This is a genomic window from Kitasatospora sp. NPDC057904 (assembly GCF_042887925.1).
In the GTDB taxonomy this organism is placed as follows: domain Bacteria; phylum Actinomycetota; class Actinomycetes; order Streptomycetales; family Streptomycetaceae; genus Kitasatospora.
Map to the genome: position 1 here is coordinate 224,930 of NZ_JBHVOL010000012.1, position 56,042 is coordinate 280,971.

The following is a 56,042-nucleotide window of genomic DNA, read 5'->3' on the forward strand; positions in this document are numbered from 1 at the left end:
GCGGCGCTGGGGTCCAGCCATTGGAATTACCTCTCTCGATTACGTCCGTCGACTGAGTCGACGAGCGGCTTAGAAGTCGAGCCCGGCCTCGCGGGCCGCGTCCGCCAGGGCGGCGATGCGGCCGGCGTACCGGTTGCCCGCGCGGTCGAAGACGACCGACTCGATGCCGGCGGCCTTGGCGCGCTCGGCGACCAGGCTCCCGACCTTCTTGGCCAGCTCGGTCTTGTCGCCCTCGGCGCCCTTGATGGACACGTCGAGGGTGGACGCCGACGCCAGGGTGTGACCCTTGGCGTCGTCGATGACCTGGGCGACCATGTGACGGTTCGAACGCGTCACGACGAGGCGCGGACGCACCTCGGTGCCGACGACGCGCTTGCGAACGCGGATCGCGCGGCGCTTGCGAGCGGCGCTCTTGTAGGCGTTGCCCTTGCCGATCTTGACAGAGACACTCATCGCTTACTTACCACTCTTTCCGACCTTGCGGCGGATGACCTCGCCCGCGTACTTGACACCCTTGGCCTTGTACGGGTCCGGCTTGCGCAGCTTGCGGATCTTCGCGGCGACCTCGCCGACCTTCTGCTTGTCGATGCCGTCCACGTGGAACTTGGTGGCCGACTCGACGACGAAGGAGATGCCCTCGGGGGCCTCGACCAGGATCGGGTGGCTGTAGCCCAGCTGGAACTCCATGTCGGAGCCCTTCGCCAGAACTCGGTAGCCGACACCGCTGATCTCCAGCGACTTGCGGTAGCCCGCGGTCACGCCGGTGATCATGTTCGCCACCAGCGTGCGGGAAAGACCGTGCAGGGCCTTCGACAGACGCTCGTCGTTGGGGCGGGTGACGAGCAGCGTGCCGTCCTCGCCCTTACCGATCTCGATCGGCGCGGCGACGACGTGAGTGAGGGAACCCTTGGGGCCCTTCACCGAGATCGCCTGGCCATCGATGGTGACGTCCACGCCAGCGGGGACCTGGATGGGCAGCCGTCCAATGCGCGACATTGCTGTACCTCCGTTTCCCGAATTACCAGACGTAGGCGAGAACTTCTCCGCCTACGCCCTTCTTGGCGGCCTGCTTGTCGGTGAGGAGACCCGAGGACGTGGAGATGATCGCCACGCCCAGGCCGCCGAGCACCTTCGGCAGGTTGGTGGACTTTGCGTAAACGCGCAGACCCGGCTTGCTGATGCGCTTGATGCCGGCAATGGAGCGCTCACGGTTGGGACCGAACTTGAGCTCGATGGTCAGCTTCTTGCCGACCTCGCCCTCGGCCGGCTCCTCAACCTTGTAGGAGGAGATGTACCCCTCCTGCTGCAGGATCTGGGCGACGTGCGCCTTGATCTTGCTCGCCGGCATCGCCACGGAGTCGTGGTACGCCGAGTTCGCGTTACGCAGACGAGTGAGCATGTCTGCGATGGGGTCGGTCATGGTCATGATGGCCTCAGGCCTCTCTCGCCGTGGTTTCTCCGCGCCAGGTCCCCCCGCCGCACTCCGAGGAGTGCGGCGGGGGCACAGACGCAGGGGACCTGCGGCGTCGTAAGACTGGGTGCGAGCCCTCCCAGAGAAGGGCCACGGGCATCCATGGGGAAGCCGTGGCAGGGGGCCCGACCCCACAACCTTACGGGAATCCGTACGGGAGCCCAAAACGGGCTGATGTGGGGCCGGGCACCTCTGCGTCGCTAGCGGTGCCTAAAGCTCTGGACTACCAGGAGCTCTTGGTCACGCCCGGCAGCTCGCCGCGGTGCGCCATCTCACGAAGGCAGACACGGCAGAGGCCGAACTTGCGGTACACCGAGTGCGGACGGCCGCAGCGCTGGCACCGGGTGTAGGCCCGGACGCCGAACTTCGGCTTGCGCTCGGACTTCGCGATGAGGGACTTCTTCGCCATTGGCTCACGCCTCCTTGAACGGGAAGCCCAGAGCGCGCAGGAGCGCCCGGCCCTCGTCGTCGGTCTGAGCGGTGGTCACGACGGTGATGTCCATACCGCGCTGACGGTCGACCTTGTCCTGGTCGATCTCGTGGAACATGACCTGCTCGGTCAGACCGAACGTGTAGTTGCCACGGCCGTCGAACTGCTTCGGGGAGAGGCCACGGAAGTCACGGATACGCGGCAGGGCCAGCGACACCAGACGGTCCAGGAACTCCCACATGCGGTCACCGCGGAGGGTGACGTGGGTGCCGATCGGCTGGCCCTCGCGCAGCTTGAACTGCGCGATGGACTTACGGGCCTTGGTCACGGCCGGCTTCTGACCGGTGATCGCGGTCAGGTCGCGGATCGCGCCCTCGATCAGCTTGCTGTCACGGGCGGCCTCGCCGACACCCATGTTGACGACGACCTTGACCAGGCCGGGCGTCAGCATGACGTTCTCGTACGAGAACTGCTCCTGCAGCTGACCCTTGATCTCGGAGTTGTAACGCTCCTTGAGACGGGGGGTCACCTTCTCAACAGTCGTCTCAGACATCAGATGTCCTCACCGGTTCGCTTGGCAACGCGGATCTTGTTGCCCTCGTCATCGAAGCGGTAGCCAACGCGGGTGACGACCTTCTTGCCGTCCTTCTCCACGACCAGCTGGACGTTGGAGACGTGCACCGGGGCCTCGACGGTGACGATGCCACCCTGAGTGCCCGGGCCCGGCTTGGTGTGCTTCTTGACCCGGTTCACACCCTCGACCAGGACCTTGTTCTCGGCGGGCATGGCCTGGATGACCTTGCCCTGCTTGCCGCGGTCCTTGCCGGTGATGACCTGAACCAGGTCACCCTTCTTGATCTTCATGCTGTTCGCCATGGGTTAGAGCACCTCCGGCGCAAGCGAGATGATCTTCATGAACTTCTTGTCGCGCAGCTCGCGGCCCACCGGGCCGAAGATGCGGGTGCCACGGGGGTCACCCTCGGTGTTCTTGAGGACGACGGCGGCGTTCTCGTCGAACCGGATGTACGAACCGTCGGGACGACGGCGCGACTTCACGGTACGGACGACGACGCACTTGACGACGTCACCCTTCTTCACCGAACCGCCGGGGATCGCGTCCTTGACGGTCGCGACGATGACGTCCCCGATGCCGGCGTAGCGGCGACCGGAACCACCGAGAACGCGGATGCAAAGGATTTCCTTCGCGCCCGTGTTGTCGGCGACTCGCAGTCGCGACTCCTGCTGGATCACAGCTTTCTCCTGATCGTCAACGAGAGCTGACGGGCCGGCCGCTGCTCACACCAGCGCCCGCACGGGACCTGGTGCACATACGGCCGTACCGCATCAACTTCGTTACTTGGCCTTCTCGAGGATCTCGACGACGCGCCAGCGCTTCGTCGCGGACAGCGGGCGGGTCTCCGCGAGGAGGACCCGGTCGCCGATGCCGCAGGCGTTCGCCTCGTCGTGCGCCTTCAGCTTGTTCGTACGGCGGATGACCTTGCCGTACAGAGCGTGCTTGACGCGGTCCTCGACGGCGACGACGACGGTCTTGTCCATCTTGTCGCTGACGACGAGACCCTCACGGGTCTTGCGGAAACCGCGCGTCTCGTTGGTGTTCTCAGTCATCAGGCGTTCTCCACCGTCTCGATGCCCAGCTCGCGCTCGCGCATCAGGGTGTAGATCCGCGCGATGTCCTTACGGACGAGCTTGAGCCGTCCGTGGTTGTCGAGCTGCCCGGTCGCCGCCTGGAAGCGGAGGTTGAACAGCTCCTCCTTGGCCTCACGGAGCTTGGCAACGAGACCCTCGTTGTCCAGCTCGCGGAGGTCAGCAGCCTTGGTGCCGGCCGACATCAGCTCTCACCTGCCTCGCGCCGGATGATCCGGCACTTCATCGGGAGCTTGTGAGCAGCGCGGGTCAGCGCCTCACGAGCCACCTTCTCGTTGGGGTACGACAGCTCGAACATGACCCGACCCGGGTGCACGTTCGCGATCCACCACTCGGGCGAACCCTTACCGGAACCCATGCGGGTCTCGGCCGGCTTCTTGGTGAGCGGACGGTCCGGGTAGATGTTGATCCAGACCTTGCCGCCACGCTTGATGTGACGGGTGACGGCGATACGAGCGGACTCGATCTGCCGGTTCGTCACGTAGGCCGGGGTGACGGCCTGGATGCCGTACTCGCCGAACGCGAGCTCGGTGCCACCCTTGGCAGCGCCGCGGCGCTTGGGGTGGTGCTGCTTGCGGTGCTTGACCCGACGGGGGATCAGCATGACGGTCAGGCCTCCGTTCCGGTGTTCTCGGCAGCCGGAGCCTCGGCGGCCGCGGCCGCGGGGGCCTCGGCAGCGGCGGGGCGACGGCCACGGCCACCGCGCTCGCCACCACGGCGCTCGCCACCGCGGGCGGGACGACCACCCTCGGGACGGGCCGGGCGGTTGCCCGAGCGGGCAGCGGCGTTCTCAGCGCGGACCTCGGCGATGTTCTTGACGTCGCCCTTGTAGATCCAGACCTTCACACCGATGCGGCCGAAGGTCGTCTTGGCCTCGAAGAAGCCGTAGTCGACGTTCGCGCGCAGGGTGTGCAGCGGCACACGGCCCTCGCGGTAGAACTCCGAACGGCTCATCTCGGCGCCGCCGAGACGACCGGAGCACTGGACCTTGATGCCCTTGGCGCCGGACTTCATGGTGCCCTGCATCGACTTGCGCATGGCACGGCGGAAGGAGACGCGGGAGGACAGCTGCTCCGCGACGCCCTGAGCCACGAGCTGGGCGTCCAGCTCGGGGTTCTTGACCTCGAGGATGTTCAGCTGGACCTGCTTGCCGGTCAGCTTCTCGAGGTCGCCGCGGATGCGGTCGGCCTCGGTGCCACGGCGGCCGATGACGATGCCGGGGCGAGCGGTGTGGATGTCAACGCGGACGCGGTCGCGGGTGCGCTCGATCTCGACCTTGGAGATGCCGGCGCGCTCCATGCCCTTCGTCATCATGCGACGAATGGCGACGTCTTCCTTGACGTAGTCCTTGTACAGCTTGTCGGCGTACCAGCGGGACTTGAAGTCCGTGCTGATGCCGAGGCGGAACCCGTGCGGGTTAACCTTCTGGCCCATTACCGGGTCCCTTCCTTGCTGCTGACGACCACGGTGATGTGGCTGGTCCGCTTGCGGATCCGGTAGGCACGACCCTGCGCACGCGGACGGAACCGCTTCAGGGTCGGGCCCTCGTCAACGTACGCCTCGCTGATGACGAGGTCGTCCACGTTGGAGTGGTTGTAGTTGTGCGCGGCGTTGGCAATGGCGCTGTCGAGCACCTTGCCGACGGGCACGGTGGCGGCCTGCGGAGCGAAACGCAGGACGGCCTGGGCCTCCGTGGCCGGCAGGCCACGGATGAGGTCCACCACGCGGCGGGCCTTCATGGGCGTGACGCGGATGTACCGCGCCTGGGCCCTGGCTTCCATGGTTGTCCCCTTGCTGGTGTAAGTCATTGAGTCGGTAATCTCGCTGGCGACTAGCGACGCTTCGACTTGCGGTCGTCCTTGACGTGACCGCGGAAGGTACGCGTCGGCGCGAACTCGCCGAGCTTGTGGCCGACCATCGACTCGGTGACGAACACCGGGACGTGCTTACGGCCATCGTGCACCGCGATCGTGTGGCCGAGCATGGCCGGGAAGATCACGGAGCGACGGGACCAGGTCTTGATGACGTTCTGGGTACCCGCCTCGTTCTGCGCGTCCACCTTCTTGAGAAGGTGGCCGTCGATGAAGGGGCCCTTCTTGAGACTGCGCGGCATCTGACCTGCTCCTAGCGCTTCTTGTTGGTCTTGCGGCGGCGCACGATGAGGGCGTTCGAAGCCTTCTTCGGGCTACGAGTGCGACCCTCCTTCTGGCCCCACGGCGAGACCGGGTGGCGGCCACCAGAGGTCTTACCCTCACCACCACCGTGCGGGTGGTCGATCGGGTTCATGGCGACACCACGCACGGTCGGGCGGACGCCCTTCCAGCGCATACGGCCGGCCTTGCCCCAGTTGATGTTCGACTGCTCGGCGTTGCCGACCTCGCCGACGGTGGCGCGGCAGCGCGCGTCGACCAGGCGGATCTCGCCGGAGGGCATGCGCAGGTGCGCCATCTTGCCCTCACGCGCGAGCAGCTGGATGCCGGCACCGGCGGAGCGGGCCATCTTGGCACCGCCACCGGGACGCAGCTCCACCGCGTGGATGGTGGTACCGACCGGGATGTTGCGAAGCGGCAGGTTGTTGCCCGGCTTGATGTCGGCGCCAGCGCCGTTCTCGATCCGGTCACCCTGCGCGATGCCGCGCGGCGCGATGATGTAGCGCTTCTCGCCGTCCGCGTAGTGCAGGAGCGCGATGCGCGCGGTGCGGTTCGGGTCGTACTCGATGTGCGCGACCTTGGCCGGCACGCCGTCCTTGTCGTGACGACGGAAGTCGATCACGCGGTAGGCGCGCTTGTGACCGCCACCCTGGTGGCGAACGGTGATCCGACCGGCGTTGTTACGGCCGCCCTTGCTGTGCAGGGGGCGAACCAGCGACTTCTCCGGCGTGGACCGCGTGATCTCTACGAAGTCGGCCACGCTGGAGCCACGACGGCCCGGCGTAGTCGGCTTGTACTTGCGGATGCCCATTTGGCTCTCTCGTCCTCGTCCTTATCGACGATCACGATCTCCGTTAGGAGACCGGACCACCGAAGATGTCGATGCGGTTGCCCTCAGCCAGCGTCACGATGGCGCGCTTGGTGTCCTTGCGCTTGCCAAAGCCCGTCTTGGAGCGCTTGCGCTTGCCCTGACGGTTGAGCGTGTTGACGGACTCGACCTTGACCGAGAAGACCGCCTCGACGGCCTGCTTGATCTGGGTCTTGTTGGCACCGGGCGACACGACGAACGTGTACTTGTTCTCGTCGAGGAGCGAGTAGCTCTTCTCCGAGATGACCGGCTTCACCAGGACGTCACGGGGGTCCGTGAACGTCTTGCTCGTGATCTCTGCAGCCATCAGGCGGCGCTCCCTTCGAGCTCGCCCTCAGCAGCCACGGCCTTGGCGGACGCGGCGGGACCCGCCACGAAACGCTCGAAGGCGGCCTGGGTGAAGACCACGTCGTCGGAGACGAGCACGTCGTAGGTGTTCAGCTGACCGGCGTCCAGGATGTGCACGTGCGGCAGGTTCCGGGCGCTCTTCAGACCCAGCTCGTCGGCACGCTCGACGACGAGGAGGATGTTCTTGCGCTCGGTGATCTTGCCGAACAGACCCTTGGCGGCCTTGGTCGACGGCGCCTCGGTCGCGACCACGTCGGTGACGACGTGGATGCGGTTGTGGCGGGCCCGGTCGGTGAGCGCACCGCGCAGGGCGGCGGCGATCATCTTCTTCGGGGTCCGCTGCGAGTAGTCGCGCGGCACGGGACCGTGCACGACGCCACCGCCGGCGAACTGCGGGGCGCGGGTCGAGCCCTGACGGGCGCGGCCGGTGCCCTTCTGGCGGTACGGCTTCTTGCCGCCACCGCGGACCTCGGCACGAGTCTTGGTCTTGTGGGTGCCCTGACGGGCCGCAGCGAGCTGCGCCACGACGACCTGGTGCATCAGCGGAACGCTGACCTTCGCGTCGAAGATCTCGGCCGGCAGCTCGAGGCTGCCGGTCTTGTCGCCCGAGGGCGACAGGATGTCAATGGTGCTCATATCCTCACAGCCCCTTCGCCGCGGTGCGGACGAGGACGAGGCCGCCGTTCGGGCCCGGGATTGCGCCCTTGATCAGGAGCAGCCCCTTCTCCGCGTCAACGGCATGGATGGTCAGGTTCTGGGTGGTCACACGCTCGTGGCCCATCCGGCCGGCCATCCTCACGCCCTTGAACACGCGACCCGGGGTGGCGCAGCCACCGATCGAGCCGGGCGAGCGGTGCTTGCGCTGCACACCGTGACCGGCGCCGAGGCCCCGGAAGTTGTGGCGCTTCATGACACCGGCGAAGCCCTTGCCCTTGGAGGTGCCGGTCACGTCGACCTTGACACCCGCCTCGAACAGCTCCGCGGTGATCTCCTGGCCGAGGGTGTACTCGGAGGCGTCCGCGGTACGGAGCTCGACCAGGTGGCGGCGGGGGGTGACACCGGCCTTGGCGAAGTGACCCGCGAGGGGCTTGTTCACCTTGCGCGGGTCGATCTCGCCGAAGCCGATCTGGACGGCGTCGTAGCCGGCCGGGCTGTCGGCGGTGTGGACCTGGGTCACGACATTGGGCCCAGCCTTGACGACGGTCACCGGAACGATCCGGTTGTTCTCGTCCCAGACCTGGGTCATGCCGAGCTTCTCGCCCAGGATGCCCTTAATCTGCTTAGCCATCTTCGGTGCGCCTCTCAGAGCTTGATCTCGATGTCGACGCCCGCCGGCAGGTCGAGACGCATGAGCGAGTCAACCGTCTTCGGCGTGGGGTCGAGGATGTCGATCAGACGCTTGTGAGTGCGCATCTCGAAGTGCTCGCGCGAGTCCTTGTACTTGTGCGGCGAGCGGATGACGCAGTACACGTTCTTCTCAGTGGGCAGCGGCACCGGGCCCGCGACCTGCGCACCAGTACGAATCACCGTCTCGACGATCTTCTTCGCCGAGGAGTCGATGACCTCGTGGTCGTAGGCCTTGAGCCGGATGCGGATCTTCTGTCCCGCCATGGCTACTCAGTAGTCCTTTGTCCTTAGTTGCCGCACGACTCCCTCTCCGACCCCCGCGCTCGGGCGTGTCGCACTCGCGCTTGCAAAAAACCGGCGAAGAACTCGTCGGTTTCAAGATTTCGGGGTGGGGGAGCCGGGCCGAGACCCCGCTCACGCTTCCCGGAAGATTCCCGTACTTTCGCCCCGCAGCTGCCGTGGCGTAGAACTCACGCTTGACGGCCATCACGGGAACGACGAGTACCTGGGACTCGCTTCCGGTCCTCCCGGCGGGAGGCGCGCAGCATCGGCACTCAACCGAGCAACTTGGACATACTGCCACATGGAGCAGCCCGGATGCCAATCGGGGCCGGTGAGGTGTACCTCACCGGCCCCGATCGTCACCCGTTGGGGGTCAGTCCTTCGGCGGGCGGCCGCACACGACGTCGTACTCCTTCGAGGTCGCGTTGGCGCAGTAGAGCTTCTTCTGGTCCGGCCCGAAGGTGTACTCGGACAGGTTCATGTTGATCGGGTTGCAGGCCTGCTTCCCGTTGTACGGCGAGTACTTGGGGCACTTCCCGTTGTCCAGCTGCTGGAGGTGGGCACGCAGCGCGTCCAGGCCCATGTCCTCGACGCCCGGGTTGGTGGACGGCATGAAGCGGTTGGCCGACCACGAGCCGCCCATGGTGGCGAACAGGGCGATCGCGCAGATCAGGCCGGCGGCCAGCTGGGACAGCACGCGCGGCGAGATCCGGGCGGCCCGGGCCGGGGCGACCTCCTCCAGCGTGCCGCGGATCCAGCCGAAGACGCGCTCGTACGTGAGCATCACGCCGAGGACGGCCAGGATGATCAGGCAGTAGAAGATGATCCAGGTGGTGCGCGGGTACAGCTGGACGGCCTGGGTGTGCTCCATGTGGGAGGCGAACCAGAAGCGCAGCAGCCAGGCGCCGGCGAGCACGAAGCCCGCGGTGCGGACCACGACGTTGCGCAGGCCGAGGCCCACGCCGATGCCCACGCCCAGGAGCAGCAGGACGCCGAACCCGGTCTGGCCGGCCAGCTCGCCCGATGCCGGGTAGTCGTGGTAGGTCAGGTCTCCGGCGCGGTCGGAGGCCCAGCCCATGACGTACGCCGGGTCGATGTAGGTGTTGATGTACGCGTAGCGGTCCATCGTCGTGGCGCCCAGGCGGACCAGCTGGTACAGCAGCGGCGCGCCGATCACGGCGGCGGTGACCAGCAGGGTGCCGAGGAACACGAGCGCGCGCTTGATCGCGACCCGGCCCCGCCGCCACGGGAACAGCATCAGGCCGAGGATGAACGAGCCGGGCGCGGCCCACAGGTACCAGCCCGAGTACCAGAGGAACATCACGCCGAACGCGGCGCCGAAGCCGAGGCCGCGCAGCACCGCGGAACGGACCGAGAGCTCGTCGGCGCGGCGGATCTCACGGAAGCAGGCCGCCAGCAGCGGCAGCAGCACCAGCATCGAGCCGTGGCTGTACGGGCGGATCGGGTCGAGGAAGACGATCGAGGTCGGCACGGCGACGGCCATCGCCCAGAACGGGCGCAGCAGCATCCGCCACGAGAGGTAGGCCATCGGCCCCACCAGCGCGCTGAGGATCAGCTGCAGGTCCTTGAGCGCGTGGCCCACGCCGGCGACGCCGTGGTGGAAGAGCTTGGCCCAGACCGCGAGCAGGGCGGGGAACAGCGGGGGGTAGACCCCCGGCAGGCCCTTGCCGCGCATCATGTCGTTGGCCATGCCCATGAGGTTGCCGGGGTCGCCCTCCTGGCCGCCCAGGCCCCACGGGGTGCCGTGCAGCGCGACCACGATGCCGCCGGCGACGACACCGGTGCCGAGGCCCGCGACGGCCGCGCACGCCAGGCGCTGCGCGACCTGGTAGTAGCGCAGCGTGCCGCGGTAGGCGAGGAACAGCAGCACCGCGAGGACGGGGATGCCGAGCAGCGCCGCGTACTGCTGGATCTTGGCGAGGCCGCTGACCTGGCCGATCCGGGTGACGGGATTGACGCTGATGTGCGTGCACAGCAGCATGAACCCGAGGGCGACGACGACGCTGACCACGCCCTCCCCCAGCGGGAGGAACCAGCGCTTCTCGGTCCAGCGCTCGAAGCGGCCGCCCGCCCGGGCCGTCGTCGTCTCTCCGGACGACGCGCCTCTGGCGCCGCCGGGCGTGCTGGAGGGGGCGCCGACGACGTCCGGTGCCAAATCCGTCATGTCAATTCGCTTCCGTGAAGCGGCACTCTGCCGCAGGTCGGGCCGGCTCGCCGGGCGAGCGGGGTCGGCGGGCGCCGGCCGGGGGGGGCACCCGGTCGCCACGGAACGTCCCCGGAAAGCCGACGGGACGTCCACGCCCGACACGCTAGCAAGCCGATGCCGGGCCCCACCCGTTCGGTCACGGGGTACGGGCCCGGCGGTCACGCGCCGTGATCAGCTACGGCCGGCCAGTTCGCGGCGCGGTGCCGCGGCCTTCTTGGTGGCTGGCTGGATCAGCTTGAGGTGCTTGGGCATCCGGCGGATCATCGCCAGCAGCAGGACCAGGCCGGCCCGGGCGAGGTAGATCGTCGCCTTGATCGGGGAGGCGCTGGGCGTGCCGGTGGTCCGCTCGCGCATCGCGACCGGCACCTGCCGGATCACGAAGCCGCAGCGGGCGGCGCCGACCATGCTCTCGATCGTGTCGCCCAGGTACTCGACCGGGTACCACTGGGAGAAGAACTCGATCATCGGCTTGTTGCAGGCCTTGAAGCCCGAGGTGGTGTCGGTGAGCCGCGTGCGGGCGACCCGGGACAGCACCACGGAGAGCAGCTTCATCGCCCAGGAGCGCGGGCCGCGCACCTTGTACGAGCCCTCGCCGGCGAAGCGGGCCCCGATGACCAGGTCCGCCTCGTCCAGCTTGGCGATCAGCGTCGGCACGTACGACGGGTCGTGCTGGCCGTCGGCGTCGCACTGCAGCGCGATGTCGTAGTCGTGCAGGTGCGCGTAGCGGTAGCCGAAGCGCATCGCGCCGCCGACGCCCAGGTTGTAGGGCAGCTGGGCGACCTTGGAGCCGTGCGCGGCGGCGACGGCCGCGGTGTCGTCCACCGAGCCGTCGTCGACGACCAGGGTGTCGACGCCGGGCAGCTTCTGCTGGATCTCCCGCAGGATCTTGGGCAGCCCCTCGGCCTCGTTCCAGGCCGGGAGGATGATCAGTACCCGCTTGCCGTCGATCATGCCGTCACCCCGGGGTCGTTCGCCTTGGCGGCGTCGTTGTTGCTGCGCGCGATCGGGTAGTCGTGGTGCTCGGCCAGGTACGCGCGCATCATCGCGACGTCCTCGGCCAGCGTGCGGGTCTCGGCCTCCAGCCGGGAGGCCTCCCAGCTCAGGTGCAGCGAGACCATCAGCACCAGGATGAAGCCTGCGAACAGGACCAGGCTGACGCCGGAGGCGATGCCGAGCCGGCGGGCGGTGGAGTCCAGGATCGTCGGGAAGAACCCGAGCGGCGCGACGACGACGCCGATCGCGAGCCAGATCGCCGCGTACTTCTCCCGGAGCTGCTGTCGGCGCAGCAGCTCCAGGATGTAGACGAGCACCAGCACGCCGGTGATCGAAGTGATGACGGTGAGATGCACGACGGGGAGCGCCTTTCAGCGGCTGTGTGGCGTGGCCAGAGTAATGACAGTTTAAAAGGCGCGGCGGAACGGACTGCCGCCGCCGGTTGTACGGGGCCCGCGCAGATGGTGTCAGACTTCTGACGACTGACGCGCCGCCATGGTTGCACCCGGTTCCACGGCGGTCGCGGCCGGAGCCGTCAGGGACCGCGCGAGCGCCCACAGCATGGCAGCAGCGCTCACCGCGGCACCAGCCAGGTAGGCCAGTTCGACGCGGGTCGCGATCGCCCCCGGCACCGCGGTGACGGCGACGAGCACCACCGTGCCGGCCAGCCAGGACAGCAGCTGCCGCTGGTGGCGGCCGAGCGAGAGCAGCGCCTGGCCGAAGACGGTCGCGAGCATGTAGCAGAGCGTGCCGAGCGACAGCCACAGGAAGTCGGCCGAGCCGAGCACGTCCTGCGCCTTGAAGAACAGCCGGATCGCCCACGGGCCGAGGATCACCGTCGGCACGCCGGCCGCGGTGCACATCAGGGCGACGATGCCGCCGGTGCGCAGCAGGACCTTGCGGAACTCCCCGTGGTTGCCGGCCGCCGCGGCGCCGGACAGCGAGGAGACCAGCGAGGCCTGGATGGCCGCGTACGCGAAGAGCGGCACCCGGGCCAGCACCACCGCGTTGAGCAGCGCGGCGATCAGCGCCTTGGAGGAGGGCGAGAGCACGCCCACGCTCACCACCGCGGCGTTGACCATGAGCTGCGCGAGCAGCGTCGAGCCGGTCAGCAGGCCGAGCCCGGTGACGACGTCGCGCCAGGCCGGGGCCGGGCCGCCGCGCCGGTCGGCGAGCACCGAGCGCATCCCGATCACCGAGGCGGCGAGCGGCGCCACGACGAGGATCAGGCTGAACGCGAACGCCGAGTGCACGCCGAACAGCGGGATCAGCGCGGCCAGGCCGATCCGCAGACCGCCGTCGACGCCCAGCTGGAGGCCGTAGGAGCCGAACCGGCCGAGGCCGGCCAGCGCGCCGCGGGCCACCGAGCTGACGGCCAGGCCGACCAGGGCGCCGCCCATGCCGGCCACCAGGCCGATGTCGCCGGAGAAGAAGCGGTCCGCGATCGGGCGGGCCGCCACCGCGACGCCGGCCAGCACGACGGCCAGCACGGCGGCGGTGGCCAGCAGCACCCGGCGGATGGCCGGGCCGGGGCCGTGGCCGGCCACGTCGCGGGCGGCCACCAGCCGGTTCAGCTCCAGCTCGACCGGCGAGAACAGGCCGTACCCGACCGACATGACCAGCGTCCACAGCATGGAGACGCCGGCCACCTGCGTGGTGTCCAGGCCGTGCCCGGCGAGCGCCAGGAAGATGTACGAGGAGGCACCGAGCACGACGGTGCCCCCCGCGACGAGCCGCACGCCGGGGGGCAGCGCCCCCAGCAGCCTGGCCACCGGGTTCGTCATCGCAGCGCGGCCTTGGCCTTCAGCGGCTCCCACCAGGCGCGGTTCTCGCGGTACCAGGCGATGGTGGCCGCGAGGCCGTCCTCGAAGCGGACCTGCGGGGCGTAGCCGAGCTCCTCGCTGATCTTGGTGATGTCCAGCGAGTAGCGCAGGTCGTGGCCCTTGCGGTCGGCGACCGGCTCCACGGACGACCAGTCGGCGCCCGCGGCCTGGAGCAGCAGCTCGGTGAGCTCCTTGTTGGTCAGCTCGGTGCCGCCGCCGATGTTGTAGACCTCGCCGGCGCGGCCCTTGCGCATGGCGAGCTCGATGCCGCGGCAGTGGTCGGAGACGTGCAGCCAGTCGCGGATGTTGCCGCCGGTGCCGTACAGCGGCACCTTCTTGCCGTCCAGCAGGTTCGTGGTGAACAGCGGGATGACCTTCTCCGGGAACTGGTAGTGCCCGTAGTTGTTGGAGCAGCGGGTGACCACCACGTCCATGCCGTGGGTGCGGTGGTAGGCGAGCGCCAGCAGGTCGGAACCGGCCTTGGAGGCGGAGTACGGGGAGTTCGGGGCGAGCGGCCACTCCTCGGTCCACGAGCCCTCGGAGATCGAGCCGTACACCTCGTCGGTGGAGACGTGGACGAAGCGGGCGACGCCGTGCTTGCGGGCCGCGTCCAGCAGCACCTGGGTGCCGAGGACGTTGGTCACCACGAACGGGCCGGCGCCCTCGATCGAGCGGTCGACGTGCGACTCGGCCGCGAAGTGCACGACCACGTCGTGTCCGGGCATCACCTGGTCGACGGCGTCGGCGTCGCAGATGTCGCCGCGCACGAAGGCGTAGCCGCTGTGGTCGGCGACCGGGGCCAGGTTGGCCTCGACGCCCGAGTAGGTGAGCTTGTCGAAGACGGTGATCTGATCCGTTGCGTCGGCGCCGAGCAGCTGGCGGACGAACTCTGAACCGATGAAGCCGGCGCCGCCGGTGACGAGGATGCGCATAGTGCGGGCAGTCTACCGGGGTGAATCGAACCCCGGACCCCGGGCCGACGGGGGCTTCCGGAGCGCCCCCGGACCTCACATAAGCTGCTCGGCATGCGTGGAATCCTCTTGGCCGGCGGCACCGGCTCCCGACTCTGGCCGCTGACCCGGGCTGTCTCGAAGCAGCTCCTCCCGGTCTTCGACAAGCCGATGATCTACTACCCGCTGTCGACCCTGGTCATGGCGGGGATCAGCGAGATCCTGATCATTACCACCCCCCAGGACCAGGAGCAGTTCCAGCGCCTGCTCGGCGACGGCTCCCAGTTCGGCCTGAAGCTGGAGTACGCCGTCCAGGAGAAGCCCGAGGGCATCGCCCAGGCCTTCGTCCTCGGCGCCGACTTCATCGGCGACGAGCCGGTCGCGCTGATCCTGGGCGACAACATCTTCCACGGCAGCGGCCTCGGCACCCGGCTCGCCCAGCGCACCGACCCCAAGGGCGGCATGGTCTTCGCCTACCCGGTCGCCGACCCGACCGCCTACGGCGTCGTCGAGTTCGACGACAACGGCCAGGTCATCTCCATCGAGGAGAAGCCGGACGCCCCGAAGTCCCGCTACGCCGTACCCGGCCTCTACTTCTACGACAACCGCGTCGTGGAGATCTCCCGCGGCCTGACCCCGAGCGCCCGCGGCGAGCTGGAGATCACCGCCGTCAACGAGGAGTACCTCAAGCTCGGCGAGCTGCACGTCACCGTCCTCGACCGCGGCACCGCCTGGCTGGACACCGGCACGTTCGTCTCGATGGTCCAGGCCTCGGAGTTCGTCCGGGTCATCGAGGAGCGCCAGGGCTTCAAGATCGGCTGCATCGAGGAGGCCGCCTGGCGGGCCGGCCTGATCGACGCCGAGCAGCTGCGCGAGCTGGCCGAGCCGCTGCGCAAGAGCGGCTACGGCGACTACCTGGTCGCTCTGCTCGACGAGGAGGCGGCCAAGTGAAGTTCCGCGAACTGTCCATCCCCGGCGCCTTCGAGGTCACCCCGCAGCAGCACGGCGACCCGCGCGGCCTGTTCATGGAGTGGTACCGCTTCGACCGCCTGGAGGAGGTCGTCGGCCACCCGCTGCGGCTCGCCCAGGGCAACCTGTCGGTGTCGGCCAAGGACGTCGTGCGCGGCATCCACTTCGCCGACGTCCCGCCCGGCCAGGCCAAGTACGTCAGCTGCGTGCGCGGCGCCGTCCTGGACGTGGTCGTCGACCTGCGGGTGGGCTCCCCCGCCTTCGGGAAGTGGGAGTTCGTCCGCCTCGACGACGCCGAGCGCAAGTCCGTCTACATCCCCGAGGGCGTCGGCCACGGCTTCTGCGCGCTGACCGACGACGCCACCCTGTCGTACGTCTGCTCCGAGACGTACAACCCGACCGGCGAGCACTCGGTGCACCCGCTCGACCCGGACCTCGGCATCGAGTGGCCCGCCGACGCCCCCCAGCTGTCGGCCCGCGACGCGGCCGCGCCCACGCTCGCCGAGGCGATCGCGAGCGGCCTGCTGCCGGACTACCGGCAGTGCCTGGCGTACACCGAGGGCCTGCGCACCAACTGAACCGACCGGTGCCCGGACCGGCCGCCCGCAGCGGCCCCGGTCCGGGCATCGCCGTCGGCGGGGGGCCGCGCGGGGCTCAGTATGATGGGCCCGCCGCGGGGTCGTGCTCCCGCCCGCAGGCCCCGAACCCGACCACCGGATGTGCCTCCACCATGACCACTCTGGAAATCCTGCTTCCGTACTACGGCGACGTCGCACTGATGCAGGAGGCGGTCCGCAGCGTCCTGGCCCAGACCGACCCGGACTGGCGGCTGACCGTCGTGGACGACGGCAAGGAGCCCGGGGTCCCGGAGTGGTTCGCGGAGCTCGGCGACCCGCGGGTGCGGTACTTCCGCAACGAGCAGAACCTCGGCGTCACCGGCAACTACCGCAAGTGCCTGGGCATGGCCGAGCACGAGCACATGATGTTCATGGGCACCGACGACGTCATGCTGCCCAACTACGTGGCCACGATCCGCTCGATCCTCGCCCAGCACCCCGGCGTCGCGATGATCCAGCCCGGCGTCCAGGTCATCGGCGGCGACGGCCGGCCGAGCACCTCGCTCGCCGACGAGTCCAAGCGCCGCATCTACGCGCCCAAGGCGCAGGGCCGCGTCCTGATGGACGGCGAGGAGCTCGCCGTCAGCCTGCTCAAGGGCAACTGGCTCTACTTCCCGTCCATCTGCTGGCGCACCGAGGCCGTGCGGACCACCGGCTTCCGCGACAACCTGGAGATCATCCAGGACCTCGCCCTGGTCATCGACCTCCTCCAGGCCGGCGAGCAGATGGTCATCGACGACGTCCGCGCCTTCCAGTACCGCCGGCACGCCGTCAGCATCTCCTCCTCGTCCGCGTTCAGCGGCACCCGCTTCACCGAGGCCCGGCGCTACTTCCTCGACGCCGCCGACCGCCTCGACGCGCAGGGCTGGCCGCGGGCGGCGCGCGCCGCCCGGATCCACCTGTCCGCCCGCATCCACGCCCTCACCCTGGTCCCGGGCGCGATGCGCGCCGGCCAGTGGGACGGTGCGAAGGCCCTGCTGCGCAACGCCACCAGCACGGCCCGCCGTCCCCGCTGACCCACGAACCCCCTGGAGTCCCCGCAATGACCGCTCCGCACACGGCACCGGCCCGGGTGGCCGTCCTCGGTGGCACCGGATTCATCGGCCGGGTGCTCGGCGCCCGCCTCCTGGCGCAGGGCGCCGAGGTGCTCAGCCTCGCCCGCAAGGCCCCGGCCGAGCCGGCGCCCGGCCGGTTCGTCGCCTTCGACCTCTCCAACGGCGACCCCGCCGAGCTCACCGCGCTGCTCGACCGCGAGCGGATCGACACCGTCGTCAACGCGGCCGGCGGCATGTGGGGCCTGAACGACGAGCAGATGTACCAGGCCAACGTCGTCCTCACCGAGCGGCTGATCGAGGCCGTCGCCGCCATGGCCTCCCCCGCCCGCCTGGTCCACCTCGGCACCGTCCACGAGTACGGCATGGCCCCGGTCGGCACCAGCCAGCGCGAGAGCGACCCGGCCGCCCCGGTCATGGAGTACGGCAAGCTCAAGCTCGCCGCCACCGAGGCCGTCGTGCGCGCCGTCGAGGCCGGCCGGATCTCCGGCGTCGTGCTGCGGCTCGGCAACGTCGTCGGCGCCGGCCAGCCCGGCCACAGCCTGCTCGGCGTCATGGCCGCCAAGCTCGACGCCGCCCGCGCGGCCGGCGAGACCGCGCAGCTCTCGCTGCAGCCGCTCACCGCCCTGCGCGACTTCGTCGACCTCACCGACACCCTCGACGCCGTCCTGCTGGCCGCCGCCGACCGCTCGGCCCCGCCGGTCGTCAACGTCGGCACCGGCTCCGCCTCCACCGCCCGCCACCTGGTCGAGCTCCTGATCGAGGAGAGCGGCGTGCCCACCGAGATCACCGAGGTCCCGGCCCCCGACGGCACCGGCCCGGAGACCGAGTGGCAGCAGCTCGACGTCACCGTCGCCCGCGACAGCCTCGGCTGGACCCCCCGCCGCACCCTGCGCGAGGCCGTCCGCGAGCTGTGGACCGCCCAGAGCACCGCGCCGGTCGCGTAACGGCCGACCCGTCGTCCCGCGGCGCCCGGAGCACGGCTCCGGGCGCCGCACCCGCATCCGCGCACGAGGGGGAGCCATCGGAGAGCGTTTCCGGCGCGGGACCTTCGCCGACCTGACCGCCGGCCGGGCGAACGCCTTCGGGGCGCTGCGCCTGGTGCTCGCCGCCACCGTGGTGGTGTCGCACGTCTACCCGCTCGGCTGGGGCCGCCAGGACCCGCTGTGGTCCTGGAGCGGGCAGCAGACCGACCTGGGCAAGAGCGCGGTCCTCGGCTTCTTCGCGATCTCCGGTTTCGTCATCACCGGCAGCGCCCGGCGCCTCGGCACCCTGCGGTTCGTCTGGCACCGCGCCCTGCGGATCGTCCCCGGGCTCTGGGTCTCGCTGCTCCTGTCCGCCGCCGTCCTGATGCCCGTGCTCTACCGGTGGCAGCACGGCACCCTCACCGGCTTCTGGGACCGCTCGGACGGACCGCTCAGCTACGTCACCAGCCTCGGCAGCAGCAGCCCGACCGCGGGCTGGGACGTCTCCGGAGTCATCGCCACGGGCATCCGCGCCGGGACGAACTTCGACGGCAGCCTCAACGGCGCCCTGTGGTCGCTCAAGTACGAGCTCCTGTGCTACCTCCTGGCCGCCCTGCTCGCCCTGGCCGGGCTGCTGCGGCGACCGGCCGCCGTCCCCGCGCTGGCGCTCGCGCTCTGGGTGCTGATCCTCTCCGGCGCCACCGACCTGCCCCCGGACGTGCCCCCGGCCGGCGGACCGGGCGCCACCCTGCCGCTCCTCGGCCGGCTCACCTGGCACCTCGCCGCCGTCCTGGCCTTCACGTTCCTGCTCGGCACCGCCTGCCGGCTCCACGCCGAACGCATACCGGTGGACGACCGCCTCGCCCTGGCCTCCGCCGTGGCGCTGGCCGCCACGCTCCGCTGGGGCGCCTTCGGCGCCCTCGGCCAACCGGCCCTGGTCTACCTGCTGTTCTGGGCCGCAGCCCGGCTCCCCCGCTGGTGCCGGCGCCTCGACGGGATCGGCGACTACTCGTACGGGGTCTACATCTACGGCTTCCCCGTCGAGCAGGCCCTGGCCCTGGTCGGCTGCGCCGCGTACGGCCGGCCGGGCTTCCTGGCCTGCGCGCTCACCGTGACGGGCGTGCTGGCCGCCCTCTCCTGGCACCTCGTCGAGGAACCGGCCACGCGGCTGCGCGGCTGGACGCCCCGGCCGCTGCGCCGCAGCGCCGACCGGGACGGCTCGGCCGCCCGCATCACTTCTTGAAGACCCACACCTTCATCAGCAGGAAGCGGACCACGGTGGCCAGGCCGTTCGCCACGATCAGGCCGCCGACCTCGACGACCTTGGAGGCGTGCGGGGCCGCCACGTCGAGCAGGGCGAGCACGCCGGAGCTCAGCGCGAGCCCGATCACGAACGCGACGGCCCCCTGCAGCTGGTGGCGCAGCGCCCCCTCGCTGCCGGTGATCCCGAAGGTGAACCGCCGGTTGGCGGCGGTGTTGGCGACGGCGCTCACCGCGAGCGCGATCAGGTTGGCGGCCTGGGGGTTGACCACCATCCGGGCCACGACGTACAGCCCGAGGTAGAACAGCGTGCTCAGCACCCCGATGACCAGGAAGGACGGGATCTGGCGGTTGGCCTTGCCGCCGCCGGCGGAGCCCTGCTCCGCGGCGTCCGGCACCGTGGCCGCGTCGGTCGACTCGTTGGTGGAAACCATGTGGGAACCCATGCGATCTGCTTGTCGGGTCAGGAGAGCTCGTACACGGCCACCCGGCCGTTGTCGAAGACGGGGGTGGCGAGGGACTTCAGGAGCGGCGACTCCGGAGCCGGCTTGCGGTCCGCCACCAGGTACCGGACGTGGTACCGGTCCCGCAGCTCCCGGAGGATGTCGGCGGTCGGGTGGTGGATCGCGTCGTCGTTGAGCTTGAGCAGCGGCTGGTCCCAGAAACTGGCGGACTTCTCCGACATCAGCCGCGGCGAGTACGCCCAGCCCTCCACGAGCACCGAGCGCTCGGAGTAGGCGCTGAGCCAGAACGAGAGCGAGTTCCAGCAGTTCTGGCCCGGGACCGCCCAGTCGTTCTCGGAGCGGCAGTGGTCGTTGGTGACCAGGACGTCGGTCGGGCGGCTGTGCGCACGTACCCAGCGCGCGGCCTCGACCTGGCCGGCCGGCAGCGGCCAGGCGCCGTCCCAGGCGACGTGCTTCGACTGCTGGACGTCGAGCAGGAGCGACGGCGCACCGGCCACGAGCGCGCCCGTGAGGAGCACCAGCCCGCCGCGCCGGCGCAGCCCGGGCAGCGCCCGCCCGGCCGCCCGCCAGAGCAGTCCGACGACGACGGCGACGGCGGCGAGCGCGGCCGCGGCGGCCAGTGCGGGCACCAGCGGGGTGTACGACTTGGTGCCCTTGGCGTCGCCGACCGCCTTGAGCGCGAAGGTCGCCCAGTCCCCCGCGTAGTGGTAGATGCCGTACGTCAGCAGGCCCACGAAGGAGAGCGTGCCGACCGCGAGCGCGACCTTGCCCCGGGCGGGCAGCGCGGCCCGCTCGAAGACCTCGCAGTAGCCCCAGGCCGACAGCAGCACGCCGAACGGCAGCCCGGCCAGCGTGAAGTAGCTGGCGTTGAAGCCGTTGACCACCAGGTAGACCGCCGGGCCGGCCAGGGCGCCGCCGAGCAGGAACCACTGGGACTGCTCCAGCCGCAGCCGGCGCCGCCAGATCAACGGGACCATGCCCACCAGGCGGAGCTGGTGGTTGAGCAGGAAGGCGATCAGGGTCGCCGCGACGACCACCGCCTGCGTCACCGCGGTCCTGGTGTGCGCGGGGTCGGCCCAGTACTTCTGGACGTTGCCGAAGGGCACGACCTCCAGGCCGTAGCTCTCGAACTTGAACAGCACGGCGGTGGCGAACAGTTGGGCTCCGGCCACGATCGCGCCGAGCCGGACGATCGCCCACGGGATCCGCCGGGTGCCGATGAGCACCATCAGGCCCGCGAAGGCCAGGCCCGCCAGGGTGACGGGCAGTGAGCTCGCCTTGGCCGCGCTGGAGGCCAGCGCGAACAGCGCGACCAGGACGTAGGCGCCCCGGCCGAGCAGCGGCGCCCGGTCCCGCGCGGCACCGCCGGCGTCCCCGTTCGCGTCCTCGTTCGCGTCGCTCGCGTCCTCGTCGCCGCGGCCGCGCAGCACGTCCGCGATCACGCCGATCAGCGCCATCAGCAGCGGCTGGCTGTAGGTCAGCGACAGGCTCGCCCAGGACATCAGCGGCACCAGCGGCGCGCCGAAGGTCCAGTTGGGGGTGTTGTTCGGGTAGACCGCGTTGAACTCGCCGACCGCGAACACCAGCAGCGCCGCGACCGGTCCGGCCCAGGCCCGGCCGGACAGTCGGTGCCCCACCACCGCGGTGATCACCATCGCGAGGGCGACCAGCGCGGGCACCATCAGCCGCATCTGGACCACCGGCAGGTCGATGTGGCCGACCAGGTCGGTCATCGCCATGTGCGCGAAGGTGAACCAGTGGTAGTGCAGCGGCTCCCCCGCCGCCTGCGGGAAGGTCAGCGGGAAGTTGTTCTTCGCGTTGCCGGCCAGCGAGAGCAGGTACGGCAGGTCGATGTACTGCCGGGTGGTCTCGGTGTCCGGGATGATCGGGTTGCGGCTGAGGACGGCCGCGTAGAGGTAGGCGCTCGTGAGGCCGACGATGCCGGCGACGGACCAGTTCCAGCCCGTCGAGGTCCGCCGGTACCCGCGCGGGAACCAGTGCCGCCGCAGCCGCGGCACTGCGAGGAACGGGACCACCACGGCGAGTGGCCACGCCGTGGCGGCCGACTGGAGGCCGAGCCCGACCAGGACCGCCCAGGCCGCCAGCTCCAGCACGAGACCGACGACGGCGCCGAAGGCGAGGTCCTCGACCAGGGTGTGCGGCCGGCGGCGCAGGGCCCGGAACACCAGGGTGCCCGGCAGCAGGACGCCCCAGAGCACGTAGAAGGTGTAGCGCGCGACGTCCGAGACGGAGGTGTCCGAGGCCAGGAGCAGGGCCACCAGCAGGGCGTACGCGGCCAGCGCCGGCAGGAACCGCACCAGTCGCGCGCCGGTGCCGGGCCGGGCGGTGCCGGACACCGACGCGCCGACCCGCCCCTCGGCCGCGGACGGCGTCCCGAGAGCGGGTGCGGTGCTGTCAGTGGTGCCCATTGCGTGTTCTTTCTCCTGCGGGCTCGGCGTCGGGGTCACGGCGGTCGGTGGCGGAGTCCGGTCCGGGCGGGACCGGACTCGCGCTCACGCCACGAACTCGGAGACCTTCGCCGGCTTCGCGCTGCGGCCGTCGGCCGAGTCGTAGCCCACGAAGTAGGCCGGTCGCGCCTGGGCCGCCGAGTAGATCCGGCCGACGTACTCGCCGAGCAGACCCATGCAGATCAGCTGGACGGCGCCGAGGAAGAGCATCCCGATGAACAGCGAGGACCAGCCGGGCACGGTCTTGCCGAGCGCGTACGCGACGGTGGTGTAGACGCCGAGGCCGAAGCAGAGCACGAAGCTCAGCACGCCGAGCCAGGTGGCGAGCCGCAGCGGGGCGGCCGAGAAGTTGGTGATGCTGTCGATGGCCAGGCGGAGCATCTTCGACAGCGGGTAGTGGGTGCTGCCGGCGACCCGCTCCTCGCGCACGTAGACGACCTCGCCGCTCGGGAAGCCCAGCCACGGCACGAGCAGGCGGTAGACCGGCTGGTGCTCGGGCAGCGCCTTCAGGGCCTCGACGGCGGCCCGGCTGAGCAGGCGGAAGTCACCGGCCTGGTTGGGCATCTTCTTGCCGACGAGCTTGCGCATCAGCCAGTAGTAGGCGCCGGCCGTGCGCCGCTTGAACACGGTGTCGGTGCCGCGGTCGCCGCGCACGCCGTAGACGATGTCGAGGTTCTGCTCGCGCGCGAGCGAGAGCATCTCGGGGATCTTCTCCGGCGGGTCCTGCAGGTCGGCGTCGATCGACACGACGTAGTCGCCGAAGGCGCGGTGGATGCCCGCGGTCAGTGCCGCCTGGTGCCCGGAGTTGCGCGCGAAGCGGACGATGCGGAACTCCGGCCAGTCCTGGTGGATCTTCTGCATGAGCGCCGGGGTCGCGTCGGTACTGCCGTCGTCGATGCCGACGACCTCGTAGCTGATGCCGAGGTCGTCGAGGATCGGACGCAGCCGCTCAACGGTCAGGGGCAGCGCCTCCTGCTCGTTGTAGATCGGCATGACGACCGACAACAGCGGCGCCGGCCTGGTGGCCTCCGGCTCTGCCGATACAGCTGCGGTGAACATCAGTTGTCGCCTGTTTCCTTGTGAATGGGGATGTTCGATCAGTGCCGGGGCCCTGGTGACGGCCAGGCTAGCAGCAGGTTTTTACCTCTCGATGAATGCTTCTTGGGCGGAGCATTCATCGAGGAGCCCACCGTTCAGGGGCGGCGGGGGGCAGGTTCGTCCGAGACCTGGCGCAGGGTCGCCATGGACCGGTCCAGGGCCTTCTTGAGGACCTTCGACAGCGGCTTCTCGACCAGCCGGTGGATCAGCCAGGCGGTGACCAGGACCGTGGCCAGCGCCGCGAGCAGGGCCGCCTTGACGCCGAGGCCCCGGGTGAGGAGGAAGTGGATCAGCGTCCAGCCGACCTCCTGGTGGATCAGGTACAGCGGGTAGGTCAGCGCGCCCGCGACGGTCAGCCACTTCCACTGCACCCAGTCGAACCAGCCCAGTGCCGCGCCCAGGACCAGCAGGAACGCCAGCGTGACCGCGGCCGCCATGACGTTCCAGGAGAGCGGGTGGCCGAGGACGTTGACGTACATGTCCTTGATGGAGTTCAGCCTGGTCAGCGCGAGGATCCAGGAGAAGCCGACGATGCCCCAGAGCAGCAGGTTCGACCCGAACTTGTACATGAGGAACATGCCGACACCGGCGATGAAGAACGGCGACTCGTTCGGCATGGCCATCGTGGTCAGCAGCGGTATCCCGGCCTGCGGGGCGAGGACCGCGAAGATGGTCCAGATCCCGCAGAACGCCACCACCTTGCGGTAGGTGAGGCCGGTCGCCACGACGATGGCGAACAGCAGGTAGAACCGCATCTCGACCCAGAGGGTCCAGTACACGCCGTCGACGTGCCGCATCCCGAGCGGGGTCTGCAGCATCGTCAGGTTGCCGAGGATCGTGGTCAGGTTGAGCCCGTCCGCGGCACCGAGCCGGGCGAAGTGCTTGAAGTTGAGCACCACCAGGCTGGTCAGCGCGATGCCGGCCCAGTAGGCCGGGTAGAGCCGGACCACCCGGGAGACGAAGAACTCGCCCGGTCGCTTCCCCCAGCAGCTCATGCAGATCACGAAGCCGCTGATCACGAAGAACAGCTCGACGCCGAGCCAGCCGTACGCCGCCATGCGGTTCACCAGTGGCAGCGCCTGCTTGGGGGTCACCCCCTGCCAGACGCCCGCGATGCCCACGTAGGCCGTCCAGTGGAAGGACATCACGCTGAGGGCGGCGAACAGCCGCATGCCGTCCAGCGCGTAGAGGCGGGGGCGCTTCGGCTTGAGGGTGCCGGATTCGCCGGTCCGGGCCGAGGCACGGCGCCGGAGCAACGAGGGCTTCGTCAGAAGCGGAGCAGAGGTCATTCCGGAGCGCTTTCGGCGAGTGGGGCGAAGAGAGCCACGGTCAGCCTCGCTCTGGCGACGGCTGCGGGTGCCCCAGTCTATCCGGCGTGGAAAGCCCCCACCCACACCGGTGCCCCGGATGCCAGCCGACACGCCGAAGGGCCCCGCACACCCTGGAGTGTGCGGGGCCCTTCGGACTGGCCTGTACGAGGCAGGCAGGTCAGAACATCAATTACTTGATGATCTTGGTGACCTGGCCGGCGCCGACGGTGCGGCCACCCTCACGGATGGCGAACTTCAGGCCCTCCTCCATGGCGATCGGCTGGATCAGCGCGACCGTCATGCCGGTGTTGTCGCCCGGCATGACCATCTCGGTGCCCTCGGGGAGGGTCACGACGCCGGTCACGTCGGTGGTGCGGAAGTAGAACTGCGGGCGGTAGTTGTTGAAGAACGGGGTGTGGCGGCCACCCTCGTCCTTCGACAGGATGTAGGCCTGGGCCTCGAAGTCGGTGTGCGGGGTAACCGAACCCGGCTTGATGATGACCTGGCCGCGCTCGACGTCCTCGCGCTTGATGCCGCGGAGCAGCAGACCGACGTTCTCACCGGCCTGGCCCTCGTCGAGCAGCTTGCGGAACATCTCGATGCCGGTGACCGTGGTGGTGGTCTTGGTCTCCTTGATGCCGATGATGTCGACAGTCTCGTTGACCTTGAGGATGCCGCGCTCGATGCGGCCGGTGACGACGGTGCCACGACCGGTGATCGTGAAGACGTCCTCGATCGGCATCAGGAACGGCTGGTCCACGGCGCGGGCCGGGGTCGGGATGGCCTCGTCCACGGCGTGCATCAGGCCGAGGAGCTTCTCGCCCCACTCCTTGTCGCCCTCCAGCGCCTTCAGCGCGGAGACGCGGACGACCGGCAGGTCGTCGCCCGGGAACTCGTACTCGGAGAGGAGCTCACGGACCTCGAGCTCGACGAGCTCCAGGATCTCCTCGTCGTCCACCATGTCGGCCTTGTTCAGGGCGACGACGATGTAGGGGACGCCGACCTGGCGGGCCAGGAGGACGTGCTCCTTGGTCTGCGGCATCGGGCCGTCGGTGGCGGCGACCACCAGGATGGCGCCGTCCATCTGGGCGGCACCGGTGATCATGTTCTTGATGTAGTCAGCGTGACCCGGGCAGTCGACGTGGGCGTAGTGACGCGCCTCGGTCTGGTACTCGACGTGCGCGATCGAGATGGTGATACCGCGCTGACGCTCCTCCGGGGCCTTGTCGATCTGGTCGAACGGCGTGAAGGGGTTGATGTCCGGGTACGCGTCGTGCAGCACCTTGGTGATGGCCGCGGTCAGCGTGGTCTTACCGTGGTCGATGTGACCGATGGTGCCGATGTTGACGTGGGGCTTCGTCCGCTCGAACTTCGCCTTCGCCACTGAGTCCTCCTGAGGACAGTTCCTGTACGCCGTGCTGACGTCAGTTGGTCTTTTATCGGGTTGGGTGCGGGATGCCCGAGGACACCTCGTACCGTCCCGCGGGTGGGGGCCGGAGGGGCCCGGGAGAATCCGTCCGGATCCTCCCGGGTCGCCTCCTAATAGCCTAAGGGGTGGCAATCGTCCCGAATGTCGGGACGAACTGCCTCCTCGGGTAAGGGATCGGCTCGCGCCGGTCCTTACTCGCCCTTGGCCTTGGCGATGATGTCGTCCGCCACGTTCTTCGGAACCTCGGCGTACGAGTCGAACTGCATCGAGTAGCTCGCGCGACCAGAGGTCTTGCTGCGCAGATCACCGACGTAGCCGAACATCTCGGAGAGCGGCACCAGCGCCGTGACGACGCGGGCACCGTGACGCTCGTCCATGGACCGGATCTGGCCACGGCGAGAGTTGATGTCACCGATCACGTCGCCCATGTAGTCCTCGGGCGTGGTGACCTCGACGGCCATCATCGGCTCAAGAAGGACCGGCTTGGCCTTCCTGGCGCCTTCCTTGAAGGCCATCGAACCGGCGATCTTGAACGCGAGCTCGGAGGAGTCGACGTCGTGCGACGCACCGTCGAGCAGCGTGACGCGGACACCCTGGAGCGGGTAGCCGGCGAGCACACCGAACTCCATGGCCTCCTGGCAACCGGCGTCGACCGAAGGGATGTACTCCTTCGGCACGCGGCCACCGGTGACCTTGTTCACGAACTCGTAGCCCTCGGCCTGCTCGAGCGGCTCGATCGCGATCTGGATCTTCGCGAACTGGCCCGAACCACCGGTCTGCTTCTTGTGCGTGTAGTCGATGCGCTCGACGGCCGAACGGATCGTCTCGCGGTAGGCGACCTGCGGCTTGCCGACGTTGGCCTCGACCTTGAACTCACGCTTCATGCGGTCGACCAGCACCTCGAGGTGCAGCTCGCCCATGCCCGCGATGATGGTCTGGCCGGTCTCCTCGTCCGTGTTGACCTGGAAGGACGGGTCCTCCTCGGCGAGACGCTGGATGGCGACACCCAGCTTCTCCTGGTCACCCTTGGACTTGGGCTCGATCGCGACGCGGATGACCGGGGCCGGGAAGTCCATGGACTCCAGGATGACCGGGTGCTTCTCGTCGGACAGCGTCTCACCGGTGGTGGTCTGCTTCAGGCCCATGACGGCGACGATGTCGCCGGCGCCCACCGACTCGATCTCCTCACGCTTGTTCGCGTGCATGCGGTAGATCTTGCCGATGCGCTCCTTCTTGCCCTTGACGGCGTTCAGCACCGAGGTGCCGGACTCCAGGCGGCCGGAGTAGATCCGGACGAAGGTGAGCTTGCCCAGGTGCGGGTCGGACATGATCTTGAACGCCAGCGCGGCCAGCGGCTCGTCGTCCGACGCCTTGCGGGAGATCTTGGTGTCCGGGTCGTTGGGCTTGGTGCCCTCGACGGACTCGATGTCCAGCGGCGACGGCAGGTACTTGACGACCGCGTCGAGCAGGGGCTGAACGCCCTTGTTCTTGAAGGCGGTACCACAGAAGATCGGGGTGAAGTCCGAGTTCAGGGTGCCCTTGCGGATCGCGGCCTGCAGCAGCTCGACCGGGATCTCCTCGCCCTCGAGGGCGAGCTCCATGATCTCGTCGCTGACGTTGGAGACGGTATCGATCAGCGTCTCGCGGTACTCGTCCGCCTGCTCCTGCAGCTCGGCCGGGATGTCGACGATGTCGTACATCTCGCCCTTGGCGGCCTCGGCCGACCAGACCAGCGCCTTCATGCGGACAAGGTCGACAACGCCCTTGAAGTCCGCCTCGGCACCGATCGGGAGCTGCATGACCAGCGGGGTGGCGCTGAGGCGCTCCACGATGGTGTCGACGCAGAAGAAGAAGTTCGCGCCCGTGCGGTCCAGCTTGTTGATGAAGCAGATGCGCGGGACGCCGTAGCGGTCAGCCTGCCGCCACACGGTCTCGGACTGGGGCTCGACACCGGCGACACCGTCGAACACCGTCACGGCACCGTCGAGGACGCGCAGCGAACGCTCCACCTCGACGGTGAAGTCGACGTGACCCGGGGTGTCGATGATGTTGATGGTGTTGTCGACGTCGTCGACCGTCCAGTGACAGGTCGTCGCGGCCGACGTGATCGTGATGCCGCGCTCCTGCTCCTGCTCCATCCAGTCCATGGTGGCAGCGCCATCGTGGACCTCACCGATCTTGTACGAGACACCGGTGTAGAACAGGATCCGCTCGGTGGTGGTGGTCTTGCCCGCGTCGATGTGCGCCATGATCCCGATGTTGCGGACCCTGGCGAGGTCAAGGGAGGTTGCAGCCATGGTGGCTCGTTCTCTCTCTGTCTAGTGACGGGGTACGGACTACCAGCGGTAGTGCGCGAAGGCCTTGTTGGACTCGGCCATCTTGTGGGTGTCCTCGCGACGCTTCACGGAAGCGCCCAGGCCGTTGCTGGCGTCGAGGATCTCGTTCATCAGGCGCTCGGTCATGGTCTTCTCGCGACGGGCGCGGGAGTAACCGACCATCCAGCGCAGCGCCAGGGTGCTGGCGCGGCCCGGACGGACCTCGACCGGAACCTGGTAGGTCGCGCCACCGACACGGCGGGACTTGACCTCGAGGGCCGGCTTGACGTTCTCCAGCGCGCGCTTCAGCGCGACGACCGGGTCCGAGCCGGTCTTCTCACGGACGCCCTCGAGGGCGCCGTAGACGATCCGCTCGGCGGTGGAGCGCTTGCCGTGCAGCAGGATCTTGTTGACCAGCTGGGTGACGACCGGGGAGCCGTAAACCGGGTCGATGATGACCGGGCGCTTCGGGGCGGGGCCCTTACGAGGCATTCTTACTTCTCCTTCTTGGCGCCGTAGCGGCTGCGAGCCTGCTTGCGGTTCTTGACACCCTGGGTGTCGAGGGAACCGCGGATGATCTTGTAGCGGACACCAGGAAGGTCCTTCACACGACCACCGCGCACCAGCACGATGGAGTGCTCCTGCAGGTTGTGGCCCTCGCCCGGGATGTAAGCGGTGACCTCGATCCCGCTGGTGAGGCGCACACGGGCGACCTTACGAAGCGCCGAGTTCGGCTTCTTCGGGGTGGTCGTGTACACACGCGTGCAGACCCCACGGCGCTGCGGGGAACCCTTCAGCGCGGGAGTCTTGTTCTTCTCGACCTTGTCCTGCCGGCCCTTTCGGACCAGCTGCTGGATCGTAGGCACCGTTTCTCCGTTTTCTGTGTGCCAAGGCTTGGTGGAACTAACCTGCGGTGTCTCCCTCGCACACGACCCCGTGGTCGACCCACGCGGTCGGGTGTGTTGGGCTTGTTACGACACGGAATCCCATGGCTGATGTACAGCGACGGCGCTCTACGCGCGGAGCGCTGGAGGGCGCTCCGGCTCGGCGCGGCGGCCGGTGTGCATGCACGCACAAGGACCCGGGGACACCCCAGGCACAAGGTCAGAGCGTACCTAGCGCATGGGGCGCGGTCAAAACAAATGCAACGCCGCAGGTCGCGGCTGTCGGCCGGGTGTCGCGGGGGTGTCCCGCGAACGGCAGCCCGGTGACGAGCCGCCCTCCTGCCGCTCTACCACACCGGAGTGGCGTACGCCACTCGGCGCCCGGCACGGCGGCGCCCTCCGGCGCTCAGCCCCGGCCCCCCGCCGCCAGGACGACCCCCAGGAACATCAGGGCCCAGAACGCGGAGCCCAGGTAGCCGACCACCAGCCCGATGACCGCCGCCCAGTCCCCGTCCTGGTTGCGCTGCCTGATCTGCGAGCGGGCGATGTGGCCGGTGATCACCGCGGGCAGCGACAGCCCGGACAGGCCGAGCACCATCGACGTGACGGCCAGGCCGTTGGTGGAGCGCACCTGGTACGGCGGGTACGGCATCGGCGGCGGGTACGGCTGGAACGTCTGCGGCACCGGGCGCCCGTCGAACGCCGCCGGCGGCACCACCGGCCCGGACGGCAGGTCGGCGACCAGCACCGACAGCTGGCCGTAGGTCTGCGCGTGGGCCGCCGCCTCGTGGCGCTGCTCGTACTCCTCCAGCGACAGCCGGCCCTCGGCGTACGCCGCCTTCAGCACGTCGATCGTGCGGTCGCGGTCCGCGTGCGCCGCCCTCATCCCGGACTGCGGCGAAGGCTCACCCCAGGGCTGCACAGCCATCCGTCGCCTCCCGACACCCCGGCGCGCGCCGCGCGCCCAACTGGTCCTCATAGTGCCGGACGAACGGGGCGGCCGAGTAGTTGCCGGTTCACGGCAGGGGATTGCCGGAGCCGGTGTGCCTCACCCGTTCGGGGGACAAACTCAGGTCATCCTCAACTCGGACGACAGCCCGTTCGGCGAGTGACAGGCTGGATCCGCACGACCCGTCGACCAGAGAAGGCAACCATGCAGGCGTCAGCGCCTCCGCCGTCCGGAGCACCCGGACCCGCCACCCCGTCCGCCGCCTCCGCCGTCACCCCGTCCGCCGCTCCCGCCGCCTCCGCGGTGAGCATCCAGGGGCTCTGGAAGCACTTCGGCACCCAGGCCGCCGTCGCCGGGCTCAGCCTGGAGCTGCCGGCCGGCGCGTTCGTCGGACTGGTCGGCCCGAACGGCGCGGGCAAGACCACGACGCTCTCCATGGTCACCGGCCTGCTCCGGCCCGACCAGGGCGCCGTCCTCGTGCACGGCGGCGACGTCTGGGCCGACCCGGTCGCCGTCAAGGCGCGGATCGGCATCCTGCCCGAGGGCCTGCGGATGTTCGAGCGGCTCAGCGGGCGCGAGCTGCTGCAGTACAACGGGCGGCTGCGCGGCCTGCCCGGCGCCGAGGTGGACCGCCGGGCCGAGGAGCTGCTGGCCGTCCTGGACCTCGCCGCCGACGCCGACAAGCTCGTCGCCGACTACTCCACCGGCATGCGCAAGAAGATCGGCCTCGCCGCCGCGCTGCTGCACAACCCCGACGTGCTGTTCCTCGACGAACCCTTCGAGGGCGTCGACCCGGTCTCCGCGCAGACCATCCGCGGCGTGCTCAAGCGGTACGCGGCCGCCGGCTCGACGGTGGTCTTCTCCAGCCACGTCATGGAGCTCGTCGAGCAGCTCTGCGACTGGGTCGCCGTCGTCAACGCCGGCCGGGTCATCGCCCACGGGCCGCTGGACGCCGTCCGCGGCGGGCGCAGCCTGCACGAGGCCTTCCTCGACCTGATCGGCGTCCGCGAGGACGACGGGCAGGCGCTCGGCTGGCTCGGCGGCGGGAACGCCGGGGGCGAACAGTGACAACGGCCGTCCCCGACGGGGGGACGGTCGTCCGCGCGCTCGTGGCGCTCAAGCTGCGGCTGCTGCGCAACGGGCTGAAGCGCAGCCGGGGCCGGGCCGGGGTGTACATCGTCGGAGCGGTGTTCGGCCTGCTCTTCGCCACCGGGATCGCCCTCGCCCTGGCGGTGCTCAACGGCCGGGTGGCCGGCTCCGGGGACGCCGGCGTGATGCTGCTCGGCGTGCTCACCCTCGGCTGGGCCGCCATCCCGCTGTTCCTGTTCTCCAGCGACGAGAGCGCCGACCCGACCCGGCTCACCATGCTGCCGCTGCGGCCCGGACCGCTGCTGCGCGGCTCGCTGCTGGCCAGCCTGATCGGGCCGGGACCACTGGTCAGCCTGGTGCTCGTCACCGGTGCGGCGCTGTCCGGCGCGAACGGCGGCGCCTCGGCGGCGGCCGACCTGATCGGCGTGCCGCTCGCCGTGCTCTGCCTGGTCACGCTCTCCCGGGCGGTCGCGGCCGGCAACGCCCGGATGCTGTCCAGCCGGCGCGGCAAGGACTTCGCGATCTTCGGCGGACTGCTGTTCGCCCTGCTCGTCCAGGGCGCCAACGTCGGCTGGCAGAGCACCTTCGGCCGCCCCGACGCCAACGGACACCTCGACCTCGGCCCGCTGCGGCCGATCGCCGCCGTGCTGCGCTGGATCCCGCCGATCGGTGCGATGGACGCGGGCCGGACGGCCGGCGAGGGCCGGTACGCGCTCGCGCTGCTCCAGCTGGCGCTGGCCGGTGCGCTGCTCGCCCTGCTGCTGCGCTGGTGGCGGCGGAGCCTCCAGGAGCTGATGGTCACCGCGGACTCCTCGACCCTGGAGGTGGCCCGCGGGGTGCAGAGCTCGCGCGGCTGGGGCTTCCTGCCGGCCGGCCGGACCGGCGCGGTGATGCAGCGCCACCTGCGGTACGCCTGGCGCGAGCCGCGGGCCAAGGCGGCGGTGTTCACCAGCATCGGCATGACGCTGGTGATCTGCGTGCTGTCGGTGGTCCAGGGCTGGTCGAGCGTCTACCTGCTGGCGGCGACCGGGATGTTCCTCGGGCTGCAGATGCTCAACCTGTTCGGCATGGACGGCTCGGCGTTCTGGATGATCGCCGCGACCCTGCGCACCCCGGCCGACGCCCGCGACGAGCTGCGCGGACGGGCGTACGCGGTGCTGTCGTACGCGGTGCCGGTGACGCTGGTGCTCGCCGTGGTGCTGACGGTCGTCACCGGGGACTGGGCGCACCTGCCGTCCGCGCTCGGCCTCGCCCTCGCGCTGCTGGGCTGCGGCATCGCGGTCGGCTCGATGCTGAGCGTGCTCGCGCCGTACACGATGCCCGCGGACAGCAACCCGATGCGCAACGCCGCACCCGGGCAGAGCGGGCTGGTGCTGCTCAACCAGTTCGGGTCGATGCTCGGCGTCGCGCTGCTGGCGCTGCCCGTGGCCGGCTACCTGGGCTGGGCCCTCGCCGCCGACCGGCCCACCTGGCCGCTGCTGGCGGTCGGGCCGGTCTACGGCGGACTGATCGCGTACCTCGGCGTCCGCATGGCGGGCGCCCGCCTGCTGGAGCGCACCCCGGAGATCCTGGCCAAGGCCATAGAGCGCTGAGCGGTGCCGTGAGCGCCCGGTCCCCCGACGACGGGGGCCGGGCGCTCACTCGTCCGGCGGGCCGTCCGGCTCGTCGGCACGGCCCGGCGCTCCGGCCGTGCCCGTCCCCCACCCCCCGCGCCCCCACGTACCGCCCCCCCGGCAGCACTCGACCGCCCGTTCCCCCACCGCCCCTCGGCCGCCCCCGGCGACGCCCGGCGCTCCGGCCCTGCCCGTCCCCCACCCCCGCGCCCCCACGTACCGCCCCCCGGCAGCGCTCGACCGCCCGTTCCCCCACCGCCCCCTCGGCCGCCCCCCCGGCGACGCCCGGCGCTCCGGCATCATGGCTGGAGGAAACCGGCCGTCGACGAGAGCAGGGACACACCGTGGGCAAGCGGGCGCAGCAGGGCGGCGGGGACGCCGGACCGCTGCTGGAGCAGGCGGTGCGGTCGGTGCTGACGGCCCCGGACGAGTTGCTGGACCTCGCGCTGGACACGGGCGCGTCGCTGCTGGCCGCGTCGGCCGGGCAGTGGCCGGCGGTGAGCCGGGCGGTGCTCGGGTACGCGGACACCGCCGTCGGGCGGTGCTGGTCGGCGGGGTGGCGCCCGGCCGACCTGGTGCGGGTGGTCCGGCGCGAGCTGAAGCCCGTCCACCTCGCGCTCGCCGTGGACCTGATCGCCGCCGAGGGCCGCCGCCACCCGGCGGCCGCGCTGGACCGGCGCTGGCAGGAGCAGCTGCGCGAGCTGGAGACCGAGGTGTGGTGGCCCGGCGACGACGGCTACCTGACCGCCTTCGCCCAGCGCCACCGGCTGGACCGCTTCGCGCTCGCCACCGCCGCCCTGGAGCTGATCCGCACCTGGGGCCGGCTGCCCCCGATCGCCCCGGTCGGGCCCGCCCCCGGTTCCGCACCCGCGCGCGGCGCGGCCGGGCCGGTGCCGGGCGAGCCGAGGATGCTGGCGCGCATCCGGGCGCTGCTCGCGAAGGCCGAGTCCACCGAGTACCCGGAGGAGGCCGAGGCGCTGACCGCCAAGGCCCAGCAGCTGATGGCCCAGCACAGCATCGACGAGGCGCTGCTGGCCGCCGCCGGCGCGGACCGCGACGCCCCGGCGGCGCTGCGGATCGGCGTGGACAACCCGTACGAGGGCCCGAAGACGATGCTGCTGGACGCGGTCGCGGCGGCGAACCGGTGCCGGGTGGTGTGGGCCAAGGAGTTCGGCTTCTGCACGGTGGTCGGCTTCGACGGCGACCTGGACGGCGTCGAGCTGCTGTACACCTCGCTGCTGGTGCAGGCCACGCACGCGCTCAACAAGGCCGGCGCGGGCCGGGACTCGCGCACCAAGGCGTTCCGGCAGTCGTTCCTGGTCGCGTACGCGGCGCGGATCCGCGAGCGGCTGACCGCCGCCACCGAGCGGACGACCAGCGCCGCGGCCGCCGGACGGCACCTGCGCGAGGACGGCACCGAGGAGCAACTGCTGCCGGACGAGCGACTGTTGCCCGCCCTCGCCGCCCGCTCCGAGGCGGTGGACGACGAGGTCGGCCGGCTGTTCCCGAAGCTGGTGTCGCAGCGCGTGCGGGTGAGCGACGGCGAGGGCTGGGCGGCCGGCCGGGCCGCCGCGGACCGGGCCGCCCTGCACGGGCGCGCCGGGGAGATCCGCCGGTAGCGGGCCGTTCGCGCCGGGTGACCCGACGGCCGGGGTGACCTGATAGAACGTAGTCCGCCACGAACACAAGGGGGATCGACGTGACGGATTCGGCGGCCGACGCGGGCTACCGCGACCGCGTGCGCGGAACGCTGCTCGGCGGCGCGATCGGCGACGCGCTGGGCTGGCCGGTGGAGTTCCAGCAGCTGCACCAGATCCGGGACCAGCACGGGCCGGACGGCGTGACCGGGCCGCCGCCCGCGGCGCGCCCCGGGACGGTCGAGGTCACCGACGACACCCAGATGACGCTGTTCACCGCCGAGGGCCTGATCCGCGGCTTCGTCCGCGGCTGGTCGGGCGGCGGCGGATCGGTGCCGGAGGCCGTCCACGGCGCCTACCGGCGCTGGCTGCTGACCCAGTACCAGCCCGCGCCGGACGCCGCGCCGCTCCCCCGCCCGTACGACGGCTGGCTGCTGCGGCAGCCGTTCCTGTACGCCCGGCGGGCGCCGGGCAACGCCTGCCTGAGCGGGGTGTCCGAGCACCCGGTGTTCGAGCCGCCGGCCCGGATCGGGCAGCCGGGACCGGTCAACCCGGGCTCCAAGGGCTGCGGCACGGTGATGCGCTCAGCGCCGTTCGGGCTGGCCAGGCTGGGCGCGGACCAGGCGTTCGGGCTGGCCGTGCAGTGCGCCCAGCTGACCCACGGGCACCCCACCGGCTACCTCGCGGCGGGCGCGTTCGCGGCGCTCGTCGAGCGGCTCGTAAACGGCACCGAGCCGTGGGCGGCGGTCGGCGAGACCGTCGACCAGATCCGCGAGCTGCCGGGTTCGAAGGAGACGGTGCAGGCGCTGGCCCGGGCCGTGCGGGTGGCGCAGGAGTCGGAGCCGTCGGCGGAGGCGGTGGAGCGGGTCGGGCTCGGCTGGATCGCCGAGGAGTGCCTGGCCATCGCGGTGTACTCGTTGCTGGCCGCGACCCTGGACCCCGACCCGGTGCGCACCGCGCTGCTGCTGTCGGTGAACCACTCCGGGGACAGCGACTCCACCGGCGCCGTCTGCGGCAACCTCACGGGTGCCGCGTACGGCGCCGCGGCCCTGCCGCCCGAGTGGGCGGGGGCCGTCGAGGGCCGGGCGGAGCTGCTGCGGGTCGCGGACGACCTGCTGGTGCTGTTCGGCAGCCGCGATCCGTCCCACCCGGCGCTCGGCGGGCGCTACCCGGCCTGGTGAGCCGCTTCCGGCGGCCTACCCGGCCGCCGGGTCGGTGACCTGCCCGAGGAAGAGCGGCCGCCCGCCGGCGGTGTCCCGGATCAGGAACAGGAACGGCCGGTCGACGTGCAGCTCGGCGGGGTGCATGGCCGGCGCCGCCGCTCCGGCCATCCCGGCACCGCTGCCGGCCGCCGCGACCGTGCCCTCCTCGTCGACCTCGATGGTGGCCTTCTGCACCACCGGGCCGACGGCGAGCGGCTCCTTGGAGATGCCGCCGAAGTCGGCCTTGTCGCCGAAGGCCGTGCTGACGCCGAGCGCGCGCAGGGCGGGGGTGAGCTCGTTGGACGTGTCGAAGTGGAAGCGCGGGAGCTCCAGGTCGACGGGCCTGGCGGCGAGGCCGCCGAGGATGCGGTCGAGCTGGGCCTGGTCGAGCCCCTTGGTGAAGGCGGCGAAGCCGCCCTGCGCGGGGACGATCACGTCCATCGCCAACCCGCCTCCGGCGTACGGGAGTTCGACGGCCTGCCAGGGCTCGCCGACGATCCCGCCGGAGCCCTCGGCGTACTTGAGGCTGCCGCTCTGGGCCATCGTGCTCACGTTCGGGGCGGAGCCGTCGAGCTTGTGGAACGGGCGGTCGGCGGTGTGCGCCGGCTTGAACGGGGAGGCCCACTTCGCCTTCAGGTAGAGCGCGTCGGTGAGGACCAGCCGGGTCTGGGCGGTGACCTGGCCCTGCGCGAAGAGGTCCTTGATCCGTCCGTCGGTGGCCTTCTCCACGGCCGCGTTGACGGCCTTGCGGGCGCCCTCCGGATCCTTGCGGAAGTCGGCGGGGTGCACCCCGGTGTCGAAGGCGTCGGCCAGGGTCTGCAGGTAGTCGGGCTGCACGGGGTAGCCCTGCTGGGTCCAGAGGTCGTCGGACCGGCGCAGCGTGACGTCGTCGCCGCCCTGGACCGGGCGGTCGAGCGCGCCGGTGGCGAGGGCGTACTGCTGCGGGGTGAGGCTCGTGTGCAGGGCCTTGGTGAGCTCGTCGGCGGTGGTGCCGCGGGCGCCGGGCACCAGCATCGCGAGCAGGGTGGCCAGGCCGGACGGCGAGAGCACGACGTTGCGGCCGGCGCCGTCCGGAGTGGCGGTGAGGGCGTGGAGGAGGTCCAGGCCGAAGGCGCCGGTGCCGGCGGCGGTGGCGGTCACCTGTGCCGGATCGACCGCGGGACCGGTGCCGGACGCCGACACCCGGAGCACCGGCGGCGCGGCGGGCGTGGCGGCACCGGTGCTGCCGCAGCCCGCGACCAGCGGGGCGGCGAGCGCGGCGGCGAGGAGCACCGCCGCCGGGCGACGGGGGCTACGGCGGGTTCCGTGAGGGCTGCGGTACGTCATGGCCCTTCGACGCGCCCGCCCGCCCACCGGTTCCCGCCGTCCGGCTCAGTCCCAGAGCGCGCCGAACTCCAGGAGCTCGTCGCGGTGCTCGATCCGCTCGACCCAGTCGGCCGGCCAGGCCGTCTCACCGTGGTGGGCGCCGGCGAAGGCGCCGGTCAGGCAGGCGAGGGAGTCGGAGTCGCCGCTGGAGTAGGCGGCGCGGCGGACGGCGGCCACCGGGTCGTCCGGCAGCAGCAGGAAGCAGAGCAGGCCGGTGGCGAAGGCCTCCTCGGCGATCCAGCCCTCGCCGGTGGCCAGGCACGGGTCGGCCTCGACGTCGGGCACGGCGAGGGCGGCGTCGACCTGGTCGAGCGACTTCAGGCAGTCGTCCCAGCCGCGGGCGATGACGGACTGCGGGGAGCCGCCGAGCCAGCGGTCGGCGAGGTCGCCGAGCCAGAAGTCGTCGTACCGGTCGCGCCGGGCGAGCGCGTAGGCCCGCAGCACCGCAGTCAGGCCGGCCGGCGGCACGCCCTCGGCGAGCTTGCGGACGGCGTACGCGGTGAGGTCGCTCGCGGCGAGCGCGGTCGGGTGGCCGTGGGTGAGCGCGGACTGCAGCTGCGCGGCGCCGGAGTGCTGCCGGGCGTCGAGCTCGCGGATCAGGCCGATCGGGGCGACCCGCATGTTGGCGCCGCAGCCCTTGGAACCGACGTCGCTCGCCTGCTGCCAGCGGAACTTCTCGTGGCTGAGCCGCTCGCAGGCGCGCAGGCAGGTCATGCCGGGGGCGCGGTTGTTGTCCGGTGAGCGCCACCAGTCGACGAACTCCTCGCGGACGGGCCGCTCCAGCCGCAGGGGCGTCAACGGCCCGCGGGCGAGGGCGGTGCGCAGGCCGCGGGCGAGGGCGAGCGTCATCTGGGTGTCGTCGGTGATCAACGCCTTCGTCGGCAGCGGCAGTTGCCGCCAGTCGGGCCAGTCGTTCGCGATCGCCTCGACCGTCTTGAACTCCGTCACCCGGCCGATCGCGTCCCCGATCGCCAGACCCAGCAGCGTGCCCGTCGCCTTGCCCACGGCCGCTCCCCCTCTTCCGTCACACCTCGACCAACAGCTCTTCCAGCCCCCGGATCACGTAGCCCGGGCGCCACTCGGGCTCGCGGACGAGCCGCAGGCCCGGCGCCCGGCGCAGCAGCGCGCCGTACGACTCGGTGAGCTCCAGTCTGGCGAGCGGGGCGCCGAGACAAAAGTGGATTCCGGCGCCGAAGGTGACGTGCGGGTTGTCGGTGCGGCCGAGGTCGAGCCGGTCGGGGTCGGCGAAGCGCTCCGGGTCGCGGTTGGCGGAGCCGAAGAGCAGGGCGATCTCGGAGCCGCGCGGGACGGTGACGCCGCGGACCTCGATGTCCTCCAGCACCCAGCGCTCGAACATCTGCAGCGGGGTGTCCCAGCGCATCAGTTCCTCGACGGCGGTGGGCAGCAGACCGTCCACGTCGCCGCGCAGCCGGGCGAGTTCGCCGGGGTTGCGGAACAGCGCCCACCAGCCGTTGCCGGTGGTGTTGACGGTGGCCTCGTGGCCGGCGTTGAGCAGCAGCACGCAGGTGGAGATCATCTCCTGCTCGCTGAGCGCGTCGGTGCCCTCCTGGGCCTGGACGAGCGCGCTGATCAGGTCGGTGCCGGGGACGGCGCGGCGCTCGCGGATCAGGGCGCGCAGGTAGTCGGAGAACTCGATGCTCGCGGTGACGGCCCGCCGGGCCGCCTCCTCGGTGGGGTTGAGCTCGAACATCCCGGTGATGTCGGCGGACCAGGGCCGCAGCAGGTGCCGGTCGGCCTCCGGGACGCCCAGCATCTCGGCGATGACGGCGACCGGCAGCGGCTCGGCGACGGCGGCGACGAGATCGCCGCCGCCGTCCGCCAGCAGTCCGTCCACGAGCTCCCCGGCGAGGCGCCGGACGGTCGGGCGCAGGCCCTCGACCATGCGCGGGGTGAAGGCCTTGGAGACCAGCCGGCGGATCCGGGTGTGGTCGGGCGCCTCCAGGTCGAGCAGCCCGTGGTCGTTGAGGGTGTGGAACGGCTCGTGCGCCGGGTCGGGCGCGGGCCGGCCGAACTCCTCGTGGCTGAAGCGGTGGGTGTACGTGCGCCCGAGGCGCCGGTCGCGCAGGAGCGCGCTGACGTCCTCGTGGCGCGAGACGAGCCACTGCTTCGTCGGCTCGTAGTACGTCACCGGCGCGTGCTCGCGCAGTTCGGCGTACGCGTCGTACGGGTGGGCCACGAACGCCGCCGACCAGGGGTCGAACTTCGCCGTCGTCGTCATCGGTCGATCACTCCAGGCCTAGAGGGGGGCCAGCCGGAAGGATCATCGTATGCAGGCGGTTCGTCCGACCTTAAGAGTGCTCGGCGAGCAACTTCCGCACCAGCGCCGGGAGGGCCGTGGAGATCGGCTCCCTGATCACCTCGTCCGCGGCCTCGTCGAACGGCGTCGGCTCGCCGTTCACGACGACCAGGCGGGCGCCGCCCTCCAGCGCGATCTGCGGCAGCGAGGCCACCGGGTAGACCTGGAGGCTGGTGCCGACCGCGACGAAGAGGTCGCAGGCCTTGGCGATCGCGTCGGCCTGCTGGAGCACCACCGGGTCCAGCGCCTCCCCGAACATCACCGTCCGCGGGCGCAGGATCCCGCCGCACTCCCGGCAGTCCGGGTCCGGCTCGCCCGCCTCGACCCGGGCCAGCGCCTCGGCCATGTCGCCGACCACCCGGCAGCGCGCGCACTGCACCTCCCGTGCGGTGCCGTGCAGTTCGAGCACCTTGCGGGCCGGCAGGCCGGCTCGCTGCTGCAGGCCGTCGACGTTCTGGGTCAGCACCCGCACGGGCAGCCCGGAACGCTCCAGGTCGACCAGCGCGCGGTGCCCGGCGTTCGGCTCGGCGGCCAGCGCGCCGGCGTCCCGGCGCATCAGCCAGGCCCGGCGGCGCACCTCGGGGTCGGCCAGGTACGGGCCGAGGGTGACCAGCTTCTGGGCCGACGGGTCGCGCTGCCAGAGCCCGTTCGGGCCGCGGTAGTCGGGGATGCCGGAGTCGGTCGAAATGCCCGCGCCGGTGAGCACGGCGATCAGTGGACGCTTGGTCATACCCGGACCGTACGGCGACGGGGCCGCCGGCGGCCACCGAAAATCCTCGCGCCCCCGCCGCCGGGAGTCCGGACGAGCTATGGCGTGTCTTTCGGATCAGCCCGGGTGCCGCGACGCCAGGGCACGCCCTAGGCCAGGGCTGCCGTGCGCGGTGCGGCGCCGAGGCGCGCCAGCGGGGCCAGCGCGATCAGGTAGCAGGCGGCGGCCAACGGGATGAACGCCAGGTCGACCATCGACGCGAGCGTCCCGGCCACCATGAGGACCGGGCTCCACCAGCGCAGCGTCCGGGCCGCGCCCACCGAGGCGGCGACCAGCAGGGCCAGCAGGCCGACGTAGAACAGCAGCGGGCCGACCTTGTACACGGCCTCGAGCACGCCGGGGACGGCCTGGATCCGCTCGAACATCCGCGACTGCTCGTCCTTGGTCGCCGATGCCAGGCCGACGTACAGGTCGATCCCGATCTGGACCACCGAGGCCACCAGCCCCGTGAGCGCCACCCCCAGCACGGTGCCCGCCGCGAGCCGCCCGGCCGGCGTGCCGCGCGGGGCTATCAGCCGGCGCAGCCCCAGGAAGACCGGCGCGAACAGCAGCAGCCCGGCGAACATGAGAGCGTGTCCGGTCGTCCAGCCGAGGCCCGGCTCGCGGGAGCCGGGGACGAGGCGGATGCCGCCGTACAGCGCCATCAGGGCCGGGGCCCCGACGACGGCGTAGGCGGTGAGGCGGGTGCTGCGGGTACTGGTGGTCCGAGCGGCGTTCATCTGCGTTCTCCCGTGGTGTCCGTGATCCGTTCTCCGACACCACAGATCCTGTCGGCCGGGGCCCTCGTCGCGGATCGCCCGCACCGGCGAACTGCCCGCCTCCCCCGCGCGGGGGAGGGCCCGGGACAGGCCTAGTCCTCCCCGGCCACCACCGCGCCGGACTCGTACGCGAACACCACCGCGTGCACCCGGTCGCGCAGCCCCAGCTTGCTCAGCACGTTGCTGACGTGCGTCTTCACGGTGTGCTCGCTGACCACCAGCTCCGCCGCGATCTCCGCGTTGGACAGCCCGCGCGCCAGCAGCCGCAGCGTCTCCTGCTCGCGCAGGGTCAGCTGCTCCAGCAGCTTGGACGGCGGACGAACGGCCCGCTCCGCCGTCCCCGGGCGGCGTGCCGCGAACTCGCCGATCAGCCGCTTCGTCACCGAGGGCGCGAGCAGCGCCTCCCCCGAGGCGACCATCCGCACGCCGTGCGCCAGGTCGTCCCGGCGGACGTCCTTCAGCAGGAAGCCGCTCGCGCCCGCGTACAGCGCGTCGAAGACGTAGTCGTCGATGTCGAAGGTGGTCAGCATGATCACCTTGGTGGCCGGGAACTCCGCGCACACCCGCCGGGCCGCCTCCAGCCCGTCCATCACCGGCATGCGGACGTCCAGCAGCAGCACGTCGGGGCCGTGCTCGCGCACGGCCTCGACGGCCTCGGCGCCGTCGCACGCCTCGGCCACCACCTCGATGTCCGGCTGGGCGTCCAGGATCATCCCGAACCCGGCCCGCACCAGCTCCTGGTCGTCCGCGACGACCACCCGTATCGGCGTCATCCGCCCACCCTCTCCACCACCCCGGCCGGCCCCAACGGCAGCCGGGCAGTCACCAGGAAGCCCTCGCCGGCCGGGCCCGGACCGGCCTCGGCCCTCCCACCGCAGGCGGCGGCCCGCTCCCGGATGCCGACCAGCCCGCGCCCGCCGGACCAGCCGCCCACCGCGCGGTCGGCGGCGAGCGGCACGCCGCGGCCGTTGTCGGACACCACGACCTCCAGCGCCTCGCCGGCCCGGCGCACCCGGATCGCGGCCAGGTCGGCACCGGAGTGCTTGACGGTGTTGGTCAGTGCCTCCTGCACGATCCGGTACGCCGCCGCCTCGACGTCGGCGGGCACCGCGCCCAGCCCGTCCGCGAGGTCGAGCTCCACCCGCAGGCCGGCCCGGCGCACCCGCTCGGCGACGTCGGCCAGTTCGGCCAGCCGCGGCTGCGGGGCCAGCTCGGGGCTCGCCCCGTCCTCCTTCAACACCCCCAGCACGCGCCGCAGTTGGACCATCGCGTCGCGGCCGGAATCGGCGATCGTGTCGAACGCGCGGATCGCCCGCTCCGGCTTGCTGTGCACCACCAGCGGCCCGGCCTCGGCCTGGATCACCATCAGCGACACGGCGTGCGCCAGGATGTCGTGCATCTCCCGCGCGATCCGGGCCCGCTCCTCGGCGACCGCCCTGGCCGCCTCGCTGGCCGTCCGCTCGCCCGCCTCGCGGGCCCGCGCCGCCTCCACCCGGGCCAGCTGCCGCTGGGCGCGCACCAGCGAGCCGAAGACGAACGAGCCGACCGAGGTGAGCAGGCTGAACAACATGCCGTTCGGCGAGTGGGTGCCCAGCACGTTGGCGAGCACCACGACCGCGAAGACCGTCCAGCGCTGCCGCTCCGAGGAGCGCTCCGCCACCGTGTAGATGCCGATCACCGCGTACAGCGGCAGCTGCGGGTTCGCCGAGTGCGCGACCAGCGACAGCACCACCGACGCCGCGCTGACCGCCGCCAGCGAGGTCAGCGTGAACCGGCGCCGCCACGGCAGCGGCAGCGCGGTCGAGACCGCGACCAGGTAGACCCACCAGGGCCACGCCACGTCGTCGTTGTAGACCGACCACACCGAGACCGCCGCCGAGGCCAGCGCCAGCAAGGTGTCCAGCACATACGGACTCCGCCCGGCCGTCCAGCCCCGCCAGCGCGCAGCGCGCTCCACCGTCGTACCTCCCCCGTACCCGGGGACGCCGCCCCCGCGGAGAAGATCATGCCCTACCGGCAGGACTTCCGGGACGGCCCGGGCGGCCGGACGCACGGGGCCGGCCGCGACCGCCCGGTCAGACACCGGAAACCGTCACACCACCGGTCCCGGCCCGCGCGGTGATGCTGCGCGCCGCCCCCGCCTTCGACGGGATGCCGAGGTCCACCCCGCCGGCCCCCGCCTGCGCGTCCACCGCGTACTCCGCGCCGGCCGGCACCTTCAGCCGCACCCCGCCGGTCGACACCTTGGCCTCGACCTTCGTCGGGGCCGCCGCGAAGTCCGCCCGCACCCCGCCGTTGGTGGCGCTCAGCCGCACCTGCGGCGAGGTCAGCCCGGTCGCCTCGACGCCCCCGTTGTCCACCGACGCGTCGACCTCGGCGGCCAGCCCGACCAGGCGCACCCCGCCGGTCGTCTCCCTGACGGTGACCTTCGTCCCGGCCGGCACCTGCACGTCGTACCCGACGCCGCACGCGTCGCAGTCGTACGTCAGCCGCAGCACGCCGTCCTTCACCTCGTGCGTGGTGCGCGGCGCGTCCCCCTTGTAGTTCTGCTTCTCGGTCACCTGGACCGCGGTGCCGCCGCCCGTGACGACGACCCCGCCGGTGTGCCCCTCGACCACCAGCTCCCGGACGCCGTCCGTGACGCCGTAGCTCACCGTGCGGTGCTCGTCGTCGCCGCCCCCGAACGGCAGGCACGCCGACATCCCGAACAGCACGGCCCCCGTGATCGCCACCGCACCCAGTACCCGCTTCATTCCCGGCCCCCTTCGCAAGCCCGTCATCCCGACACCGAGAAGACTCGCGCAGCGGCCCCCTCCCCCGCCTCCCTCCCCGGAGCGGTCCTCGCCACTCCCCCGCACGGGGGATCCGGGCCCGGAAACGCCGCAGGGCGGCCACCCCGTGAGGGGTGACCGCCCTGCGATCAGTGCTGCTCGACTCAGCCGGTGTACGGGCCGTAGTCGTAGTCGTCCAGCGGAACCGCCTGGCCGGAGCCGGCGCCGAAGGGCGACAGGTCGTAGTCGTCGTAGCCGACGGCCGAGTACATGGCGGCCTTGGCCTCCTCGGTCGGCTCGACCCGGATGTTGCGGTAGCGGGGCAGACCCGTACCGGCCGGGATGAGCTTACCGAGGATGACGTTCTCCTTGAGGCCCAGCAGCGGGTCCGACTTGGCGTGGATCGCCGCGTCGGTGAGGACCCGGGTCGTCTCCTGGAAGGAGGCGGCCGACAGCCAGGACTCGGTGGCCAGCGAGGCCTTGGTGATACCCATCAGCTGCGGACGGCCGGAGGCGGGGTGACCGCCCTCGGAGACCACACGACGGTTCTCGGTCTCGAAGCGGCCGCGCTCGACGAGCTCGCCCGGGAGCAGCTCGGCGTCGCCCGACTCGATGATCGTCACGCGGCGGAGCATCTGCCGGATGATGATCTCGATGTGCTTGTCGTGGATCGACACGCCCTGCGAGTTGTAGACCTTCTGGACCTCGGCGACCAGGTGGATCTGGACGGCACGCTGGCCCATGATGCGCAGGACGTCGTGCGGGTTGGTGGCACCCATGGTCAGCTTCTGGCCGACCTCGACCGCCTCGCCCTCGCTGACGAGCAGCTTCACGCGCTTGGACACCGGGTACGCGATCTCGTCGGTGCCGTCGTCCGGCGTGATGACGATCTTGCGGGTCTTCTCGGTGTCCTCGATCCGCGCCCGGCCGGTGGCCTCCGAGATCGGGGCCACACCCTTGGGGGTACGGGCCTCGAAGAGCTCGACGACACGCGGCAGACCCTGGGTGATGTCGTCACCGGCCACACCACCGGTGTGGAAGGTACGCATGGTCAGCTGGGTACCGGGCTCACCGATGGACTGGGCGGCGATGATGCCGACCGCCTCACCGATGTCGACCAGCTTGCCGGTGGCCAGCGAACGGCCGTAGCAGAAGGCACAGGTGCCGACGGCGGACTCACAGGTCAGGATCGAGCGGACCTTGACCTCGGCGATGCCGTGGCGGATCAGCTCGGCCATCAGCACGTCACCGAGGTCGGTGTTGGCGGTGGCGAGGAGCTTGCCGTCGACCGTGATGTCCTCGGCGAGCATGCGGGCGTAGACGCTGGTCTCGACGTCGTCGGCCTTGCGCAGCACGCCGTCGGCGCCCACGGAGCCGATCGACAGCTTCAGGCCGCGCTCGGTGCCGCAGTCCTCCTCGCGAATGATGACGTCCTGGGAGACGTCGACCAGACGACGGGTGAGGTAGCCGGAGTCGGCGGTACGGAGGGCGGTGTCGGCCAGACCCTTACGGGCACCGTGGGTGGAGATGAAGTACTCCAGCACGGTGAGACCCTCACGGAACGACGCCTTGATGGGTCGCGGGATGGTCTCGTTCTTGGCGTTCGACACCAGACCACGCATACCGGCGATCTGGCGCATCTGCATCATGTTTCCACGAGCACCCGAGTCGACCATCATGAAGATGGGGTTCGTCTTCGGGAAGTTCTCGTTCATGGCCTCGGCGACCTCGTTGGTCGCCTGGGTCCAGATGCCGATGAGCTCCTGCTTGCGCTCGTCGTTGGTGATCAGGCCGCGCTCGTACTGACGCTGGACCTTCTCCGCCTTCGCCTCGTAGCCCTCCAGGATCTGGGGCTTGTTCGGCGGGACGACGACGTCGGAGATCGAGACGGTGACACCCGAGCGGGTCGACCAGTGGAAGCCGGCCGACTTCAGGTTGTCCAGGGTCGCCGCGACGACGACCTTGGGGTAGCGCTCCGCCAGGTCGTTGACGATCGCGGAGAGCTGCTTCTTGCCCACCTCGTAGTCGACGAACGGGTAGTCCTCGGGCAGCAGCTCGTTGAAGAGCGCGCGGCCCAGGGTGGTGCCCAGGCGGAAGGGCTCGCCCTCGAACCAGGTCGACTGGCCGTCCTCGTCCACCGGGGCGGTCCAGCCGCGCGGCGGGACGGTGCCGGCGCCGAGGCGCAGCTCGATCGGGGCCTGGACGTCCAGCTCGCGGGCGTCGAAGGCCATGATCGCCTCGGCGGTCGACGAGAAGGTGCGGCCGGCGCCCTTCACGTTGTCGCGGTCCGAGGTCAGGAAGAACAGACCGAGCACCATGTCCTGGGTCGGCATGGTGACGGGGCGACCGTCGGCCGGCTTCAGGATGTTGTTCGAGGACAGCATCAGGATGCGGGCCTCGGCCTGCGCCTCCGCGGAGAGCGGCAGGTGGACGGCCATCTGGTCACCGTCGAAGTCCGCGTTGAACGCGGTGCAGACGAGCGGGTGGATCTGGATGGCCTTGCCCTCGACCAGCTGCGGCTCGAAGGCCTGGATGCCGAGGCGGTGCAGGGTGGGCGCACGGTTCAGCAGGACCGGGTGCTCGGCGATGACCTCTTCGAGCACGTCCCACACGACCGGGCGGGCGCGCTCGACCATGCGCTTGGCCGACTTGATGTTCTGCGCGTGGTTCAGGTCCACCAGGCGCTTCATCACGAACGGCTTGAAGAGCTCCAGCGCCATGGCCTTCGGCAGACCGCACTGGTGCAGCTTGAGCTGCGGGCCGACGACGATGACCGAACGGGCCGAGTAGTCGACTCGCTTGCCGAGGAGGTTCTGGCGGAAACGACCCTGCTTGCCCTTCAGCATGTCGCTGAGGGACTTCAGCGGGCGGTTGCCCGGACCGGTGACCGGACGGCCGCGGCGGCCGTTGTCGAACAGCGCGTCGACGGCCTCCTGGAGCATGCGCTTCTCGTTGTTCACGATGATCTCGGGGGCACCGAGGTCGAGCAGGCGCTTCAGGCGGTTGTTGCGGTTGATGACGCGGCGGTACAGGTCGTTCAGGTCGGAGGTCGCGAAGCGGCCACCGTCCAGCTGCACCATCGGACGCAGGTCCGGCGGGATGACCGGGACGCAGTCCAGCACCATGCCGTTGGGCTTGTTGGTGGTCTGCAGGAACGCGGAGACGACCTTGAGGCGCTTGAGCGCACGGGTCTTCTTCTGGCCCTTGCCGGTGCGGATGATCTCGCGCAGGCGCTCGGACTCCTCCGCCAGGTCGAAGGTCTCCAGGCGGTCCTTGAGGGCCGCCGCGCCCATCGAGCCGGAGAAGTAGGTGCCGAAGCGGTCGCGCAGCTCGCGGTAGAGCAGCTCGTCGCCCTCGAGGTCCTGGACCTTGAGGTTCTTGAAGCGGGCCCACACCTCGTCGAGGCGGTCGAGCTCGCGCTGCGCGCGGTCGCGCAGCTGCTTCATCTCGCGCTCGGCGCTCTCGCGCACCTTGCGGCGCACGTCGGCCTTGGCGCCCTCGGCCTCCAGCTCGGCCAGGTCGGTCTCGGCCTTCTTGGCGCGGCCTTCGAGGTCGGCGTCGCGGCGGTTCTCGATCTGCTGGCGCTCGACGGAGACGTGCGCCTCCAGCGACGGCAGGTCGCGCTGACGGCGCTCGTCGTCGACCCAGGTGATCATGTAGGCGGCGAAGTAGATGACCTTCTCGAGGTCCTTCGGCGCCAGGTCGAGCAGGTAGCCGAGGCGGGACGGCACACCCTTGAAGTACCAGATGTGGGTGACCGGGGCGGCCAGCTCGATGTGGCCCATCCGCTCGCGGCGCACCTTGGCGCGGGTCACCTCGACGCCGCAGCGCTCGCAGATGATGCCCTTGAAGCGGACGCGCTTGTACTTACCGCAGTAGCACTCCCAGTCCCGGGTGGGGCCGAAGATCTTCTCGCAGAAGAGTCCGTCCTTTTCGGGCTTCAGGGTGCGGTAGTTGATGGTCTCCGGCTTCTTGACCTCGCCGTGCGACCACTGGCGGATGTCGTCGGCGGTGGCCAGGCCGATGCGGAGCTCGTCGAAGAAGTTGACGTCAAGCACTGGTCGTCAAGCCCTCTTTCGTAAGTCGAGAGTCGTTCATGTGGTCTGAGGGGGGCCTGGGGGCGGGCCGGCCCGGTCAGCGGGCCGGCCCAACCTCCGTCAGACCTCTTCGACGCTGCTCGGCTCGCGCCGGGACAGGTCGATGCCGAGCTCCTCGGCGGCGCGGAAGACGTCCTCGTCGGAGTCCCGCATCTCGATGGACTGGCCGTCCGAGGACAGCACCTCCACGTTGAGGCAGAGCGACTGCATTTCCTTGATGAGGACCTTGAAGGACTCGGGAATGCCGGGCTCGGGGATGTTCTCGCCCTTGACGATGGCCTCGTAGACCTTCACGCGGCCGAGCACGTCGTCGGACTTGATGGTGAGCAGCTCCTGCAGCGCGTAGGCCGCGCCGTACGCCTCGAGGGCCCACACCTCCATCTCACCGAAGCGCTGACCACCGAACTGCGCCTTACCACCGAGCGGCTGCTGGGTGATCATCGAGTACGGACCGGTCGAACGGGCGTGCAGCTTGTCGTCGACCAGGTGGTGCAGCTTGAGGATGTACATGTAGCCGACCGAGACCGGCATCGGGAACGGCTCGCCGGAGCGGCCGTCGAACAGGCGGGCCTTACCGGTGGAGTTCACCAGGCGCTCGCCGTCACGGGTGAGCGTGGTGTTGTCCAGCAGGCCGGTGATCTCGTCCTCGCGGGCGCCGTCGAAGACCGGGGTGGCGAGGTTGGTGCCGCCCTGGACGGTGTCGGCGCCGATCGCCTGCAGGCGCTGGGCCCACTCGTCGGCGAGGCCGGAGACGTCCCAGCCCTGCTTGGCGAGCCACCCGAGGTGAATCTCCAGGACCTGCCCGGGGTTCATTCGGGACGGGACGCCCAGCGGGTTGAGGATGATGTCGACCGGGGTGCCGTCCTCCAGGAACGGCATGTCCTCGACCGGCAGGATCTTGGAGATGACGCCCTTGTTGCCGTGACGGCCGGCGAGCTTGTCACCGTTGGTGATCTTGCGCTTCTGGGCCACGTAGACGCGGACCAGCTGGTTGACGCCCGGGGGCAGCTCGTCGCCCTCTTCGCGGTCGAAGACGCGGACGCCGATGACCTTGCCGGACTCACCGTGCGGGACCTTCAGCGAGGTGTCGCGGACCTCACGGGCCTTCTCACCGAAGATCGCGCGGAGCAGGCGCTCCTCGGGGGTCAGCTCGGTCTCGCCCTTCGGGGTGACCTTGCCGACCAGGATGTCGCCGGTGACGACGTCGGCGCCGATGCGGATGATGCCGCGCTCGTCGAGGTCGGCGAGGACCTCCTCGGAGACGTTCGGGATGTCCCGGGTGATCTCCTCGGGGCCGAGCTTGGTGTCACGGGCGTCGACCTCGTGCTCCTCGATGTGGATCGAGGAGAGGACGTCGTCCTGCACGAGGCGCTGCGACAGGATGATCGCGTCCTCGTAGTTGTGACCCTCCCACGACATGAACGCCACGAGCAGGTTCTTGCCGAGGGCCATCTCGCCCTCGTCGGTGCACGGGCCGTCGGCCAGGACCTGGCCGGTCTCGACCCGGGCGCCCTCGTCCACGAGCACCTTCTGGTTGAAGGCGGTGCCCTGGTTCGAGCGGGTGAACTTGGCGGCGCGGTACGTGGTGTAGGTGCCGTCGTCGTTCGCCACGGTGACGTAGTCGGCCGAGACCTCCTGGACGACACCGGCCTTCTCGGCGGTGATGACGTCGGCGGCGTCGACGGCGCAGCGGTACTCCATGCCGGTGCCGACCAGCGGGGCCTCGCTCTTCAGCAGCGGCACCGCCTGGCGCATCATGTTCGAGCCCATGAGCGCGCGGTTGGCGTCGTCGTGCTCGAGGAACGGGATCATGGCGGTCGCGACCGACACCATCTGGCGCGGCGAGACGTCCATGTAGTCGATCTCGGAGCCCGGGATGTAGTCGATCTCGCCGCCACGGCGGCGGACCAGGACGCGAGGCTCGGCGAAGTGCAGGTCCGCGGTCAGCGGGGCGTTCGCCTGGGCGATGACGTAGCGGTCCTCCTCGTCGGCGGTGAGGTAGTCCACCTGCTCGGTGACGACACCGTCGACGACCTTGCGGTACGGGGTCTCGATGAAGCCGAACGCGTTGACCCGGCCGTACGAGGCGAGCGACCCGATCAGACCGATGTTCGGGCCTTCGGGGGTCTCGATCGGACACATGCGCCCGTAGTGCGAGGGGTGCACGTCACGGACCTCGAAGCCGGCGCGCTCACGGGAGAGACCACCGGGACCGAGGGCGGACAGACGGCGCTTGTGGGTCAGGCCCGACAGCGGGTTCGTCTGGTCCATGAACTGCGACAGCTGGCTGGTGCCGAAGAACTCCTTGATGGAGGCGACGACCGGCCGGATGTTGATCAGGGTCTGCGGCGTGATCGCCTCGACGTCCTGGGTGGTCATGCGCTCGCGCACGACGCGCTCCATACGGGCGAGACCCGTACGGACCTGGTTCTGGATGAGCTCGCCGACGTTGCGCAGGCGGCGGTTGCCGAAGTGGTCGATGTCGTCGACCTCGACCACGATGTCGCGGCCGGTCTCGTCGTTCCACTCGGTCTCACCGGCGTGCAGCTTCACCAGGTACTTGATCGCACCGATGATGTCGGGCTCGGTGAGCACGCCGGAGTCCAGCGACTCGGCGTTGCCCAGCTTCCGGTTCACCTTGTAGCGGCCGACCTTCGCGAGGTCGTAGCGCTTCGGGTTGAAGTACAGGTTCTCCAGAAGCGTCTGCGCGGCCTCGCGCGTCGGCGGCTCGCCCGGACGCAGCTTGCGGTAGATGTCCAGCAGCGCGTCGTCCTGGCCCTGGGTGTGGTCCTTCTCCAGGGTGTTGCGCATGGACTCGTACTCGCCGAACTCCTCGAGAATCATCTCGTTGGTCCAGCCGAGCGCCTTCAGCAGCACGGTGACGGACTGCTTGCGCTTGCGGTCGATGCGGACGCCGACCATGTCGCGCTTGTCGATCTCCATCTCCAGCCAGGCACCACGCGAGGGGATGACCTTGCAGGAGTAGATGTCCTTGTCGGAGACCTTGTCCAGGGTGGAGTCGAAGTACACACCCGGGGAACGGACCAGCTGCGACACGACGACACGCTCGGTGCCGTTGATCACGAACGTGCCCTTGTGGGTCATGAGCGGGAAGTCGCCCATGAAGACCGTCTGAGACTTGATCTCACCGGTCTCGTTGTTGGTGAACTCGGCCGTGACGAAGAGCGGGGCCGCGTACGTGAAGTCACGGTCCTTGCACTCGTCAATCGAGTTCTTCGGCGGCTCGAAACGGTGGTCGCGGAAGGTCAGGGACATCGACCCGCTGAAGTCCTCGATCGGGGAGATCTCCTCGAAGATCTCCTCCAGACCGGACTTGGTGGGGACGTCCTGACCGTTCTCCAGCGCCGCCTCGACCCGGGACTTCCAGGCCGCGTTGCCGAGCAGCCAGTCAAAGCTCTCGGTCTGCAGGGCCAGGAGGTTGGGGACCTCGAGGGGCTCCTTGATCTTCGCGAAGGAGACGCGGAGCGGGGCGGTGGATGCGGCGGAATTGTTCGAGGCGTTGCGCGGCGCGGCCAAGAGGGGGGTCCTTCCGAGGGCTCGGAGCTCACTACGCGCGTACCAGCCGGGCCTGCATGGGCTTGGTCCCGCCTCCCTCGCCACTGGCCTCCGCCGGGACCGAAGTCCCAGGTCAGAGCCGCTTTGCGGAGGTGGTGCCAGACCCCTTCAGGGCAACGCAAACTCCGGGCGACGAGTCACGGAGCAGCTAACAGGCAGCGCAAAGGGACAGTGTAGCCAAAGGGCACACTGCTGTCCAGCTCTGATTCGGAAACCGAATCGGAGACTCCTCCCGGTAGCCGGCGGGCGCGGGCGCTCGCCGGTACTGCTCTGGGCACTGCACCGGCCCGGACCGAGCCGGGCCGCTCAACTCACGTGGAGTCACTTCCCGCCGGAGCCGCTGGTTATGCATCCAGCCGCAAACCAACCGGGGGGACTCGCGCCTTGAGAATCGCGCGCCGCGCCAGGTTCGTCAAGGGCCCCGCCTCCGGCGCGGACCTCGCCCTGTCCATCGATCGGAACCCCTCCGGCGTTACAGAAGCCGTGGTGGGGGCTACTCCCGATGACGGTGATCACCATACCCCCCGGCACCGACAGTGCCGAGTGAGCGATGGGCCACACCGGTGGTCCCGACCTGCGGCCGGGAACGCGAAAAGGCCGGGCCGACCACCCGCAAGGGTGATCGGCCCGGCCCGGAGCCCCCTCGGAGGGGGCCCGAGATCACTTGACGGTGACCTTGGCGCCGGCACCCTCGAGGGCGGCCTTGGCCTTCTCGGCAACGTCCTTGGCAACCTTCTCCAGGACCTTGGCACCAGCGGTGTCAACGAGGTCCTTGGCCTCCTTCAGGCCGAGGGAGGTCAGGGTGCGCACCTCCTTGATGACCTGGATCTTCTTGTCGCCGGCACCATCGAGGATGACGTCGAACTCGTCCTGCTCCTCGACGGCCTCAACGGCGGCCGGGCCACCGGCGGCGGCAACGGCGACCGGGGCGGCGGCGGTGACGTCGAACTTCTCCTCGAAGGCCTTCACGAAGGCAGCGAGCTCGATGAGGGTGAGCTCCTCGAACTGCGCGAGCAGCTCGTCCTGGGACAGCTTCGCCATGATGGCGTCCTTCCACTAAATCGGCAGGTGGTGCCGTATGTACGGGTTGGGCGGGCACGGGCCCGCAGCGAGGCGTGAGCCTGCCGAATTACTCGGCGGCGGCGTCCTCGGCGGCGGGAGCCGGCGTACCGGCACCGCCCTGCTCGACCTTGTCGCGCAGCGCGTCCACAGTGCGGACGAGCTTCGACGGCAGGGCCTGGAAGAGCGCGGCAGCCTGGGACTGCTTGGCCTTCAGGGCACCCGCCAGCTTGGCGAGCAGCACCTCGCGGGACTCGAGGTCCGCGAGCTTCTTGATCTCATCGGCGGACAGCGCCTTACCGTCAAGGACACCGCCCTTGATGATGAGAGCGGGGTTCTCCTTGGCGAAGTCACGCAGAGCCTTCGCCGACTCCACCGGGTCACCGGTGACGAAGGCGACAGCCGTCGGACCGTTGAACAGGTCGTCCAGCTCGGAGATCCCGGCCTCATTGGCCGCGATCTTGGTCAGCGTGTTCTTCACCACGGCGTACTCGGCGTTGTCGCCGAGCGAGCGACGCAGGGTCTTGACCTGCTTCACCGAGAGACCGCGGTACTCGGTCAGCAGCGCCGCGGAGGAGCCACGGAACTTGTCCGTGATCTCGGCGACGGCGGCAGCCTTGTCGGGCCTGGCCATAGGCTTACGCCTCCTTCCGTGATGTCGAAGTCCGGCCGACCGCGAAAGTCGACCATTCACACCTCGAACCGACCGGACGGAAGGAAAGCTCTTGCGGAAAATGCAATGAGCCCCGGTGCGCAGGCGCACGGGGCTCGTAGCGACCTCGACGGGCATTCGCGCGAACGCGGACCCGGAAGTCGAAGCTCCAGACACACCTGCGCGGGCTGCCTGCGCACGGGGCGCAGATCCTTCGGTCACCGGCTCCCTGACGAGAGCGTGGCGACAACCAGCGGTCTTTGGCTTCGGCAACAGTAACCGGACTCCGCTGTCCGGGGCAAATCGCCCCGGAACGCCGGGAGCTCAGCGGGCCAGCGGGGACACCGTGCGCGTCCCGGTGTCCACGGTGTCGGTCTCGGCAGGGGCCTGGACGGAGAGCAGGGCGCCGGCGAGGTCGGTGTAGAGCACCGAGTCGTCCGCCCGGCCGGAGTCCCCGGTACCGGTGCGCTGGAGCTTGACCAGCTGGTCCTTGTCGTTCAGCCACAGGTCCAGGGTCAGCGAGAGCGAGCCGCCGGGGGCGAGCGCCGCCCGCAGCCCGTCCCGGCGGGACTGGCTCAGCTGGGTCTGGGCGGCCGCGTACTTCTCCGCGGTCGTCGTCACCTGGTAGTGCTCGACGGTCGAGTCCTCGAACTTCTCCTCGGCGACGAACCGCGGCTCCACGCCGTCCGCGGTCGCGGCGGTCAGCGCCTCGACCGGGTTCAGCAGGTCGATCAGCCCCGCGTACGGGACCTCCTTGTGGCCGTCCGGGCCCGGCGGCGTGGAGAAGCGCTCCCAGTGCTTGCCGCCCTGACGGGCCGCGGTGGCCGCGTCGCCGCCCTGGTAGGCGACGGTGTCCACGACGATCAGCTGCTCGGCGTCGGCCGGGGTGGACCGCTTGATCTGCAGCGCCGTCTTGGGCTGCCAGAACAGCGGCCCGGCGCCGGCGTCGGCCCCCAGCCGGTAGCTGACCTTGGCCCGGCGGGCGGTCTGCATGGCCAGCTCGGCGGAGAGCAGGACGCCGTGCGGCGAGCGGTCGGTCGGCTTGGCCGGCCCCGTCGGGGAGGCGCTGGTCGGGGTCGGGCTGCCGGTGGGCGTCGGCCCGGCGTCGCCGCCACCGCCGCACGCGCTCAGCCCGCTCGCCAGCAGCACGACGACCGCCACGGCCGTCAGCCGCCGCCGTCCCGCCATCGCTGTCCCCTTTCGCCCCGGTCGCCCTTCCGCCGCGGTCGCCGCCGCGGCGGCCTCGCTGTTCCGGCCACCATGCCACCCGGGCCCGGGCCAGCCCGCGGCGCCCCCCGTGTCCAGCGCCGCCGGCTCGGACGGCTCCACCGTGTCGGCGGGGTCCGGAGCGGGGGCGGTCACCGGGGTGCCGTAGTCCGAGTATGTGACGGTGACCCTGAACGCGCCGTTCTTGGTGGCGCCCTGCTCGACGCGCTTGACCACGAGCCGGTCGGCCGTCCCCCCCGGAGACCTTCGCCATGACCGCCTTGTCGTAGTGCAACCGGTGCCGCCCTCCCATGGCACCGACGGCCTGACCGCCGAGGCGCAGGTACATCGCGTCCCGGGTGGAGCGGTACGGGGCCGACCGGCCGCCGGTGAGGGGCGTCAGGAGCTTGCCGAGCGGGGAGCCCGATGGGCTCCCCGTGCGGTGGTCGGGCGGCTCAGCCGAGCAGCTTGAGGATGTCGGCCGGGTTGCCGAGGTCCGCCGCGGCGGGCGCCGCGATCTTCGCCGCGCCGCCGAGACCCGTGTACTTGACGGTGACGGCGTCGTGCTCGCCGTTCTTGTCGCCGAACTCCTGGAGCTGCACCAGCTGCTGCTTGGCGTCGAGCCAGAGGTCGACGGTGATGGTCTTGCCGTCCTGCTCCAGCGACTTCTGGACGGCCTGGCGCTGCTCCGGGCTGAGCCCGGTCATGCCGGCCACCATGGTGGAGGTGTCCTCCACCGAGCGGATGTGGGTGGCCTGGGTGCCCTCGACGGCCTCCTGGCCGACCTTGGTCGGCTTGTTCGCCGCGGCCAGGGTCAGCTGGACGACCGGGTTGAGCATCTGGGTCATCAGCAGGAGGCCGTCGCCCATCTCGTTGCCGGCGGGCATCTTCACCCAGTGCTTGCCGCCGAGCGCCGCGGCCTCGGCGTCCCCGCCGCCGAGGTAGACGTCGGTCCCGACCACCCGGATGCGCAGCTTCTTGGTGTCCATCTCACCGGTGAGGTCCACGGACGTCTTGCCCGGGTCCTTCCAGTCGGCGTCGCCGCTGCCGCCGGTGTGGGTGGAGCCGTCCGGGGCGACCATGGTGACCTTGCCGTTGCCGGCCTTCTGCATCACCAGCGCGGAGGCGGCCAGCGCGGCCTTCGGGTCCCCGCCCAGGGCCCCGGCGACGGCGTCGCCCGCGGCCTTGGTGTCACCGCCCTTGGTGTCGGCCGCGCTCTTGGCACTGCTGCCGCAGGCGGTCACGCCCCCCACCAGCACGGCGGCCGTGACAACGGCCGAAGCGAGACGCACAGCACGCATGGGAGTCCCCCCGTAAGATCCGAAACGATCCGCTGAAGAGCCGATTTTCGGCCCTCGCTCAGGCGGACTCTAACGGATCGCCAGAACCGGCACGCGGGGATGTCCGCGCGCCCGTCAGCCCGTCGGGGCGGGCGTTCCCTCTCCCTCCCCGGGGGCGGAGACGTCCGTCGTGGTCACCACGGTTCCACCGCTCCCCCTGGCCGTCTCGCGCAACCGCAGCAGCCGGTTGCCCGGCCCCACCCACACGTCGAACCCGATCGTGGTGACCCCGAGCCCGCGGTAGTAGGCGAGCACCC

57 protein-coding genes (2 of these 57 running past the window's edge) are annotated in these 56,042 nt (G+C 70.6%); 9 read left to right on the forward strand and 48 right to left on the reverse strand.

Features of this window, described 5'->3' with window-relative positions; all coding sequences use genetic code 11:
• The 24 genes from rpsE to rfbB all read right to left on the reverse strand — a co-directional run.
• Positions 1–21: the 5' end (the start) of a 30S ribosomal protein S5 gene (gene rpsE, locus ACFVSN_RS28630; protein WP_030055834.1), read on the reverse strand. 603 nt of this gene lie to the left of the window's left edge; only the first 21 of its 624 coding nucleotides appear in the window; its start codon is at positions 19–21; its stop codon lies beyond the left edge, outside the window.
• Between the two features lie 48 nt (positions 22–69).
• Positions 70–453, reverse strand: a complete 384-nt coding sequence (rplR, locus tag ACFVSN_RS28635; protein WP_030280785.1) for a 50S ribosomal protein L18 — start codon at positions 451–453, stop codon at positions 70–72.
• 3 nt (positions 454–456) lie between these two features.
• A complete protein-coding gene (rplF, locus tag ACFVSN_RS28640; protein WP_380435917.1) occupies positions 457–996 on the reverse strand; it encodes a 50S ribosomal protein L6 in 540 nt (179 codons plus the stop codon).
• Positions 997–1,018: 22 nt separating this feature from the next.
• Positions 1,019–1,426 (reverse strand): 30S ribosomal protein S8, encoded by a 408-nt coding sequence (rpsH, locus tag ACFVSN_RS28645; RefSeq protein ID WP_030280781.1) that lies wholly within the window; start codon positions 1,424–1,426, stop codon positions 1,019–1,021.
• Positions 1,427–1,694: 268 nt separating this feature from the next.
• Positions 1,695–1,880 carry a type Z 30S ribosomal protein S14 gene (locus ACFVSN_RS28650; RefSeq protein WP_030055830.1) on the reverse strand — a complete coding sequence of 62 codons (186 nt, stop codon included), beginning with the start codon at positions 1,878–1,880 and terminating at the stop codon, positions 1,695–1,697.
• A gap of 4 nt (positions 1,881–1,884) precedes the next feature.
• Entirely contained in the window at positions 1,885–2,454 is a 570-nt protein-coding gene (gene rplE, locus ACFVSN_RS28655) for a 50S ribosomal protein L5 (RefSeq protein ID WP_030393302.1), read from the reverse strand.
• Positions 2,454–2,765 (reverse strand): 50S ribosomal protein L24, encoded by a 312-nt coding sequence (gene rplX, locus ACFVSN_RS28660; protein WP_030055828.1) that lies wholly within the window; start codon positions 2,763–2,765, stop codon positions 2,454–2,456. The genes rplE and rplX overlap by 1 nt, the downstream gene beginning before the upstream one ends.
• A 15-nt stretch (positions 2,766–2,780) precedes the next feature.
• Positions 2,781–3,152, reverse strand: coding sequence for a 50S ribosomal protein L14 (rplN, locus tag ACFVSN_RS28665; protein WP_030055827.1), 372 nt, complete (start codon positions 3,150–3,152; stop codon positions 2,781–2,783).
• A gap of 102 nt (positions 3,153–3,254) precedes the next feature.
• Positions 3,255–3,527, reverse strand: coding sequence for a 30S ribosomal protein S17 (gene rpsQ, locus ACFVSN_RS28670; protein WP_030055826.1), 273 nt, complete (start codon positions 3,525–3,527; stop codon positions 3,255–3,257).
• Positions 3,527–3,751, reverse strand: a complete 225-nt coding sequence (gene rpmC, locus ACFVSN_RS28675; RefSeq protein WP_063348970.1) for a 50S ribosomal protein L29 — start codon at positions 3,749–3,751, stop codon at positions 3,527–3,529. Before rpmC ends, rpsQ begins: the two co-directional genes overlap by 1 nt.
• Positions 3,751–4,170, reverse strand: coding sequence for a 50S ribosomal protein L16 (rplP, locus tag ACFVSN_RS28680; RefSeq protein WP_030055824.1), 420 nt, complete (start codon positions 4,168–4,170; stop codon positions 3,751–3,753). Before rplP ends, rpmC begins: the two co-directional genes overlap by 1 nt.
• A 5-nt stretch (positions 4,171–4,175) precedes the next feature.
• Positions 4,176–5,000: a 30S ribosomal protein S3 gene (gene rpsC / locus ACFVSN_RS28685; protein WP_188301636.1), complete on the reverse strand. Its 825-nt coding sequence runs from the start codon at positions 4,998–5,000 to the stop codon at positions 4,176–4,178.
• Entirely contained in the window at positions 5,000–5,347 is a 348-nt protein-coding gene (gene rplV, locus ACFVSN_RS28690; protein ID WP_030055822.1) for a 50S ribosomal protein L22, read from the reverse strand. The genes rpsC and rplV overlap by 1 nt, the downstream gene beginning before the upstream one ends.
• A gap of 50 nt (positions 5,348–5,397) precedes the next feature.
• Positions 5,398–5,679: a 30S ribosomal protein S19 gene (rpsS, locus tag ACFVSN_RS28695; protein ID WP_030055821.1), complete on the reverse strand. Its 282-nt coding sequence runs from the start codon at positions 5,677–5,679 to the stop codon at positions 5,398–5,400.
• 11 nt (positions 5,680–5,690) lie between these two features.
• Complete coding sequence (gene rplB / locus ACFVSN_RS28700) at positions 5,691–6,527, reverse strand: 50S ribosomal protein L2 (protein WP_063348968.1); 837 nt, start codon at positions 6,525–6,527, stop codon at positions 5,691–5,693.
• Positions 6,528–6,570: 43 nt separating this feature from the next.
• Positions 6,571–6,891, reverse strand: coding sequence for a 50S ribosomal protein L23 (gene rplW / locus ACFVSN_RS28705; protein ID WP_063348967.1), 321 nt, complete (start codon positions 6,889–6,891; stop codon positions 6,571–6,573).
• A complete protein-coding gene (gene rplD, locus ACFVSN_RS28710) occupies positions 6,891–7,568 on the reverse strand; it encodes a 50S ribosomal protein L4 (RefSeq protein WP_380435914.1) in 678 nt (225 codons plus the stop codon). Before rplD ends, rplW begins: the two co-directional genes overlap by 1 nt.
• Positions 7,569–7,572: 4 nt before the next feature.
• Positions 7,573–8,220, reverse strand: coding sequence for a 50S ribosomal protein L3 (gene rplC / locus ACFVSN_RS28715; protein ID WP_380435912.1), 648 nt, complete (start codon positions 8,218–8,220; stop codon positions 7,573–7,575).
• A gap of 14 nt (positions 8,221–8,234) precedes the next feature.
• Positions 8,235–8,543: a 30S ribosomal protein S10 gene (gene rpsJ, locus ACFVSN_RS28720; RefSeq protein WP_012785157.1), complete on the reverse strand. Its 309-nt coding sequence runs from the start codon at positions 8,541–8,543 to the stop codon at positions 8,235–8,237.
• Between the two features lie 391 nt (positions 8,544–8,934).
• Positions 8,935–10,746, reverse strand: a complete 1,812-nt coding sequence (locus ACFVSN_RS28725) for a hypothetical protein (RefSeq protein ID WP_380435910.1) — start codon at positions 10,744–10,746, stop codon at positions 8,935–8,937.
• 213 nt (positions 10,747–10,959) lie between these two features.
• Positions 10,960–11,739, reverse strand: a complete 780-nt coding sequence (locus tag ACFVSN_RS28730; protein WP_329927667.1) for a glycosyltransferase family 2 protein — start codon at positions 11,737–11,739, stop codon at positions 10,960–10,962.
• Positions 11,736–12,137, reverse strand: coding sequence for a DUF2304 domain-containing protein (locus ACFVSN_RS28735; RefSeq protein ID WP_359962256.1), 402 nt, complete (start codon positions 12,135–12,137; stop codon positions 11,736–11,738). The genes ACFVSN_RS28730 and ACFVSN_RS28735 overlap by 4 nt, the downstream gene beginning before the upstream one ends.
• Positions 12,138–12,248: 111 nt before the next feature.
• Positions 12,249–13,565, reverse strand: a complete 1,317-nt coding sequence (locus ACFVSN_RS28740) for a hypothetical protein (protein WP_380435907.1) — start codon at positions 13,563–13,565, stop codon at positions 12,249–12,251.
• Positions 13,562–14,536: a dTDP-glucose 4,6-dehydratase gene (rfbB, locus tag ACFVSN_RS28745; RefSeq protein WP_380435905.1), complete on the reverse strand. Its 975-nt coding sequence runs from the start codon at positions 14,534–14,536 to the stop codon at positions 13,562–13,564. The genes ACFVSN_RS28740 and rfbB overlap by 4 nt, the downstream gene beginning before the upstream one ends.
• 93 nt (positions 14,537–14,629) lie before the next feature.
• Between rfbB and rfbA the strand changes: the two genes are divergently transcribed.
• The 5 genes from rfbA to ACFVSN_RS28770 all read left to right on the forward strand — a co-directional run bounded on the left by rfbA (position 14,630) and on the right by ACFVSN_RS28770 (position 19,400).
• A complete protein-coding gene (gene rfbA / locus ACFVSN_RS28750; protein ID WP_359962247.1) occupies positions 14,630–15,505 on the forward strand; it encodes a glucose-1-phosphate thymidylyltransferase RfbA in 876 nt (291 codons plus the stop codon).
• Positions 15,502–16,101 (forward strand): dTDP-4-dehydrorhamnose 3,5-epimerase, encoded by a 600-nt coding sequence (gene rfbC / locus ACFVSN_RS28755; RefSeq protein ID WP_387956822.1) that lies wholly within the window; start codon positions 15,502–15,504, stop codon positions 16,099–16,101. Before rfbA ends, rfbC begins: the two co-directional genes overlap by 4 nt.
• Before the next feature lie 152 nt (positions 16,102–16,253).
• Complete coding sequence (locus ACFVSN_RS28760) at positions 16,254–17,156, forward strand: glycosyltransferase family 2 protein (protein ID WP_380496042.1); 903 nt, start codon at positions 16,254–16,256, stop codon at positions 17,154–17,156.
• Between the two features lie 26 nt (positions 17,157–17,182).
• The gene (locus ACFVSN_RS28765; protein ID WP_380435899.1) at positions 17,183–18,139 is read left to right on the forward strand and encodes an NAD(P)-dependent oxidoreductase; all 957 of its coding nucleotides are present in this window, start codon (positions 17,183–17,185) and stop codon (positions 18,137–18,139) included.
• A 154-nt stretch (positions 18,140–18,293) separates the two neighbouring features.
• Positions 18,294–19,400, forward strand: coding sequence for an acyltransferase family protein (locus ACFVSN_RS28770; protein WP_387592762.1), 1,107 nt, complete (start codon positions 18,294–18,296; stop codon positions 19,398–19,400).
• Here ACFVSN_RS28770 and ACFVSN_RS28775 read toward each other — a convergent pair.
• From ACFVSN_RS28775 to ACFVSN_RS28815, 9 genes are all read right to left on the reverse strand, one after another.
• Complete coding sequence (locus ACFVSN_RS28775) at positions 19,390–19,863, reverse strand: GtrA family protein (RefSeq protein ID WP_387592759.1); 474 nt, start codon at positions 19,861–19,863, stop codon at positions 19,390–19,392. The two genes, ACFVSN_RS28770 and ACFVSN_RS28775, sit on opposite strands and share 11 nt — an antisense overlap.
• Before the next feature lie 17 nt (positions 19,864–19,880).
• Positions 19,881–22,310 (reverse strand): hypothetical protein, encoded by a 2,430-nt coding sequence (locus ACFVSN_RS28780; RefSeq protein WP_387956823.1) that lies wholly within the window; start codon positions 22,308–22,310, stop codon positions 19,881–19,883.
• An 84-nt stretch (positions 22,311–22,394) separates the two neighbouring features.
• On the reverse strand, positions 22,395–23,408 hold the full coding sequence (locus ACFVSN_RS28785) for a glycosyltransferase family 2 protein (protein ID WP_380435891.1): 1,014 nt from the start codon (positions 23,406–23,408) through the stop codon (positions 22,395–22,397).
• A 134-nt stretch (positions 23,409–23,542) separates the two neighbouring features.
• Positions 23,543–24,703: an acyltransferase family protein gene (locus ACFVSN_RS28790; protein ID WP_380502159.1), complete on the reverse strand. Its 1,161-nt coding sequence runs from the start codon at positions 24,701–24,703 to the stop codon at positions 23,543–23,545.
• A 244-nt stretch (positions 24,704–24,947) separates the two neighbouring features.
• Entirely contained in the window at positions 24,948–26,141 is a 1,194-nt protein-coding gene (tuf, locus tag ACFVSN_RS28795; protein WP_380435887.1) for an elongation factor Tu, read from the reverse strand.
• Between the two features lie 236 nt (positions 26,142–26,377).
• Positions 26,378–28,483, reverse strand: a complete 2,106-nt coding sequence (gene fusA / locus ACFVSN_RS28800; protein WP_380435885.1) for an elongation factor G — start codon at positions 28,481–28,483, stop codon at positions 26,378–26,380.
• A 39-nt stretch (positions 28,484–28,522) separates the two neighbouring features.
• Complete coding sequence (gene rpsG / locus ACFVSN_RS28805; RefSeq protein ID WP_148644378.1) at positions 28,523–28,993, reverse strand: 30S ribosomal protein S7; 471 nt, start codon at positions 28,991–28,993, stop codon at positions 28,523–28,525.
• A 2-nt stretch (positions 28,994–28,995) separates the two neighbouring features.
• Positions 28,996–29,367: a 30S ribosomal protein S12 gene (gene rpsL / locus ACFVSN_RS28810; RefSeq protein ID WP_014144289.1), complete on the reverse strand. Its 372-nt coding sequence runs from the start codon at positions 29,365–29,367 to the stop codon at positions 28,996–28,998.
• A 424-nt stretch (positions 29,368–29,791) separates the two neighbouring features.
• Positions 29,792–30,313, reverse strand: a complete 522-nt coding sequence (locus tag ACFVSN_RS28815; RefSeq protein WP_380502161.1) for a DUF1707 and DUF4190 domain-containing protein — start codon at positions 30,311–30,313, stop codon at positions 29,792–29,794.
• A gap of 225 nt (positions 30,314–30,538) precedes the next feature.
• On the opposite strand from ACFVSN_RS28815, the gene ACFVSN_RS28820 reads away from it, so the two are divergent.
• The 4 genes from ACFVSN_RS28820 to ACFVSN_RS28835 all read left to right on the forward strand — a co-directional run bounded on the left by ACFVSN_RS28820 (position 30,539) and on the right by ACFVSN_RS28835 (position 35,854).
• On the forward strand, positions 30,539–31,402 hold the full coding sequence (locus ACFVSN_RS28820; RefSeq protein ID WP_387956824.1) for an ABC transporter ATP-binding protein: 864 nt from the start codon (positions 30,539–30,541) through the stop codon (positions 31,400–31,402).
• Positions 31,399–33,015: a transporter gene (locus ACFVSN_RS28825; protein ID WP_387592748.1), complete on the forward strand. Its 1,617-nt coding sequence runs from the start codon at positions 31,399–31,401 to the stop codon at positions 33,013–33,015. The genes ACFVSN_RS28820 and ACFVSN_RS28825 overlap by 4 nt, the downstream gene beginning before the upstream one ends.
• A gap of 365 nt (positions 33,016–33,380) precedes the next feature.
• Positions 33,381–34,655, forward strand: coding sequence for a DUF2786 domain-containing protein (locus ACFVSN_RS28830; protein WP_380502164.1), 1,275 nt, complete (start codon positions 33,381–33,383; stop codon positions 34,653–34,655).
• A gap of 80 nt (positions 34,656–34,735) precedes the next feature.
• Entirely contained in the window at positions 34,736–35,854 is a 1,119-nt protein-coding gene (locus ACFVSN_RS28835; protein ID WP_380496027.1) for an ADP-ribosylglycohydrolase family protein, read from the forward strand.
• 15 nt (positions 35,855–35,869) lie between these two features.
• Here the strand turns inward: ACFVSN_RS28835 and ACFVSN_RS28840 are convergent, their stop codons facing one another.
• The 15 genes from ACFVSN_RS28840 to ACFVSN_RS28910 form a co-directional block, all read right to left on the reverse strand.
• Positions 35,870–37,147: a serpin family protein gene (locus ACFVSN_RS28840; RefSeq protein ID WP_380502166.1), complete on the reverse strand. Its 1,278-nt coding sequence runs from the start codon at positions 37,145–37,147 to the stop codon at positions 35,870–35,872.
• A 99-nt stretch (positions 37,148–37,246) separates the two neighbouring features.
• Complete coding sequence (locus tag ACFVSN_RS28845) at positions 37,247–38,245, reverse strand: ADP-ribosylglycohydrolase family protein (protein ID WP_380502168.1); 999 nt, start codon at positions 38,243–38,245, stop codon at positions 37,247–37,249.
• A gap of 19 nt (positions 38,246–38,264) precedes the next feature.
• Complete coding sequence (locus ACFVSN_RS28850) at positions 38,265–39,479, reverse strand: cytochrome P450 (protein WP_380502170.1); 1,215 nt, start codon at positions 39,477–39,479, stop codon at positions 38,265–38,267.
• A 70-nt stretch (positions 39,480–39,549) separates the two neighbouring features.
• Positions 39,550–40,287: an NAD-dependent deacetylase gene (locus ACFVSN_RS28855; RefSeq protein ID WP_380502172.1), complete on the reverse strand. Its 738-nt coding sequence runs from the start codon at positions 40,285–40,287 to the stop codon at positions 39,550–39,552.
• A gap of 128 nt (positions 40,288–40,415) precedes the next feature.
• On the reverse strand, positions 40,416–41,045 hold the full coding sequence (locus ACFVSN_RS28860; protein ID WP_380435865.1) for a hypothetical protein: 630 nt from the start codon (positions 41,043–41,045) through the stop codon (positions 40,416–40,418).
• 131 nt (positions 41,046–41,176) lie between these two features.
• Positions 41,177–41,857 (reverse strand): response regulator, encoded by a 681-nt coding sequence (locus ACFVSN_RS28865; protein ID WP_380435863.1) that lies wholly within the window; start codon positions 41,855–41,857, stop codon positions 41,177–41,179.
• Positions 41,854–42,990, reverse strand: a complete 1,137-nt coding sequence (locus ACFVSN_RS28870) for a sensor histidine kinase (protein ID WP_380435861.1) — start codon at positions 42,988–42,990, stop codon at positions 41,854–41,856. The genes ACFVSN_RS28865 and ACFVSN_RS28870 overlap by 4 nt, the downstream gene beginning before the upstream one ends.
• 169 nt (positions 42,991–43,159) lie before the next feature.
• Entirely contained in the window at positions 43,160–43,837 is a 678-nt protein-coding gene (locus tag ACFVSN_RS28875; protein WP_380502176.1) for a DUF4097 family beta strand repeat-containing protein, read from the reverse strand.
• Positions 43,838–44,019: 182 nt separating this feature from the next.
• Positions 44,020–47,913 (reverse strand): DNA-directed RNA polymerase subunit beta', encoded by a 3,894-nt coding sequence (locus tag ACFVSN_RS28880; RefSeq protein ID WP_380435857.1) that lies wholly within the window; start codon positions 47,911–47,913, stop codon positions 44,020–44,022.
• A 99-nt stretch (positions 47,914–48,012) separates the two neighbouring features.
• Complete coding sequence (gene rpoB / locus ACFVSN_RS28885; RefSeq protein ID WP_329930352.1) at positions 48,013–51,489, reverse strand: DNA-directed RNA polymerase subunit beta; 3,477 nt, start codon at positions 51,487–51,489, stop codon at positions 48,013–48,015.
• Positions 51,490–52,188: 699 nt separating this feature from the next.
• A complete protein-coding gene (gene rplL / locus ACFVSN_RS28890) occupies positions 52,189–52,569 on the reverse strand; it encodes a 50S ribosomal protein L7/L12 (RefSeq protein ID WP_363648534.1) in 381 nt (126 codons plus the stop codon).
• 88 nt (positions 52,570–52,657) lie between these two features.
• On the reverse strand, positions 52,658–53,221 hold the full coding sequence (gene rplJ / locus ACFVSN_RS28895; RefSeq protein ID WP_350503606.1) for a 50S ribosomal protein L10: 564 nt from the start codon (positions 53,219–53,221) through the stop codon (positions 52,658–52,660).
• A 342-nt stretch (positions 53,222–53,563) separates the two neighbouring features.
• The gene (locus tag ACFVSN_RS28900; RefSeq protein ID WP_380435855.1) at positions 53,564–54,427 is read right to left on the reverse strand and encodes a hypothetical protein; all 864 of its coding nucleotides are present in this window, start codon (positions 54,425–54,427) and stop codon (positions 53,564–53,566) included.
• A 473-nt stretch (positions 54,428–54,900) separates the two neighbouring features.
• A complete protein-coding gene (locus tag ACFVSN_RS28905) occupies positions 54,901–55,737 on the reverse strand; it encodes a hypothetical protein (RefSeq protein WP_387956825.1) in 837 nt (278 codons plus the stop codon).
• 123 nt (positions 55,738–55,860) lie between these two features.
• Positions 55,861–56,042, reverse strand: partial view of a hypothetical protein gene (locus ACFVSN_RS28910; RefSeq protein WP_380435851.1) — the 3' end only. 607 nt of this gene lie beyond the right edge of the window; only the last 182 of its 789 coding nucleotides appear in the window; its start codon lies beyond the right edge, outside the window; its stop codon occupies positions 55,861–55,863.

Excerpts from the sequence above, each read along its gene's own strand:
- ACFVSN_RS28760 (WP_380496042.1), top strand. The coding sequence starts at position 16,254 with ATGACCACTCTGGAAATCCTGCTTCCGTACTACGGCGACGTCGCACTG.
- rpsS (WP_030055821.1), bottom strand. The coding sequence starts at position 5,679 with ATGCCGCGCAGTCTCAAGAAGGGCCCCTTCATCGACGGCCACCTTCTC.
- rpsQ (WP_030055826.1), bottom strand. The coding sequence starts at position 3,527 with ATGACTGAGAACACCAACGAGACGCGCGGTTTCCGCAAGACCCGTGAG.
- ACFVSN_RS28785 (WP_380435891.1), bottom strand. The coding sequence starts at position 23,408 with ATGTTCACCGCAGCTGTATCGGCAGAGCCGGAGGCCACCAGGCCGGCG.
- ACFVSN_RS28765 (WP_380435899.1), top strand. The coding sequence starts at position 17,183 with ATGACCGCTCCGCACACGGCACCGGCCCGGGTGGCCGTCCTCGGTGGC.
- rpsJ (WP_012785157.1), bottom strand. The coding sequence starts at position 8,543 with ATGGCGGGACAGAAGATCCGCATCCGGCTCAAGGCCTACGACCACGAG.
- ACFVSN_RS28900 (WP_380435855.1), bottom strand. The coding sequence starts at position 54,427 with ATGGCGGGACGGCGGCGGCTGACGGCCGTGGCGGTCGTCGTGCTGCTG.
- rplW (WP_063348967.1), bottom strand. The coding sequence starts at position 6,891 with ATGGCTGCAGAGATCACGAGCAAGACGTTCACGGACCCCCGTGACGTC.
- rplL (WP_363648534.1), bottom strand. The coding sequence starts at position 52,569 with ATGGCGAAGCTGTCCCAGGACGAGCTGCTCGCGCAGTTCGAGGAGCTC.
- rplX (WP_030055828.1), bottom strand. The coding sequence starts at position 2,765 with ATGAAGATCAAGAAGGGTGACCTGGTTCAGGTCATCACCGGCAAGGAC.
- fusA (WP_380435885.1), bottom strand. The coding sequence starts at position 28,483 with ATGGCTGCAACCTCCCTTGACCTCGCCAGGGTCCGCAACATCGGGATC.
- rpsG (WP_148644378.1), bottom strand. The coding sequence starts at position 28,993 with ATGCCTCGTAAGGGCCCCGCCCCGAAGCGCCCGGTCATCATCGACCCG.
- rplJ (WP_350503606.1), bottom strand. The coding sequence starts at position 53,221 with ATGGCCAGGCCCGACAAGGCTGCCGCCGTCGCCGAGATCACGGACAAG.
- rfbB (WP_380435905.1), bottom strand. The coding sequence starts at position 14,536 with ATGCGCATCCTCGTCACCGGCGGCGCCGGCTTCATCGGTTCAGAGTTC.
- ACFVSN_RS28730 (WP_329927667.1), bottom strand. The coding sequence starts at position 11,739 with ATGATCGACGGCAAGCGGGTACTGATCATCCTCCCGGCCTGGAACGAG.
- rplP (WP_030055824.1), bottom strand. The coding sequence starts at position 4,170 with ATGCTGATCCCCCGTCGGGTCAAGCACCGCAAGCAGCACCACCCCAAG.
- rplD (WP_380435914.1), bottom strand. The coding sequence starts at position 7,568 with ATGAGCACCATTGACATCCTGTCGCCCTCGGGCGACAAGACCGGCAGC.
- ACFVSN_RS28855 (WP_380502172.1), bottom strand. The coding sequence starts at position 40,287 with ATGACCAAGCGTCCACTGATCGCCGTGCTCACCGGCGCGGGCATTTCG.
- ACFVSN_RS28865 (WP_380435863.1), bottom strand. The coding sequence starts at position 41,857 with ATGACGCCGATACGGGTGGTCGTCGCGGACGACCAGGAGCTGGTGCGG.
- rplC (WP_380435912.1), bottom strand. The coding sequence starts at position 8,220 with ATGGCTAAGCAGATTAAGGGCATCCTGGGCGAGAAGCTCGGCATGACC.
- ACFVSN_RS28725 (WP_380435910.1), bottom strand. The coding sequence starts at position 10,746 with ATGACGGATTTGGCACCGGACGTCGTCGGCGCCCCCTCCAGCACGCCC.
- rplB (WP_063348968.1), bottom strand. The coding sequence starts at position 6,527 with ATGGGCATCCGCAAGTACAAGCCGACTACGCCGGGCCGTCGTGGCTCC.
- rplR (WP_030280785.1), bottom strand. The coding sequence starts at position 453 with ATGAGTGTCTCTGTCAAGATCGGCAAGGGCAACGCCTACAAGAGCGCC.
- ACFVSN_RS28850 (WP_380502170.1), bottom strand. The coding sequence starts at position 39,479 with ATGACGACGACGGCGAAGTTCGACCCCTGGTCGGCGGCGTTCGTGGCC.
- rfbA (WP_359962247.1), top strand. The coding sequence starts at position 14,630 with ATGCGTGGAATCCTCTTGGCCGGCGGCACCGGCTCCCGACTCTGGCCG.
- rplE (WP_030393302.1), bottom strand. The coding sequence starts at position 2,454 with ATGTCTGAGACGACTGTTGAGAAGGTGACCCCCCGTCTCAAGGAGCGT.
- ACFVSN_RS28860 (WP_380435865.1), bottom strand. The coding sequence starts at position 41,045 with ATGAACGCCGCTCGGACCACCAGTACCCGCAGCACCCGCCTCACCGCC.
- rpsC (WP_188301636.1), bottom strand. The coding sequence starts at position 5,000 with ATGGGCCAGAAGGTTAACCCGCACGGGTTCCGCCTCGGCATCAGCACG.
- rplV (WP_030055822.1), bottom strand. The coding sequence starts at position 5,347 with ATGGAAGCCAGGGCCCAGGCGCGGTACATCCGCGTCACGCCCATGAAG.
- rplF (WP_380435917.1), bottom strand. The coding sequence starts at position 996 with ATGTCGCGCATTGGACGGCTGCCCATCCAGGTCCCCGCTGGCGTGGAC.
- ACFVSN_RS28820 (WP_387956824.1), top strand. The coding sequence starts at position 30,539 with ATGCAGGCGTCAGCGCCTCCGCCGTCCGGAGCACCCGGACCCGCCACC.
- rpmC (WP_063348970.1), bottom strand. The coding sequence starts at position 3,751 with ATGTCGGCCGGCACCAAGGCTGCTGACCTCCGCGAGCTGGACAACGAG.
- ACFVSN_RS28650 (WP_030055830.1), bottom strand. The coding sequence starts at position 1,880 with ATGGCGAAGAAGTCCCTCATCGCGAAGTCCGAGCGCAAGCCGAAGTTC.
- ACFVSN_RS28875 (WP_380502176.1), bottom strand. The coding sequence starts at position 43,837 with ATGAAGCGGGTACTGGGTGCGGTGGCGATCACGGGGGCCGTGCTGTTC.
- rpsH (WP_030280781.1), bottom strand. The coding sequence starts at position 1,426 with ATGACCATGACCGACCCCATCGCAGACATGCTCACTCGTCTGCGTAAC.
- ACFVSN_RS28815 (WP_380502161.1), bottom strand. The coding sequence starts at position 30,313 with ATGGCTGTGCAGCCCTGGGGTGAGCCTTCGCCGCAGTCCGGGATGAGG.
- ACFVSN_RS28775 (WP_387592759.1), bottom strand. The coding sequence starts at position 19,863 with ATGGGTTCCCACATGGTTTCCACCAACGAGTCGACCGACGCGGCCACG.
- ACFVSN_RS28740 (WP_380435907.1), bottom strand. The coding sequence starts at position 13,565 with ATGACGAACCCGGTGGCCAGGCTGCTGGGGGCGCTGCCCCCCGGCGTG.
- ACFVSN_RS28780 (WP_387956823.1), bottom strand. The coding sequence starts at position 22,310 with ATGGGCACCACTGACAGCACCGCACCCGCTCTCGGGACGCCGTCCGCG.